This window comes from Spirosoma fluminis, assembly GCF_054778895.1.
On the sequence record NZ_BAAGZD010000002.1, the window covers coordinates 288358 to 346028 of the forward strand.

Genomic DNA, 57671 nt, shown 5'->3' on the forward strand with positions numbered 1-57671 from the left:
TGTGGATAAGTATCACTTTATTCACATTCCGGGCTAAGTACGTCTTTAGCGGCTAGTCGTTCGGTTAAGGGGTTTTATCTTTGCGGTATGACCGAATCGGAACGTACCATCAATCAATTGTTAGTTGAGCGGCTCGATGCCCATAAGCAGGCGGGACTGTTACGGCAACTCCGCACGGCTGATAATTTGGTAGATTTCTGCTCAAATGATTACCTTGGTTTTGCCCGTTTGCCCGAATTAAAAGCAGCCATTCAGGAGGCCGATACACAGCAAGATTTACGCACCGGTTCCACCGGCTCGCGACTTTTAGCAGGGCAGACTGAGTTTACTGACGTAGTTGAAAGTGAGCTGGCGCTTTTCTACCGAACCGAAGCGGCTCTGGTTTTCAACTCTGGTTTTGATGCGAATATAGGGTTGTTGTCCTGCCTGCCTAAAGCCGGTGACACGCTCCTGACCGATGAACTGATTCATGCCAGCATGATCGACGGAGCACGCTTAAGTTACGCAACCCGTCAGCGTTTTCGGCATAACAGCCTCAATGATTTGGAAACGAAGTTACAGCAGGCAAATGGTCAGGTGTTTGTAGCGGTCGAGTCGGTCTATTCGATGGATGGTGACGCAGCCCCGTTACGTGAGCTGGTGACCCTGTGTGAGCAGTATGGAGCAGCTTTGCTGGTTGATGAAGCACATGCTACCGGCGTTTATGGGCCGAATGGTGAAGGACTGGTCGTTGAACTAGGCTTACAGGATCGTGTGCTGGCGCGCGTGCATACGTTCGGTAAAGCCGTAGGTGTGCACGGGGCCGCGGTTGTCGGCCCTGACGTATTACGCCAGTACCTGATCAATTTCGCCCGATCTTTTATTTATACGACGGCTTTACCTCCGCACAGCTTACTTGCTATTCGGTGTGCGCATCAACAATTACAACGCAGTCCGGAGGCTCGTAGGCAGTTGCATGAACGGATTGCTTACTTCCGTACCTGTGCCAAAAAGGCATTGCCAAACGCCATTTGGACGGCTAGCCCCTCGCCTATTCAATGCCTGATCGTCCCTGGTAATGAACAGGCCCGATACGTAGCAATGGAAGCGCAGCGGGCGGGTTTTGATGTGCGTGCAATCCTTAGTCCCACCGTTCCGGCTGGTCAGGAGCGCTTACGGATCTGTATTCACGCCTTTAATACAGCGCAGGAAATAGAGCATTTGGCCACTGTATTACAAACTGCACTCATTGCTGAACCATCCTTATGAATTTCCCCAAACAACTTATTGTTGCCGGTATTAGCACTGAGATCGGAAAAACAGTAGCCTCGGCCGTGCTGGTTGAAGCCTTACAGGCCGACTATTGGAAGCCTGTTCAATCGGGTGCATTGGAAGATTCCGATACGGAGACCGTCCGCCAATTGACGACCAATACTGTCTCCCGATTTCATCCAGAAGCGTACCGGCTTACGGCTCCCCTATCGCCCCACGCTGCGGCTGAATTAGACGGGGTAACCATTGAACTGGATAAGATCAGCTTACCACAAACGGATAATACGTTAGTGATTGAACTAGCTGGCGGATTGCTGGTTCCTCTCAACAATCACGATCTCAATATTGATCTGGTGCAAAGGCTAAACCTTCCTATTGTGCTGGTTTCGAAAAATTATCTGGGCAGCATCAACCATACGCTGCTATCCGTTGAAGCGTGCCATACTCGAAATATTACGATTCTGGGCATACTCTTCAACGGCCCGACGGTACCAGCGACCGAAACGTTTATCTTAAACTATACCGGTTTGCCATGCCTGGGACGAATTAAGCAGGAGGAGTCAATCACGAAGGAAGTAATCAGCCATTACGCCCGTTCCCTTCACTTAGCAGAGTAATAAAGCAACGTATCGGCTTCAAGACTACCAGTTCTTCACAAACTCGTTAAATCGTTCTAGCAAGAACTTGGCTTTTGGCCCAACGTGGCCATCACCGATGGTTAGCTCCCCAATTTGAGTGATGGGCAACACTTTTTTAGTCGAACTGGTCGTAAAGGCTTCATCGGCATCGTACAGCTCGGAGAGCAGAACAGGTCGCTCTTCAACCTCGAAATCGCTTTGCGCTAATTGAATAACCGTTCGGCGGGTGATACCACGCAGGATATGACGGTCGGGCGTAATGAGCCGATCGCCTTTGATGATGAAGAAGTTGCTACGGCTTAGTTCGCTGATCTCACCGCCTTTTTGATAAAGCAGATCCGCTGCACCGGCTGATTTTATAGCCTGAGCCATCAGAATAACGCGCTTATAATCCGTGCTTTTCACTTCGGCCATTTCGCGAACGTAATCATCCAGAATGACCTTAATCCCCGTTTCGTACTGAACCGGCGGCACCGGATGAATCGCTTCCGTAAGAATAAGCAAATTTGGCCGTTCAACGCTGATGCTGTCGGCTGAGTAGCCACCCGTCAGTACAAACCGGAAGGCGGTATCAGCACCGCCATTCCGTTCAATCAGGTCCATCAGCAAGCCGTACGTTTCCTCTTTGCTAAGCGGCAGCGGCAGGTGCATGCGTTGGGCTGAGTTCTGAAAGCGCTCCCAGTACCAGTCCCATTGGAACGGGCGACCGTTATAAGTAAGGAAGTAATCGAACAGGCCGTAACCACGCAATAAGCCCAGGTCTGTTACGCCAACCCCAAGCTGATCGGCGGGAGCGATGTTGCCGTTGAAATACCCGTAATGCATAAGTTATACAGTAATCCTAGAGGTAAGTGCTACCTCTAGGATAGAACAAGATTATACCAGCTTTTTGTACTTAATCCGCGTTGGCGTAGCGTCGGTGCCTAAGCGTTTGCGACGGTTTTCTTCGTACTCCGAGAAGTTCCCTTCAAACCAATACACCTGCGAATCACCCTCGAAGGCCAGAATATGCGTAGCGATACGGTCCAGGAACCAGCGATCGTGGCTGATGACTACGGCGCAACCCGCGAAGTTTTCCAATCCTTCTTCTAATGCGCGAAGCGTGTTAACGTCAAGGTCGTTGGTTGGCTCATCGAGCAGAAGCAGGTTAGCACCTTCTTTCAGGATCATGGCCAGGTGAACCCGGTTTCGTTCACCACCCGATAGCGTCCCAATTTTCTTTTCCTGATCGGCTCCGGCAAAGTTAAACCGGCTTACATAGGCCCGGGCGTTACTTTGCTTACCCCCCAGCATGATCCACTCATTACCGGCGGATATGGTTTCATAAACGGTTTTGTTCGGATCGAGGCCGTCGTGCTCCTGGTCTACATAGGCCCATTTTACCGTTTCGCCCACGTCGAACGTACCGGCGTTGGGTTTATCACGACCTGTGATGAGCTTGAACAGCGTCGTTTTACCCGCGCCGTTCGGGCCAATCACCCCAACGATTCCACCCTGTGGCAGCCGGAAGCCGAGGTGTTCGAACAGCAACCGATCACCGTACGCTTTTGCGACGTCTTCAGCTTCAATCACTTTAGCACCCAGGCGAGGACCCGACGGAATGAAAATCTCCAGTCGTTCTTCTTTCTGACGATTATCTTCATCGAGCAATCGTTCGTAAGCACCCAACCGCGCCTTCGACTTTGCCTGCCGCGCTTTGGGCGCCATACGAACCCACTCTAGTTCACGTTGCAGGGTCTTCTGCCGTTTCGATTCAGACTTTTCTTCTTTCGCTAAGCGTTGCTGTTTCTGATCGAGCCAGGACGAGTAGTTGCCTTTCCAGGGGATACCTTCGCCCCGGTCCAGTTCAAGAATCCAGCCCGCTACGTTGTCCAGGAAGTACCGATCGTGCGTTACAGCAATGACAGTACCCGTATATTGGCGCAGGTGTTCTTCCAGCCACAGTACGGATTCCGCATCCAGGTGGTTGGTTGGCTCATCCAATAACAGTACGTCCGGCTGCTGAAGTAACAGCCGACAAAGCGCCACCCGGCGCTTCTCGCCACCGGACAGGCTATCGATGATAGCATCCTGGGGAGGGCAACGTAACGCATCCATAGCCCGTTCCAGTTTTTGATCAAGCTCCCAGGCATTGTAATGGTCGAGCTTCTCCTGGACTTCGCCCTGACGCTCTATCAATTTATCAAAATCGGCGTCCGGATCGCCAAAGGCTTCGTTGATTTCGTCGAACTCTTTCAGCAGGTTCACCACTTCCTGAACGCCTTCTTCTACGACCTCCCGAACCGTCTTGCCAGCCTCAAATTTAGGCTCCTGCTCAAGCATTCCAACCGAGTAGCCGGACGAAAAAACGACCTCGCCCGTGTAGCTTTTATCGATACCGGCAATGATACGTAACAGCGTAGACTTACCCGAACCGTTCAGGCCCAATACGCCGATTTTAGCGCCATAAAAAAAGGAAAGGTATATGTTCTTTAGGATTTGTCGGTTAGGCGGAATATTTTTACTCACGCCCGCCATAGAAAAGATTATGGTTTCCTGACTCATTAATTTCTAATAGATTTGTGGTTGGCAATTACCCCCAAATTTAACCCACAGCGCAGCCTTAACCAAGAATAGGAATGGAAAACGCTTCACTGGTAGATGAATACGGTTACGTCAAAGACGGAAAGGTATTTTTAAAAGGCTACCTGAATTATGAAGATCGCCAGATCGGCGAGGTCAAACGTACAGAGCAGGAAGCGCTCGATTACTTTAAGAATCGCTTCATCATTGCCGAAAACAAAGTCAGTCAGCTAGAAAAGGATATTGCCGAAGCGCAGAACAAAGGATCTTATCTAACTAAACTCGTTCAGCTTCGAAAGAAACTACTTGGCTTCGACGCCCTTGGCGACTTTCTGCCCCTGCTCGAGCGCCTGGATGAACAGGAGCAATTACTTGCGGAGTTGATCACTGTTAATCAACTTAAAAACCTCGAAATCAAACGCGCCCTGATCGCCGAAGCGGAAGCGATCGCTGGCAGTACCGACTGGCGCCCAACGGCCGACGCCCTCCAGGAAATTAAAACCAAATGGATTAAAACCGGGCCGGTCGACAAGTCCGTAGAAGCCGAAGTGGAAGGTCGATTTCAGGAACTGCTGGATGGTTTCTTTCAGCGTCGCCGTGAGTTCTTCAACGAACAGAATAAAGTCATTCAGGAGCGGCTGGATAAGTATGATGAACTGATCAGACTGGCCTTCCGCGCGAATCGACTGGGTGATCTGGATGCGGCTTTTCAGGAGGTCCGTAAGCTCAACAACGCCTGGAAAGCGGTTGGCGAGGTACCGATCAAGAAGAGTGGCAAGCTGTACAAACAGTTTAAGAAAGCCACAACGATGTTCTATACTAAGTATAACGACGCGAAAGGCATTGTTATCGAGAAGAAGATCGACCCTCGTATTGAAGCACAGATGAAAATGGCCGATGAAGCTGAGAAACTGGCGAAGCAGTCGGATATTTTTGCGGCTGCTGAGCGGGCCAAAGTGCTGCTCAATAGCTGGAAGGAAGTGAAAGTGCCGTTCAAGATGCAGGATAAAACTCTGAATGAGCGGTTCCGGGCGGCCTGTGACAAGATTTTTGAGTTAAGTTATTTACATCGCGTACTCGCCCGCAAGTATCCCGCTTTCGAATTGAAAAGCCAGTCGGAGCAGATTCGGACTAAGATTCGCGAGATGGAATACCTGGTTAAACGGGAGAAAAGCGATCTTCAGTTTGCGCTCCAGGACGCCGACGGCCTGGACCCCAACAACGACGCTGACAAACAGGTGCTGAACAAAATCAATACGCAGAAACGGAAGATCGCCATGAAGGAAACCATTTTGCGCGAGTTTCAGAAGCAATTAGAAACCGTTGGCTATTAACTGCGCTCAGCTAACTTGGCAAGTCATAACGTACCAAAACGAAACGTGCCCCAGTCATGGACTGGGGCACGTTTCGTTTAACGGCTTTGTTCCATAGCTATGGAAACGACAACGAATCAACCCGCAATTTTGACTGACGCCGAATTTAAGGCAGCCATTCCACTGAACAAGTACGTCCGGCTCGACTACTTCACTAAGCTGCGCGAATTCATCCGTACCGATGCGCTTACTAAAGCGATACTAATGAAAGAAGGTGTCGACTACCTCGAACTAGCGACTGGTGAAGAGATTCCCCTCGACCGCGTTATTCGTATTGACGGGCATCTGTCTCCGAATTATCCCGGCTTCGACGATTATTCGTGCAGTTGTTAACGTAACAGGCCGAGCCACGTTCGGCCTGTTACGTTAGTCGATTACGTCAAATCCACAATACGGCACGAGTACGCTCGGTATTCGTATGCCTTCGGGCGTTTGGTTATTCTCCAAAATGGACGCCAGAATACGGGGCAGCGCCAACGCTGAACCGTTCAGTGTATGCATTAGCTGCGTTTTTCCCTCAATCTTGGACCGCAGTTTAAGCCGATTAGCCTGATACGTCTCGAAGTTCGAAACCGAACTGACTTCAAGCCACCGTTGCTGCGCTGCCGACCACACCTCCATATCATAGGTCAAGGCCGACGTAAAGCCCATATCCCCCCCACAAAGTCGTAGTACGCGGTAGGGTAATTCCAATTTCTGGAGCAGCGACTGCACATGCCGGCTCATTTCTTCCAGAGCGGCATACGAGTTTTCGGGCTTCTCAATCCGAACGATCTCCACTTTGTCGAATTGGTGCAGCCGGTTCAGGCCACGTACGTGCGCCCCCCAGGAACCTGCTTCACGCCGGAAACAAGGCGTATAACCAACGTTTTTAATGGGTAACTGCGCTTCCGGCACGATAACATCGCGGTAAATATTCGTGATGGGGACTTCAGCCGTTGGAATCAGATACAGCTTGTCTTCGGTAACGTAGTACATCTGACCTTCCTTATCTGGCAGCTGGCCCGTACCGAAACCAGAATCTTCGTTGACTACAATTGGCGGCTGTACCTCTGTATAGCCTGCCTTCAGGGCTTCATCCAGAAAAAAGTTGATCAGCGCCCGCTGAATACGTGCACCCTTTCCTTTATATACCGGAAACCCGGCCCCCGAGATTTTGACGCCCAGCTTGAAGTCAATAATGTCATACTGCTCGATTAACTCCCAGTGTGGCTTAGCCCCTTCGTACAACGTAGGCTTTTCACCGTGTTCGAGCACAACCTCATTATCATCAGCTACGCGACCTTCGGGAACGCTGCTGTGGGGAACGTTAGGAATGGTAACAAGTACGTCCTGCAACTGCTGCTCAATTTGTCGTAGATTTTCGTCAAGATCTTTCGAGCGATTTTTTAGCGTGGCTGTTTCAGATTTAGCTGATTCAGCCGCTGCTTTGTCACCCGACTTCATCAACGCGCCAATTTCTTTAGCTTTTGTGTTCGATTGAGCCAGTATATCGTCCAGTTCTTTCTGGGTGTCACGCCGTTGCTGGTCAAGAGTCAGTATCTGATCAACGGCCGTTTCGGCATTCGCAAAATGGCGCTTGCGCAGACCAGCCAGCACAGTTTCTTTATTCTCGCGGATGAAGGAAAGTTGAAGCATTAGTTATAGCACAGGTACATAGCCCGCTTTAGTCAATTGTATTTCTAGAAACCTTTATAGAGCTAAGTTGTAAGCTAGCTTACAACGAAAATAACCCTTCATTCAGCGCATTCAAGGCATCAGCTTTGTAACGACTGTGAACAAGCATTGAAAGGTTACTCTCGGTGCCGCCGTACGAAACCATACGGATCGGAATGTTCTTCATCGCGTTGAACACCCGAACTGCCACGCCTTCGTTATCGGCGCTGAAGTTACCAACGATACAGATGATAGTCTGATCGTAGTCCGGTTCTTCGAGCGTACAGAAAGCACTCAGTTCCTCGCTAATCTCCTGAATTCGCTCCGTATTGTCGATTGTCACCGAAACCGACACTTCCGACGTAGCGAGCATATCGACCGGCGTCTTATACTTCTCAAAAATCTCGAAAATACGACGCAGAAAGCCATACGCATTCAGCATACGGCTCGAGTGAATATATAAAGCCGTGATGCCATCCTTTGCCGCAACCGCCTTAAATACCTGCTGCTCCGGGGCCGACCCTTCGGTGCGATCAGCAATGAGCGTGCCGGGCGCAGCGGGGTCCATCGTGTTTTTCAAACGTACCGGCACGCCAAACATGCGGGCGGGCGTAATCGTCGATGGGTGCAGAATCTTAGCGCCGAAATAAGCCAGCTCTGCGGCTTCATCAAAGGTTAACTCACGAACCGGGGACGTATTTTTGACGATACGTGGATCGTTGTTGTGCATCCCGTCGATGTCTGTCCAGATCTGAATTTCTTCGGCACGTATTGCCCCACCGATCAATGAGGCTGTATAATCTGATCCACCCCGCTTGAGGTTATCTACTTCGCCCCGCGGGTTCCGGCAGATAAACCCTTGGGTCACAATGATCTGCTTATCCTCGTGCTGAGGCAGCATACTGGCCAGCTGCTGTTCTGTATACGAGATCTCAGGTTCATTATCGGCATCAATCCGCATGAATTCCAGCGCGGGCAGCAACGTAGCGGGTACGCCTTCTTCGATCAGATAAGCCGCAAACATCTGAGTACTTAACAACTCACCCTCCGCAACCAGCTCCTTTTCCTGCTTGAGCGTAAACGGCTTGATGCGGACCAGCGAGCGGATAAACGAAAACTCTTTCTCGATGATTTGCTGCCCGGCAGCCTTACCTGCTTCAGTTTTATACAGCTCATTGACAAAGCCGTCGTAATGCGCTTTCAGAGCCTCGATTTTGGTTGTTGCCTCGGCATCGTCATTCGCTTTGAGCGATTCGCCGATGGCCAACAACGCATTTGTAGTGCCTGACAAGGCGGAGAGAACGACGATTTTACGGGTGTCGTCGCTGGTAATTAAAGTACGGATGGAGTGCATACGTTCGGGCTTCCCGACTGATGTACCACCGAATTTCCAGACGTGCATTTTTAAAGAGCGAAAGAGTGAGTGAGTGAAAGAGCGAGCTGGGCGAAAGCAATCACTCTTTCGCTCATTCGCTCTTTCACTCTTTATTTGAATTGATAGGAATAGACTTGCTTCTGGAGGCCCAGCATTTTTATGGCGGTGATGGCAGCCTCGTCGCCTTTGTTGCCGTGTTTTCCGCCTGCCCGGTCAAGTGCCTGCTGCTGATCGTTTGGAGTCAGTACGCCAAAAATAATGGGCTTTCCCGTCTTTAAACCAACATTAGTCAGGCCTTGCGCAACTGCATGATTGATGTAGTCGTTGTGTTTAGTTTCGCCTTGAATAACGCACCCCAAAGCAATAACTGCATCCACATCGTCGCGTTGTGCAAACCATTGAGCGCCAAGGCTCAATTCATAACTGCCCGGCACGTTACCCCGAACAATATTCTCGGCCTTTGCACCATTGGTTAACAGCGTCTGATAGGCACCTTCAAATAAGGCTTCCGTTACGTCGGTATTCCATTCAGAAACAAGAATTGCAAACCGACGAGCACTGATGTCAGGTAGCTCATCAGTCGAGAATACGCTAAGGTTCTTATTGGCGGAGGACATAAATAGTTATATGATTACAAATGAATAGCTTACGGTCACGACGGTATGTATTTCTCCACAATCATAAGTCGTAGCTAATAAAAAAGGACAAAACCCCGGTCGGTTTTGTCCTTTGCTGTATTGATCCGTTCAGATACGCTTACGACTCGCCGACCGTTGCTTCGAGCAAGGATTTATACTTCTTAGCACTAACGGCTTCAGCAGACTGGGCGTATTTTTCGATAATGTCGTTGTAAGTCGCAATGGCTTTTTCATTTTGCTTGGCTTGCTCGTAAGCAACAGCCAGCTTTATCAGATAGCCAGGCGTAAAGTATTTGTTAGATTTATAATCAGCTGCCTTCTGGTAGTAATCAGCAGCCTCGTCGAAGCTCTTCTTCTCCATGTACGCGTCTCCAATCAGGGCATAGGCGCGAGCCTGAACCAGCAGATCCGAAGAACTGAAGCTTTTCAGATGTTCGATAGCGTCGTCATACTTACCTTGTTTCAGCAGACCAAGTCCAGCGTAGAACTCAGCCAGATTACCACTCGGGGTTGAGCCATAGCTATCGGCAATCGACAACAGGCCCGGCGTTTTGCCATCGCCACTGAGCGCTTTATTCAGCGAGTCGGCTTCGAGTTTATACACCGATGGAAACATCTCGGCCTGGGCTGTATCATCCTGGCTGCTTACGTAGGCCCGGTATCCGAAGAACCCAACGATTAGCAAAGCTATGCCGCCGAGTACGCCTAATACGATGTTCCGGTTCTGTTGAAAGAAGTCGCCAACATCCTCTAATCTGTTTTCTAACGCGTCCGGATCTTCCAAAAACTCTAATCCGCTGTTCTTCTTGCTCATGCTTTTGCAATTTGGACTGCAAAATTATAAATATTTGCCATTGCGGAAAAGCGTAAACCTCAAAACTTTACGAATTCGTTTCTTATTGAACGGCCATGTCCCGAACAGTCATCACTTCGGAAGCGCGTACACTCCGAATTTGGTGTGGTAATAAGGTCTCAATAGCCACCGGTTCACCCGTTAACGTCACAAATTCCACCTCAAAGGCTTGGCCTTCATTGTAAACGGTCAGGATTGTACCGACATCTCCTTTTTTTAACCGACTACCGGTGAATTCTTCCTGTAGCACAACTAAATCAAATTCACTCATACGTTGATATACACTAGCCTTGTAGAGAAACGTCCAAACTAGAGTCTTGTTTTGTTAAAATCCGCTTAACTTTGCCCCGCTAATCTTAATAAGGGGTGCCCTAATACAACGGGCTGAGATTATACCCATCGAACCTGCGCGGGTAATGCTGCGAAGGGAGGCCGGACGCGGCACGCTGGATTTCTTAATTTTTATGTTCAACCAAAGGTAGGATTGGCCCCTTGCCTATCGTCATTCTTTTTCATCATGAAAAAAACGACGACCTACTGTACTATGCTGATAGCTTTATTGTGGCTATCAAGTCTGCCCTCCTGGGCTCAACTCTCTATTTCGGGTACGGTTAGCGACGCTGAGGGAGGCACGCTGCCAGGCGCAGCGGTTGTCCTTGAAGGAACCTATACCGGTACCTTTACGGATGCTACCGGCGCATTCAGGCTAACTAACCTAAAACCAGGCTCGGTATCCGTAAGGGTTTCGTTACTAGGCTACGAGCCACAAACGCAATCTGTTAATTTGACACAGAGCGCTACGTTGTCGTTCAGCCTGAAAAAATCAGCGGTTCTGGTCGATGAAGTAGTCGTTAGTGCTACCCGAGCTAATCAGAAGTCAGCGATTGCCTATACCGATGTGTCCCGTCAGTATCTGGATAAGCTCAACCTGGGTCAGGATATTCCGCAACTGCTCAATTTTACGCCATCTGTCGTCACTACGTCTGATGCGGGGGCTGGCGTTGGCTATACGGGTATTCGCATCCGGGGTTCCGACGCGACGCGGGTGAACGTAACGCTGAATGGTATTCCGTATAACGATGCGGAGTCGCAGGGCACTTTCTTTGTAGATATGCCCGATTTTGCTTCGTCCGTAAGCAGCATTCAGATTCAGCGGGGCGTTGGTACCTCCACAAATGGCGCGGGTGCGTTCGGGGCATCGCTGAATATCCAGACCAATAAACTGGAGATCAAGCCTTATGCCGAAAGCAACCTGTCGGCCGGTTCGTTTGGTACGCGCAAGGTGAACGTAATGGCCGGCACGGGATTATTAAATAATCACTTTGTGCTGGATGCCCGTTTGTCGAGCATTCATTCGGATGGCTACATTGACCGGGCATTCTCCAACCTGAAATCATTTTACATATCGGGCGGCTACTACACGGACAAGAGTTTCATTCGGCTGAATGTTTTTTCGGGTCAGGAGCAAACGTATCAGTCGTGGGGCGGAGTACCAGAAAACCTGTTAAAGACCAAGCGCACCTATAATCCATACACATACGACAACGAGACGGACAATTATCAGCAGGACAACTACCAACTGATTACGTCGCACGAGCTGAGCCGGAAGTGGCGGCTCAATGCGTCGTTCTTTTACACAAAAGGACGCGGTTATTACGAACAGTATCGGCCAGAAGATGAGTTCAGTAACTATGGCTTGCCGAACGTAGTTATTGGCGACTCAACCATCCGTCAGACTGACATCATCCGCCGTCGCTGGCTGGCTAACGACTTCTACGGAACCGTCTTTTCGCTGGATTATAACAGTTTTGGTAAACTGACGGCCAATATTGGGGGAGGTTGGAATAGATACGATGGGGATCACTATGGGGAGATCATCTGGGCGCGTGTCGCCGGTACGACAAACATACGGGATCGCTATTATGCCGATAATGCCAAGAAAACGGATTTCAATCTGTATGCAAAAGCGTTTTATCAGTTCTCCCCAAAGCTGACGGGCTTCGCTGATGCGCAGGTCCGAACGGTCGATTATTCGTTTCTGGGGTTCAACAGCCAGTTACAGAATGTTCAGCAGAACGCCGGGCTGACGTTCTTCAATCCGAAAGCGGGGCTGACATATACAATCAACGATCGGAGCACTGTGTACGCATCAGTCGGTGTGGGACACCGTGAGCCCAACCGCGATGATTACACGCAGTCGACACCCATGAGCCGTCCTAAAGCGGAACGTCTGATTGATTACGAAGCTGGCTACAAAATACAAAGCCAGCGACTGGCTTTCACGGCGAATGTATATTACATGAATTACCGGAATCAACTGGTCCTGTCGGGCCAATTGAATGATGTGGGCGCTTATAACCGGGTCAACATTCCGGTTAGTTATCGTGCCGGACTGGAGTTGGAAGTAGGCACCCAACTGACTAAACAGCTTCGCTGGAACGTAAACGCCACGTTTAGTCAGAATAAAATTCGAAACTTTACAGAGTTCCTCGACAACTTCGACAATGGCCAGCAGGAAAGTCGGCAGTACACAGAAACGGACATATCGTTTTCGCCCAACGTAATTGCCGGATCGCAACTGCTGTATACCCCAGTGAAAGGTCTGGAATTAGGACTTTTATCCAAATATGTAGGGAGGCAGTACCTGGACAATACGTCGAATGAGAGTCGAAAAATCGACGCGTATTTTACGAATGACATTCGGCTTATATATTCCCTCAAGCCCCGGTTTGCGCAGGAAATTGCCTTTACAATCCTGTTCAACAACGTACTGAACGAACTGTACGAATCGAACGGCTATACCTACGCTTATATCTCGGAGGGCCGGGTAACCGCCGACAACGGCTTTTACCCACAAGCGGGCCGTAACTTTCTGGCGGGCGTGCGAGTGCGATTTTAACTGTCTGAACCGGGATTTAACGGATTAAATGGACAGGATATTGCTACATAATATGCTTGGAACAAGTTGCATATTTACCATCTGACATTTAACGCATATTTGCTGACGCTAAGCTCCGCCATAGCGGGGCTTAGCGTCAGCTTCTAGAGCAAAATCCCGTTAATCTTTTTTAATCAGTTAAATTCCGGTTCAGACTACCCAATCGCCTGCGCTAAATCCTGTATTAAATCGTCGACGTCTTCAACGCCAACGCTGAGCCGGATGAGCGTATCTTTCAGACCATTTTTCTCACGTTCTTCTTTGGGAATACTGGCATGGGTCATGCTGGCGGGGTGCGTACAAAGCGATTCAACGCCCCCCAGCGACTCACCGAGCGAAAACACGTTGAAACTCTCCATCACCCGAACAGCCTCAGGCATCGAATCGCCGTGTAAGGTAAACGAAAGCATTCCTCCGAACCCGCGCATCTGCTGCTTGGCCAGTTCATGGCCACTGTGCGATGTTAAACCGGGGTAGTATACCTGACTTACTTTGGGATGCTGTTGCAGATATTGAGCGACCCGCATGGCGTTTTCGCAATGCCGCTGCATCCGTAAGTGTAAGGTCTTGATACCACGTAACACCAGAAAACAATCCTGTGGACCTGGTACGGCCCCGCAGGCATTCTGGATAAAAGCCAGCCGCTGCGCCGTTTCGTCGTCGTTGAGGATAATAGCCCCCATCACCGTATCGGAGTGACCGCCGAGGTACTTGGTCACCGAGTGAACGACAATATCAGCGCCCAAGTCGAGCGGATTCTGTAGATAAGGCGAGGCAAACGTATTGTCGACCACGAGTTGAATGTTACGTTGTTTGGTGATGGCCGCGATGGCTGCAATATCAACCAGACGTAACAACGGGTTAGTCGGCGTCTCGATCCAGATCATCTTTGTTGCCGGCGTAATAGCGGCCTGCAGATTATCAGGATTGTCCAGACCAACGAACTTGAATTTCAGCCCGAACTCCTGAAAGACACGTACCATGATCCGGTACGTACCGCCATAGAGGTCGTTACTGGCGATGATTTCGTCGCCGGGCTTGAAGAGTTTTAGTATCGCATCGGTTGCGCCTAAGCCTGAAGAATAACAGATACCGTGTTTGCCGTTTTCGAGAGCCGCCAGGTTATTTTGCAGAACCGTTCGGGTCGGGTTTTGCGTACGGGCGTACTCATATCCTTTGTGTTTCCCGGGCGACTCCTGAACGTAGGTCGACGTCTGATAGATCGGCGTCATAATCGCGCCGGTCGTGGGGTCCGGCTCGATACCGGCGTGTATAGCTTTGGTTGCGAATTTCATAATCGAAGGTAATACGTTTTTCATTTCTAAACCGCCGGGGCTATTAGGCGGTTTGATAACTAGTGAAGCAAGCCATTCTCAAAAAACTGACCGGACCCGCCATTGCCGGGATACTACTCTCCGTAACGCCCATCGTCTTTACGTCGGCGCTGACGTACTATGCCATCGTGTACGAAGCCGCCATCGCCCGGTTCACGACCTGGGAATGGGTTGCTATTACGTTCATGTGTACAATCACATCAGCCGCTTTAACGCCCCCAACCATGCTGGCGTTGATATTCGGTTATTTTTTAGGTTGGCAGGCGGTCCTCCCGCTGTGCATCATCAACCTGGGGGGCATCCTGTTTATCAATTCAATTGTACACTGGCTGGATCACGACCGATTTATCGCTTTCCTGCGCCGTAACCCCAAAGCGCAGTCGGTGCTCGACCGTATTCTGAACAAAGAGCTGGAAGTAATCTTTTTTGCCAAGCTTTCACCCATCCTTCCCTTCGGGTTAACGAACCTGATGTTTGCGCTTTCAGGGGCTAAACTCAGTAACATTTTGCTGGGTGGTTTCCTGGGTATGCTGCCCCGGACGTTACTGGCGATCTGGTCGGGGCACGAAGCCCGCGAAATTCGTACTCTGCTCGAAAGCCCCAATCAAAGCAACTGGACACAGCTGATCATTATCGGGTTAGTTATCGTGTCGATTGTCGGCCTGTGGCAGGTCATTCAACGCGCGTTGCGCTAAGCGCTGGGCAGCCATCTCGATCAAATGGTTATGACCAGTACGTAGTATCGTTATTTCACTCCGCCGAAGTCGGTTGCCAAGCGGCAGAATATGCCGGGGTGGAATAATGCGATCAAATGCACCCACAAAGAAGCGAACGGATACCGAACGCGTAGTCAACGAAGTACTAATAGCGCCTAGATTCGGCTTGATCCGTCGGAATTGAGTCCAGGAAGTATACACTAAATCGCGCTGCTGGGATGTACCCAGCGAAAGCTCAGCAAAACGCATAACAGTCCGATTCAGCAAACCCAGTCGGGTTAACCCAACTCCCAGGTAGCTCAATACCGATAAGTGACGTAATACGTAGCGGAACAGCATCCGGCCCGGGCCGAAACCTGTAGCCAGTCGATACCAGAAATTTGGAGTGATGCCATCGGGAGCGATCAGGATGAGCTGAGTTACGCGATTGGGAAAAACTTCCGCCGTTGCCAGCGCAAAGCGCCCACCTAAGCTGAACCCCACTGTTCCGAACTGATCAACGCCGAGGTGCCGCAAAAAAGCGTCGATTAACCTTTGCCAACTGCTTTTAGTTAGTAACTCTGGGTCGCTGTAGGTACTGGCTCCGTGAAAGAATAAGTCAATGGCATAAGTCGTAAACAGCGTACCAACTGATTTCTCAACGGGCGCAAATACCTGACTGTCTTGTCCGAAACCATGAAAGGCAAGCAACGTAGCAGGTCCCTTCCCGTAGGTTCGGTAAGCCAGTCGACCGCCTTCAAACTCAAAAAAGCGAACATCGGCACCTTTTGTCATGCCGGTAAAATTGCACAAAACCTAATCATCCATGCAAACCTTTGCTAATCTGGCCGAATTTTCGGCCCACGCCGGACAGTCACTCGGTGAAACCGACTACATGATCATTACTCAGGAAATGGTTGACCTGTTTGCGCAAGCGACGGGCGATCATCAATGGATTCACACTGATCCGGAGCGGGCGGCCCGGGAATCTCCGTATAAAACGCCGATTGCACACGGCTTCCTGACACTCTCGTTAGCGCCGAAGCTCCTGGCCGAAATTTATAGCGTGGAGTCGGTGAAGATGGGAATCAACTACGGGGCCAACAAGATTCGGTTTACAAACGCGGTGCCGGTTGGCAGCCGGCTGCGCATGAAGGCCTGGCTGCACCATGCTGAGCCCCAAAACGCCAATGAAGACGGCAATGGTGTTCGGGCCATCGTAGAATGCGCCTTTGAGGTCGAGGGTGAACAGAAACCAGCCTGTGTAGCTGAGCTGATTACATTGCTCTTCGAGTAACCGTATGCATGCATACTATTAGGCAGTTTCTTCGTATATTTACCCCATTCACAACAAACGTTAAAACTGACTAATCAACCAATTCAATGGCAACGGCAACGCTGGAGTTACAGGGATTGAATTTTAATTTATCGGAGGAACACCTCGCCGTACAGGAAGCGGCCCGCGATTTTGCACAGAATGAACTGCTGCCGGGTGTTATCGAGCGCGACAACGAAGCTCGTTTCCCAGCCGAGCAGGTAAAGCGCATGGGCGAACTGGGTTTCATGGGCATGATGGTGGCGCCCGAATACGGCGGTGGCGGCATGGATACCGTCTCCTACGTACTGGCCATGGAAGAAATTTCCAAAGTTGATGCGTCCGCTTCGGTGATCATGTCCGTCAATAATTCGCTCGTCTGTTACGGGCTTCAACAATACGGCACCGAAGAGCAAAAGCAGAAGTACCTGACCAGGCTCGCTGCGGGCGAAGTAATCGGCGCGTTTTGTTTGTCGGAACCCGAAGCAGGCTCCGATGCGACATCCCAGGCCACTACCGCCGACGACAAGGGCGATTACTACCTGCTGAACGGCACAAAAAACTGGATTACCAACGGAAATTCGTCGAGCATCTGCTTAGTGATTGCGCAAACAGACCGCGAAAAAAAGCACCACGGTATCAACTGTCTGATCGTTGAAAAAGGTTTGCCTGGATTCGTGGTTGGCAAGAAAGAAGATAAAATGGGCATTCGGGCTTCGGACACCCATTCGCTGCTGTTTACCGATGTTCAGGTACCTAAAGAGAATCGGATCGGCGAAGATGGGTTCGGGTTCAAGTTTGCGATGACCACACTCAACGGCGGACGTATCGGTATTGCCGCTCAGGCTCTGGGCATTGCCGCCGGGGCCTATGAACTGGCCTTAACATACAGCTTGGAACGCAAATCATTCGGCAAGCAAATCTTTGATCACCAGGCCATTCAGTTTAAGTTAGCCGAGATGGCAACCAAAATTGAAGCGGCCCGGCTGCTGGTGTATAAGGCGGCCCGGTTGAAGGACGAACACAAAGATTATGTGCAGGCTGCGGCTATGGCGAAGCTGTATGCTTCTGAAGTAGCCATGTGGGTAACCACCGAAGCCGTTCAGGTTCATGGCGGTTATGGGTACGTAAAAGAGTTCCACGTAGAGCGGCTAATGCGGGATGCTAAAATCACCCAGATCTATGAAGGTACGTCGGAAATACAAAAATTAGTGATCGCCCGCGAGCTTATTCGGTGAGCTTTTTCTAAAGAAAATAGAATTATTTTGCACTCTGAGCCCGTTTCTTTATTGAGAACGGGCTTTTTATTTATTATTCGGAAACTTTTCTACTTGTATTAGTTTTGTACAAATTATTAGATTTGTGCAAATTTGAGTGCAAATCCGGTTAGAACGCACCCTTCAGCTATGGAAGACTATAATAAAATTATCGAATCGCTGGGCGTTAAGTTCATTAAAGCCCGTAATATTCGTATTCTACAGCCCATCACTATCAAGAATTTCTACGATGTTGAGAATACATTACTCATCTTATATAATGGGGAAGTATCAATCGGTGATGAGAAAGTGAGCGTGGATGTTGGCGATATGTTGTTTATCCCCGGCGGAAAACATGTTACCGTTACGTATGGCGACCCATCGAACGCTAAGGTCGTGTCGAACGAAGAGTTTATGACGCACCGCGAATCATATTGGGAAGGTAACCACGATCCCCGGCTGATCGGCCATTTGCCCAACTCGTTCGGCTATGTGTCGTTCGAAGCTAAAGTCTTTGATTCGGTCAATTTCTTTAATTCGCTCGACGTACCTCCGTTTATCATTAAACGCGAAGACCATCTGGCGAATACGATCGATCAGATTTTGGCCGAGGACATGACGGATCTGGCGGGTAAGGGACGGATCATTAAGATCAAGACCGATGAAATTGTGATTGAGGTAGTTCGCTACATCCTCAAGAATCGTTTGTTCGTTGAGCAGTTAGTTACGAACAGTACGTATTTCAAAGACCCACGCCTGATCGATATTTTTGCTTACATCAAAGAGAATCTGGGTGGTGATCTGTCGAACAAGGTGCTGGCGAACGTAGCAAACGTATCGGAAGACTATGTTGGGCAGTATTTCAAAATGCTGACGGGTATTAATCCGCAGGATTACATCGAATACCAGCGTATGGAGGCTGCCGTAGGCTTATTACGTACCAGTAAGAAGAGCATCCGGGCCATCGGGGCTGAGGTTGGCTATAAAGACACGGCTTACTTCTGCCGACGGTTCAAAATGATGTTTGGCATTCCGGCCGGTAAGATGCGCCGTCGTGAATCCCTGATGAACGTATAAAAAAAGCCCGGAACGCTCCGGGCTTTTTTTATTGTAAATTTACTTCAATCGGTAATGTATAGAATACCGATACCGGACGGCCATCCACTTCGCCGGGCCGCCAGCGTGGCATCTTCTCGATAGCGGCAATAATCCCTGTCATGTATTCCTGCATGCCCTTGCGCGTCTCTTTTTCGAGGGGCTTTGTGGTAATTCGCACATCGCGCACGTTCCCGAACCGGTCGACAATAAACTTCGCGGCTACCTGGCCCGTGCTGTAATTCTTACGAATCAGCGAGTTCGGAAACTTTATGTTTTGGGCTAGATACCGACTCAGGGCCGCTTTCCCGCCTGGGAATTCCGGTTGCTGCTCAACTGTCGTGTATACCATCTCGGGCTTTGAATCTGACTGCGCAACGGTATTGGTTGTTGAGACTAAAAAGAGCGCGGTGGTAAGCCACAGCAGAATAACAGCAATGTGTTTCATGGTTAAGCTTGTACGGCCGATTGATTAAATTCACGCACTACGGTTGACAATTCCGGCAGTAAATCCGGGTTCTGTTCTATACCGTTTCCAACAACAATCAGATCAGCCCCGGCCCGCAAGGCCTGATACGCCTTCTCGCCCGAATTGATGCCTCCGCCTACGATGATAGGCGTATCTACTACCGCCCGGACGGCGGCAATCATCTCCGGCGCAACGGGCCACCGGGCTCCGCTACCCGCATCGAGGTACATGAGTTGTAAGCCAAGCATTTCACCCGCCATTGCGGTGCATGCGGCTACGCTGGGCTTGTCGTGAGGAAGCGGCATTGTACCACTAACGTACGAAACGGTCGTTTGCGTACCACTATCGACGACCATATAGCCCGTCGGCAGGATTTCCAACCCACTTTTTTTAAGCAACGGAGCAGCAATCACGTGTTGGCCAATCAAAAATTCGGGGTTACGTCCCGAAATCAGCGAGAGCAGAAAGATAGCATCGGCCGAGGACTCAATGTGTAGGGGATTGCCCGGAAACAAGATAATCGGTGTTGACGAATGCTGACGGATGGTAGCAATTACCTCTTTGTGGCTATAATCAGTCACTAAACTGCCACCCACCAGAAAAAAGTCGATCGGATAGGCTGCTGTCCGGTTTAGCATGTTTATAAGCACATCTTGCTCGACCTTATCGGGATCGAGCAAGATGCCAAGCGCTTTTTTGCCGGATGATCTATGATTCCGAAGTGTAACTAACAGGCTGGGTTGGAGCCTTCTCGTGGTACTTTGTTGGATCGGCGGCTGGGTTGATGGCATTATTCTGACGGATGCGGGCTAGAAAGCCAGCTAGCTGCTCGCGGGCGATGTTGGTTAGCACTGACGTGACCAAACCACCGATCAGACCGCTTGCGGCTGCTGATTTCTGCGTTTTCTTGGCTTGCTGTTTTACGGCCTTATGAGTTGGCGGCTGAGCCTGAGCGTACGATTCGTCATCGTCCTCTTCGTCGTCGTCATCCTCATACTCGTCTTCGTCGCGTTCGCCGTATTTCTCGGCGTAACGATACTCATCGGATTTGGGCAGAATCGCATTAACAACCAAATATACGGCTAAAGCGGCACCCGCAACAAACGCAGCGGTTTTACCTAACTCCGTTGCATCACCCTTCATGGAGTCAACACCATCTGTGATTGAACTTTTGAAGCGCTCAGTGGCGGCCATAAGTTGAGCCCGTCGAGCTGTTGTGTCAGCGAATGGTACTTTAGGGTCTTCCATAAACTATGTATTGGCTAGGTGAGAAATCTGATGTAAAATGTAGTGAAGCAATAATCAATACGTTTTAGGCGTAGTCGGCCCCTGCTCCACGTAGCGTCCGCTTTCGTTCAGCGATGTTCGGGTCTGTGCCATCAATTCTTGTACGGCCTCTGACTTTTCTTCTTTTTTCTTTTCCTGACTTTTCTTGATGGCGTTATAAGCCGCCACCCGAATTTTTGATTTAAAGAAATCTTTTCCCGCAACCCAGATCAACGTCATGACCAGAAAAAAGCTAGCCACGATTAAGAATCCCAGATACCGGCTGTCGGTTACCTCGTTCAGATAAGCAGCCAGTAGACTGAATACGAATATAGTGGTCATGGTTGCCAGCAGCGCGAGTACGATCCCGTGAATCCCAACAACGACACCTTCTTCTACTTTCCCGCGAGTTTCCAGCGTAAACAGCTCGATGCGGGCTTCCAGGTAGCGGAATATATTCTCCCGAATTTCTTCCAAGCGTTCCAGCATGATTGTATTTGTTTATATTTACTATGGTGTATTTACAAAAAAGCGCCCAATTTGTTTTAAAAACATAGCCTATCGCTCCTGACGGCTAAAAAGCTTTTATTTAACGTATTACTCCTATATATAAGCGGAACACAGAGCAACTGGTCTTAAACATGGGGTTGGTAACGATTACTATATGGGTTGAAAATCCGGAACAAGTTTGTAGAAAAAACGCTCGTTTGAGAGCACACAAAAAGCCCACAGATCCAATGATCTAGTCATTGGCCCTGTGGGCTTTGGTAAACTTGTAGTGCGGCTACTTGGACTGCCGAAGTTTGGCTTCGATCGTTTGCTGAGTATGCGGCACAGCGCGAAGGCGCTCTTTAGGAATCAGCTTACCCGTGTCCTTGCAAATGCCATACGTACCGTTTTTGATTCGGACCATAGCAGCGTCTAACTGCTGAATAAACTTTTGCAGTCGGGCAGCCAGCTGACTTAAATTTTCGCGTTCGCTGGTATCAGCGCCGTCTTCGAGAAGCTTCGAGTTACCCGATGTATTATCAGTGCCGCTGTCGTTACGTTTACTAAGAGTTTCCTTTATGTAGTTCAACTCGCTGCGGGTCGCTTCGAGCTTCTGACTGATCAGTTCTTGAAACTCTTTCAGGTCTTCTTCTGAATATCTCTTTTTCTCTTCCTGGACCATAGCAAGTGATCAATTTGATGGGTGTATGATATTAACCACAAAATTAATGGTTTGTAAGCGGCTTTTCAATGGCTCAAGACACTATAGCTGGTATTAATCCCTATTTTGTAGAAAATCTAGCGAACCGTACTCTTACACTTATGCAAATTATTATTCTGATATAGTGGCTAATCGGAGCCAAGAATTTGGTTTAATATCGTCTAGGTAACACTTTCTCTTGCCTAATTAATTTATACTAATCATAGAAAAAATATACTTTTGGTAATGTTATTCTTCATTTATTAAGTTTGCGGGACACTTCATTCGCAAATTTGTTTTATAGCTAAGCGTTAATTATAGCCATGGCATATATTGAACCAGCTCCCATAAAAGATAAAGAAAATCCGCTTGAATCGATGATGTCTCGTTTCGATGCGGCTGCTCGTTTGTTAGGTATTTCTGACGAAATGTATGACATCCTGAAAGTACCCGCCCGGCAGGTAATTGTTGGCTTGCCCGTTACAATGGACAATGGGACCATCAAGGTTTTTGAAGGATATCGCGTTATTCACTCTAATATTCTTGGACCAGCCAAAGGCGGGATTCGACTCGATCCGGCTGTTAACCTCGACGAGGTGCGGGCTTTAGCAGCCTGGATGACCTGGAAGTGTGCCGTTGTGGATATCCCCTACGGAGGAGCTAAAGGGGGTATCGCCTGTAACCCGCGGGAGATGTCGGCGGGAGAAATTGAGCGGCTGATCCGCCAGTATACCGTTGCCATGCTCGACGTAATCGGTCCCGATCGGGATATTCCGGCACCGGATATGGGAACAGGCCCCCGTGAAATGGCCTGGATCGTCGATGAATACTCAAAAGCAAAGGGCATGACTGTTAACAACGTCGTTACCGGTAAACCGCTCGTATTGGGTGGTTCGCTGGGCCGTACCGAAGCTACCGGTCGTGGGGTTACGGTTGCGGCTTTGGCCGCGATGGACAAGCTGCGGATGAATCCGTACCGGGCCACAGCCGCCGTGCAGGGATTTGGTAACGTAGGCTCATTTGCGGCCGAGTTGCTGCATGAGCGCGGGGTGACGGTTGTTGCCGTCAGCGATATTTCGGGAGGGTACTACAATGCGGCCGGCATTGACATCACAGCCGCGGTTAATTATCGGAACGCCAATAAAGGCACTTTAGAGGGCTTCAGTGGCGCGGAGAAAATATCCAACGAAGAATTATTGTCCCTGCCGGTTGACGTATTAGTGCCAGCGGCCAAAGAAGACGTAATTACGGATGATAACGCGGGTTCGATCCAGGCTAAAATGATTGTGGAAGGTGCAAACGGCCCCACTTCGGCCAGCGCCGACGAAATCATCAACAGCAAAGGCATTCTGGTTGTGCCTGATATTCTGGCGAATGCGGGCGGAGTTACCGTATCATACTTCGAGTGGGTGCAGAACCGGATCGGGTATAAATGGACACTCGACCGGATTAACCGCCGTGCCGACCGCGTCATGAAGGATGCCTTCGACCGCGTATTCGAGACCTCACAGAAGTATCAGGTACCGATGCGTCTGGCGGCTTATATTGTGGCAATCGACAAAGTTGCCAGTACCTATAAGTTCCGGGGTGGCTATTAATTGATTTAATTTGCGGAACGGCTCAGGACAGGCGACGCTTTATCAGTTTTGTCTCCAACTTGCGAAAGGCATCCCCTTTGAGGGCTCGTTTCGTAAATCATACCACATAAATCATTACTTATTACATGCGCTTACACCGCGAAGGATACACCATAATGCTTACTACAGGGCTGATCTTAGTAGCCCTGGATCTGCTGGCTTATTACTTTCTGTTTTCCGATAATCCAACGGCCCTGGTCATACTGCTGATCGCCAGCCTGATTTTTTTCGGGCTGATTGTGCAGTTTTTTCGGGTACCCAGCCGCCAGTTGACCATGGGGGAATCTCAGGTGATTGCCCCGGCTGATGGTACAATCGTCGTGATTGAAGAAGCAGAAGAAGGTGAGTACTTCAAGGCGCGTCGTCGGCAAATATCGATTTTCATGTCACCGCTGAACGTGCACGTCAATCGAAATCCGGTGTCGGGTATTGTACGCTACTTTAAATATTACCCGGGCAAATACCTGGTTGCCTGGCATCCAAAGTCAAGCACCGAAAACGAGCGGACAACGGTCGTTATTCAATCGGCGAACGGAATTGAAGTCTTGCTGCGTCAGATTGCCGGGGCTGTAGCGCGCCGGATCGTCTGGTACGTGAAAGAAGGGCAGCCCGTTGAACAGGGATCCGAGTTGGGATTTATCAAATTCGGTTCCCGGGTCGATCTGTTTCTGCCCCTGGATGCTGACATCAAAGTAAATATTGGTGATCGGACCAAAGGGGGCGTAACGGTGCTGGCCGAACTGAAATAACCCGCGCCGTTACGTCTGCCTCTTTTAACGGGCACTTATAAGCGAACGCTTAATAAGTGCCCGTTTTCCGTTTCGGTCACAACAAGTCCCAACTCGCCGGAAGGATCGAATACGCAGTTCGATGGATTACGGCCCGGTAAAGGTATGTCCCTGAGTAACGTACCTTCGTCGGAAAAAACGTTAATCACGCCAGCGCCAAAAACCGCTACGTAGAGATTCCCGTCGGGGCCAGCCGCCATACCATCCGGACCCGGAATAGGAGCGTCGGCGGGTGCGTCAATTACGCTGGTCCACACCCGAATATTTTCCCAGCTTAAACTGATGGGGTCCCAGTAACCACACCAGATTCGCTGCCGATGCGTTTCGCTGATTAAGAGATTCTCTTTATACAACAATAAGCCATTTGGGTAAAACAACCCATCGGCAATAACTTCAATCAAACCGAATGGTGAATAAACCGCTACGTACCCCTGCTGACTGCCTTCGGGCGAGCCCGGACAGCTAAAAATCAGATTGTCGTGTTCATCAAAAATAAGATCGTTGGGCATACTGAGCGGCTGGCCGTTGACCATACTCACCATCGTTTCGATTTTTTCCGTTGTTACGTCCAGGCGACGAATCGAGTTATGCCCGGAGTCGCAGAACCAGATGTGATTTTTGTGAAATACTGAACCGTTTGGCCGCCCTCCGGTATGCACGCGCTTTGTTTTGCCGTCGGTACGTCGGCAAAACAAAGTTTCTCCTTCCTGCTCTACGCACCACAGGTTTCCGTCGGCATCGAAAGCCGGGCCCTCCGGAAAGCGTAATCCTGTTGCCAGTATACGTATGTCATTCATAACGTTGTCGCTGTTGAGTTACTAAGCCTTGTCAAAAAATGTGCCGGGCAAATATGAATAAAAAGGATAGCTGGCGCTTTTGTTTGCAAACAGGCTTAGTAAACGAAAAACCAATGGGTATGCTCCTGAAGATTTGAAAGAAATGATGCGCTAAAGGGCTTATTTTTAGGTATATTGTCTCATCTGACCGACTATAGTCAATCTGCAAAATGACCTTCGATTATATCATTGTAGGCGCTGGCTCCGCCGGATGTGTGCTGGCAAATCGCCTTTCGGAAGATCCGTCGACGTCTGTTCTGCTGCTGGAAGCCGGTGGGCCAGATAAAAAACTCGAAATTCACATTCCAGCGGCTTATACCAAGCTGCATGGATCGGCCGTTGACTGGGCATTCTGGACGGAGCCCCAGCGAGCCCTGAACGGTCGGCGGATGTACCAGCCACGGGGTAAAACGCTGGGCGGCTGCTCGTCTACCAATGCGATGGCCTACGTGCGCGGAAACCGGGCTGATTATGACGACTGGGCAGCACTCGGCAACACGGGCTGGAGTTATGAGGACGTATTACCGTATTTCATCCGCTCGGAGCGTAACGAGCAGTACGACCAGCTCGACCCGCGGTTCCACGGCCGGAATGGGCTTCTGAATGTTACGTATGCCACCCGTTTCCAGACGCCCTTAGCCAGCGCATTCATTGAGTCGTGTACGCAGTCGGGTATAGCCGAGAATCATGATTACAACGGAGCGAGTCAGGACGGAGCCGGTTTGTTTCAGTTCACGATTAAGAATGGTCGGCGACACAGTGCGGCCACGGCCTTTTTGAAACCAGCGCTGAACCGGCCAAACCTCACCGTCATTACATACGCGCACACAACGCGAATTCTGATTCAAAACGATAAGGCTATTGGTGTCGAGTTTATAACGGGGAAAAATCAAACCCAGCAAGCCCGAGCAGCCAAAGAGGTTATTCTTTCGGCGGGCGCGTTTCACTCACCGCAGTTGCTGATGTTATCGGGCATTGGCCCCGCCGATACGTTACGTTCAGCGGGCATTGCCGTAAAAAAAGACTTGCCGGGCGTTGGTCAGAACCTACAGGATCACGTATTCACGGGCGTAAGCAGTTTAAGCTCCCAACGGGCCGTCTCGGCTAATTTTCACCTGAAACCTCTTAATCAGCTAAGGGGACTAGCCCAGTTTTTTATCAACAGGAAGGGACCCATGACGATTAGTCCGCTCGAAGCTGTCGCTTTTCTTAACACCAATGGACCAGACGCGTCACTACCGCCTGATCGGATAAATATGCAATTTCATTTTGCGCCGGTTCATTTCGGCAACGACGGCAAAGCTGATTTTTATGACCTTTCCACGTATCCTCACACCGACGGCTACACGGTTTTACCGACGTTACTCAAACCTAAAAGTGTCGGTTATATCGGGCTACGATCTAACAACCCGCTCGATGCGCCAGTGATTCAACCAAATTATATGTCTGACGAAGCCGATCGCGCTGTACTCATCAGCGGTATTCGAAAAGCGATTGACGTCATGCAGGCAGATGCGTTCGGTCCATACAGTCAGGGAATCAATATGCCGGTCAGGTATGACTCAGACGATGCCATTTGGGAGCATATTACGGCTGTTCTGGAAACAGTGTACCATCCGGTGGGAACGTGCAAAATGGGGTCTGATGAAGGGGCTGTTGTCGATGCTGAGCTTCGCGTACGCGGTATCGAATCGCTACGCGTCATTGATGCCTCGATTATGCCAAGCATTGTATCGGGAAATACAAACGCTCCCGTGATGATGATTGCTGAAAAAGGAGCTGACCTTATCCTTGGGCGAACAATCCCCAAGGCGCTTACTCCGGCAAAGGCGGATTAGGTCGGGCACGGCAAATATTCAGAAAGTCGCCAGATAGCTAATGTTGCGTTCAACGACTTCGATAACAACCAGATCCGGCTTTTCGGCCTGCACTAAGGTCGTTGCCAGCTTATTGTCCCGCACAAAAAACGATTCCCGGAAATAACCCGGCAGGAGCTGCATCATACTGTGGCTGAACGAATCACCAATAAACAACAGTTTCTTCGTGCCCGGACCAACGTAACGGGTGGACGGGAAACCGAACGCCGGATTCGGTACCGTTTCTGTCTGGTTGGCCGTGCGAGCCGCGACGGGTTTTATAAAATAATAAACCGGGTCTTTCATGTCGTCCTGAACGGTCAGCATACGGACCAGATCGCCCCCAATGCCGCGCTGTTTTTCAACCTGAAAATCGCTTAAACGCATAGCCGGAATAGACGGCTCATCCCGCCGGATGTAGTTGATCAGGCGGGCGCAACCAACCAAAGTACCGTAATCATTCCAGTGCGTATCTGTCTGGTTGTATACGACATGATTACGCTTGGCGGCCCATAGCGTATCGCGTACGTCGATCAGCGGAAGCCCTTGCTGCACTACCGCCTTCTTCAACACGTCCAGCCGCGTCGGTTCCGAACTGACCTGCAACTGATCGGGCAGATGCTCCGGGTAGATGGTGTGCGAATCAGGCGCGATAAACACGTAGAGACGAATACCCTGACGCGCCAGTTCCTGCTGCCGCCGTTGCAGATGGTTCGCAATCGCGCGGGCGGAATCAGCCGAAAGCGGTTGCAGACCCCGGTGCTGATCCACGACGTTATTGTAGCTATTACCCAGATAAAACCATCCCTTCTTACCAACAACAACTTTTTCGGGCAGGGGCGACTCGCGCAGTACATAGAGTTTCCAGCGGCTGTAAGCGTAAAACAGGGCGTTACGCCACCCAAAATTCTCTTTGTAGTACTGATCGAACTGCTTAACAAAACTGCGTACGTGCGGAAAATTCAACGGGGGAACACCATTCATCTGCCGATTTTCGGTACTGCTGAACCGGGTCGATAGCCCCAACACCTGATCGAGCATTGGCAGCAGCAGCAGGAGCGCAAAAACGTAAGCAATGAGCTTTGACCGGAACATAACAGATCGCCGAACGGAGCGGCTTTGATAGCAGATTAAAATCTAAAATAGATAAATGGATTGTAGGTGTCGGCCGCCAGATACGCCACCGCCATCACAAATAGACCAACCAACCCCAGCACATAAGCCGCGTCCAGCGTAAACCGGGTCGGCGACGTAACGACGCGCGCCAGCAGCCGGTGCCAGAACGTTTGAAACTGGTGATAAACCGGAGTTGCAATGATACACCCAACCACCAGCGAGACAATAACTTCGGCGGACATAAAATATGACAGCGGATACGCTACCTGATCAGCTGCGGGTACCAGCCCCGCCATTTTTTGCAGATACGCCAGGGCTGACGTCAGGTCTTCGGCCCGGAAGAACACCCAACCGATCAGGACGACAAGCAAGGTATAGATATGCGCAATAGGCGGCCAGACGCGTTCGAGCCGTTTCCCTAACCCGGCCCGCTCGATGAGCAAAAACAGACCGTGGTAGAGTCCCCAGATGATGAAATTCCAGCTGGCACCGTGCCACAGCCCGGTCACAAAAAAGACAATCAGCAAGTTGCGATACGTTCGGGCTTTGCTGCCACGGTTGCCGCCGAGCGGAATGTACAGATAGTCGCGAAACCAGCTCGACAGCGAGATGTGCCAACGTCGCCAAAAGTCCTGTATCGAACGGGAAATGTAGGGGTAATTAAAGTTTTCTTTGAAGTCGAAACCAACCATCTTACCTAAGCCGATAGCCATATCAGAATAGCCCGAGAAGTCGAAATAGATTTGAAGGCTGTAGGCGACAATACCCAGCCAGGCGGTTGCCGTGGAATACGTGTTCGGTGAAGCGTTGAAGATGGTATCGGCCAGGCTAGCGAACGTATTAGCCAGCAAGACTTTTTTGGCCAGACCAAGAATAAACCGCTCCGCCCCTACTCCAAATTTTTCAATCGTAACGGTGCGGTCGGCCAGCTCAGGCGCGATGTCGGCATAGCGAACGATCGGGCCGGCAATCTGGTGCGGAAACATCGCTACGTAGGTTCCGTAATCTAAAAAGCTGCGATTGGCTTTGATACGTCCCCAGTAAATATCCAGCGTATACGAAATGCCCTGAAACGTATAAAAGCTAATCCCGATGGGTAGGGCAATCTGAGCCAGGGCCAGATTATCGGCTACCGGCAAGGTTAGCGCTTCGGCAAAGCCATGTACTGAGTCGACCAGGAAGTTAGTGTATTTATAGTAAAACAGCAGCGACAGACTGCCAACCAGCGAGAGCATCAGACCAGTCCGGCGTTGACCATTTTCGACCAGTCGACCAGCGATAAAATTGATCAGGGCGGATAGCAGCAGAACCAACACGACTGGACCTTCCCCCCAGGCGTAGAAGACCAGGCTCGCGCCGAACAGAAACGCATTCCGCCAGCGATGCGGGAGCAGGTAGTAAGCAATCAGGAAAACCGGCAGGTACAAAAACAAAAAAATGGCCGAACTGAACAGCATACGGACGGGTAATAAGTCAGGCCAAAGTTAGGGAAAAGCCCCGAAAGGAAGAGCGGGTAAGGCAGCAGATGACCATCTGCTGCCTTACCCGCTCACGAATAGACGACTTAGTATTAGAAAAAGGACAACCGGATGATGAATGGACTGCCGTAAATAGAACGCGCAATGTTGTTGTCGTTCAGGTTGTACAAGGCGGTCAGGTTAACGCCGAACCGCCGGGAAATTGGCTGCGAGTACGTCAGGCCGAGCAAAGGCGCGGTTAGACCAACACTTGCTTTTTGCCCCGACTGATCCTCTTTAACCTGAATCGTCGTGTTTTCAATTTCACCGTGCAGGTACAGATTCGGAATAATGGCCGGTAACGCTTCGTACATCACAAACCCGCGTCCGCCGTATTGATTATACGTGGTTGGCACGTAGTAGGGCAATTTATAACGAGTGTACGTATAGCTTCCACCGACACCAATCAGCATCCGTTCGGTAGCCTGATAGGCAACAACCGGCGATACTCCCAGGCTGAAGGGATTCCCAAACCGGAATCCGTTGATGCCGCCCCCGAACCGGAGCCGCTGGCCAAACGGCAATGGGCGACCCTCGGGCGTTTGCGTCCGCAGCGGGTCTTTACCCTGCTCCTGGCGATCTTCGGGGTCGGCGGTGAGCTGCCCGAATGCAACACTACTACTTAATAATGCTGTGATTAACAGCAACTTCTGAATATAATTCATGTTTGTTTAGACAAAATAGAAAATCAACACTAATAACGAAATCAGAACGTAAATTCTTTTACTTCGGGATCGTTGAGTAAACGTTTAATGCACTTTTCGTGGTTCCTTTCCGAGCCCTCGACCCGCCATTGGCCAATGATCTGGTCGCCGATACGTTGCTGTTGGTTGCGCGAGGGAGACAGCCCGCACTCTTCAAAAAACTCCTCGTACTGATCAAGCGTCTTATTCCGAAAGGCCGTTACGATCCTATAATCGCGCGTTTGATTGAGTCTCTGAATGCGTCGGGTAAGATTAGCCAGGATTAATAACGGACCGATAATGAACGCGAACCCGATCAGCGCGATGTCATAAAGACCACTTCCCAGACACATGCCCAGCGCCGATACCGCCCAAACGGTAGCCGCTGTTGTTAACCCTCGTACCCGGTTGTCTTCGCGCAGAATAATTCCCGCGCCCAGAAATCCGATGCCATTGACAATATTGGCGGCAATGCGGTCATCGGAGCTGCCGACCCGGCCTGATACAAGGGTAAATAAAGCCGACCCAACACAAATTAAGATCATCGTCCGAAATCCGGCCGCTTTACCATGATACTCCCGCTCCGCACCAATAACTCCGCCCATCATCAGCGCAGCAGTCAAACGAATGATATCACCCTGTGCAAACTCCATCGTTCTGAATACAGTATACGGCAGTACGTATGTACTCGTTGCAGCCGCAGGTAACGTATTGATTTTGGTAACTTCAGACCCTCAACGAGAATCACAGCCTGGAGAAACCATATTTCAAAATAAACCGTTAAAAATAAGATAGAGTTTACCCTACTTCAACCGAATGACTCAACCTGCGGAAACCGAACGCCGGAATGCCGAACAACCGCGTTCCGTTGACCACCTCGACCCCAAACAGTTTATAATTATCAAGGGGGCGAAAGTACATAATCTTAAAGGAATAGACGTTGCCATCCCTCGCAATCAGTTGGTTGTGTTAACGGGTCTGTCGGGCTCGGGCAAGTCATCCTTAGCCTTTGATACATTGTTTGCCGAAGGCCAGCGCATGTATGTCGAGAGCCTGAGCAGTTACGCCCGGCAGTTCTTAGGCCGGATGGAAAAGCCCGAAGTCGAATACATTAAGGGCGTTTCTCCGGCCATTGCCATCGAACAAAAAGTATCGACCCGAAATCCACGTTCAACGGTTGGAACGTCCACCGAAATTTACGATTATCTGAAGTTGCTCTTTGCCCGGGCGGGCGTAACCTACTCGCCTATTTCGGGTCAGGAAGTACGGCGGGATACGGTTACGGATGTTATCAACTACATCTTCTCGCATGAGGATAGCCAGCGGGTCATGATCATGACGCCCCTGCTGATTCACGCGGGGCGCACGCTCGATTATGAACTGAAAATACTGCTCCAGAAAGGCTACACACGTATTGTCGTCAACGGGCAGGTTCAGCAGATCGAAGAGTTGCTGGAGCAGGATCTGGCGGCCGTTAATGCCTTACCAAATCAGGGTGATCTGGAGTTGTTAGTAGACCGGGGTACGGTGATTCTGGACGCCGAAGGCAGCCCGGATGAAGATACCCAGTACCGCTTTTCGGATTCGGTGCAAACGGCTTTCAGCGAAGGCGATGGCACCTGCCGCGTCGACGTAGTGGGCAAAGAGTCGAGAGTGTTTTCCGACAAGTTTGAACTGGACGGAATTTCGTTCGAAGAGCCGAGCGTCAATCTGTTTACGTTCAATAATCCTTACGGAGCCTGCCGCCGTTGCGACGGTTTTGGAAAAGTGCTGGGTATCGACCCGGACCTGGTTATCCCCGACAAAAACTTATCGGTCTTTGAAGGAGCTATTATGCCCTGGCGGAGCGAAAAGATGAGCGAAGAGTTCTTGAAACCTTTGCTCAGAAACGGCATTCGCTTCGACTTCCCGATTCACCGGCCCTATAAAGAGTTAACACCCGCCGAACAGGAACTGCTCTGGACGGGCAATAAATACTTCGATGGGCTGAACGCCTTCTTCGCGTACGTAGAGAGTCAGACGTTCAAGGTGCAGTATCGGGTGATGCTGTCGCGCTATCGGGGTAAAACGACCTGTCCGGAATGCCGGGGCTCGCGCTTACGAAAAGACGCTGGTTACGTAAAAGTAGTGGGCAAGTCAATCACCGATCTGGTCCTGATGCCCCTAACGCAGGTGACGGCTTTTTTCCGCGATTTGCAACTGCCCGAACATCAGCATCAGGTTGCAAACCGCATTCTGATCGAAATCCGAAATCGACTCGATTATATGGAGCGCGTTGGCCTAGGCTACTTGACACTCAACCGCCTGACGAATACGTTGTCGGGTGGGGAGTACCAACGCATAAAACTTGCTACGTCGCTGGGTTCGGCGCTGGTCGGATCGATGTATATCCTCGATGAACCCAGTATTGGCCTGCATCCCCGCGACACGAAACGGCTGGTGAGCGTACTGGAATCGCTGCGCGACATGGGCAATACGGTTATTGTCGTCGAGCACGAGGAAGAAGTTATGCGGGCCGCTGATCAGCTGATTGATATTGGTCCGGATGCCGGTTCGTTAGGTGGTCACCTGGTGTTTCAGGGAACGTGGAAAGAAATTACGGAAGAAACCCGCCCTGATACCCTGTTGCCAGGGTTTATGCCTTCGCACACCCTCGATTTCCTGACGGGTCGTGAAACGGTACCCGTACCGACATTCCGGCGTAAGGCGACGAATTTTATTGAACTGAAAGGAGCCCGCGAAAACAACCTGAAAGACGTCGATGTGCGCATTCCGCTGAATACGTTGACGGTGGTAACGGGAGTTTCCGGTTCCGGTAAGAGTACGCTCATTCGGAAAGTGCTGTACCCGGCTCTGGTACGTCAGAAAGGCGATGCCGCCGAAGAAGCCGGTAAATACACCGAACTAACCGGTTCGCTCGACCGCATCCAGGCCGTCGAAATGATCGACCAGAACCCGATTGGCAAGTCGTCGCGCTCCAATCCGGTAACGTACATCAAAGCCTACGATTATCTCCGGCAAGTCATGGCCGATCAGCCCGTTGCCAAAGCGCGGGCGTATAAGCCCAGCCATTTCTCGTTCAACGTAGATGGCGGTCGCTGCGAAGTGTGCCAGGGCGAAGGCGAAGTGAAGATCGAGATGCAGTTCATGGCTGACATCTACCTGAAATGCGAAGGCTGTGGCGGCAAACGCTTCAAGCAGGAAGTGCTGGAGGTTACCTTGCAGGATAAAAACGTTTCGGATATCCTCGACATGACCGTCGACGAAGCCGTTGACTTTTTCCGCAAAGCCGACCCTAAAATGGCCGATAAACTTATCCCCCTACAGGATGTCGGTTTGGGCTATATCGGTTTAGGGCAGTCGGCCAATACGTTATCAGGTGGAGAAGCGCAACGGGTTAAACTCGCTTCGTTCCTGAGCAAGGGTAATCCAAACAAAGGCAGTACGTTGTTTATCTTCGACGAACCGACTACGGGATTGCACTTCCACGACATTCGTAAGCTGTTATCAGCTATTAACGCCTTAGTCGACCAGGGCGACTCCGTCCTGATTATTGAGCATAATATGGAAGTAATCAAGAGCGCTGACCACATCATTGACCTTGGTCCCGAAGGTGGCGACACCGGCGGCTACGTAACGTTTACGGGTACTCCGGAAGAGATGGTGAAGCTGCCTCAGGGCGAAAATTTCACGGCGGATTATCTGCGGGGAAAAGTGTAAATTACTCAGTATAGTTTGAATGAGAAGGTGGGTGGCAACATCCGCCTTTTTTGTTGATCGTCTTGCCCGGCTCAAGCTGGGCGAAGATGGCAAAAGTCAGCGACTCCGGGCCGATCCGCACCAGTAGATTACTTTATTCAGAATTAGGTCTACGTCGGAGACAAACTTTATCTCTATTTTTGCGGTAGAATTTTCCCACCCTTAGATGGTTCCTCGTTTTCTGGGGCTGCTACTGCTTGTCAGCCTGCCGTTTTTTGCGTTCGCTCAACTAGAAGTATCTTATCCCATGCCGCGCCTGGTTGTACAGCGCGGAGCCGATGGAAACGGGCGAATCTATATCTCGGGTCGACTAACCGGTGCCGTTGATCGGGTCGAAGCTCAGTTGACGCCGGTAGCTGCCGGTCAGGGAACCAATACGGGCTGGCAAACCATACAGACAAACCCCGCCAACAACCTGTTTCTTGGTTTTATAACCGCATCCGGCGGCTGGTACACCCTGACGGTACGCTCGGTAGTTGGCAACACGACAGTAGCTCAGACCGTAGTAGATCCCGTCGGTATTGGGGAAGTATTCGTAACAGCCGGTCAATCAAATTCGCGGGGATTGGGGATCGGCGACAATGATTTAGGAACGGCTACCGGCCGCGTTACGTCTATTGATTCTATTAACCATTCGTATCCACCGGGTGCGCAGGCGCTGGTGTCGGTGGGTGATCCATTTCCTGTACCCGTGTTTAAACCCCTGACAGCCGGTCACCGCATCTTTCCGATGGCTGAAAGTTCATGGGGATGGGGTGAGTTGGGCGACTACATTGTTAACCGGTATAACGTTCCGGTCGCCTACTACGTAACAGGCTGGGACGGCTCTACTATTGACAACTGGTTAAAATCGGCCAACGGCACGCCAACCTGTAACGCCTATTACTGCGTTGAGAACTGGCCATACTTACAACCTTATACAAACCTTAAAAACGTTCTTCAGTACTACGCGTCGATGGCGGGTGTACGGGCCATCCTATGGCACCAGGGCGAAGCCGAAGGAGACGTAGCACGTAACGAAATACCCCAATACGCTGATCGGCTGCGGGCGCTGATTCAAAAAACACGCCAGGACTTTGGCAACCGCAGCATGCCGTGGGTGATCGCCAGAGCCTCGTTCAACGGACAGGTGACCACGCCGGCTGTGGTTGCCCAGCAGGAAGCCGTAATCGCTACGCCTAATTTCAACGTATTTCAGGGGCCTTTTAACGACACCATTCAAAACCGAAATGCCAACACTGTTGATGTTCACTTCCGGAATAGTGTTCGTCCTTCGCCCCACCCGCGCTATTACCTTAACCCGGCTTCCATTCCGGCCGATATGGGTTTGTCGCGCTTCGCCCGCAACTGGAACAACAGCCTGAACGACGCTTTTTTCCAGAATGCCCAACCCATTACCCCTTCGCAGTTCGCCGTGACGGGCAATGTAGCCGGATCGATAGCACCCGGTTCAACCATAGACGTTCCGTTCTCGACGTTGGGCACCTTTGCGGGAGATAATCAGTGGCAGGTACAACTACTGGACATATCAGGGCAGTTTAAAGCCGTTTTGGGCAGTGGCTCAACGAGCCCGGTCCGGGTAACCCTACCCGCTGCCTATCAGAGTGGTCAATTCCGGATACGGGTGGTCGCTACGTCGCCTGCCTTACCGGCCGTGCCATCGAACCCGTTTCGCATAACCAACCAGCCGCCAGCCTCTGCGGATCTTAGTCTGGCCATGACGGTAAGTGAGCGCTCACTTTCTGTAAACAAACAGGTAACAATAACCCTTCTTGTACGTAATGAGGGCAGCACAACTGTCAATAACGTTGTCGTCCGTAATCGGCTACCCAATAATCTGGCGGTAATATCTACTTCCGGACTGTCCCTGAACAATGGTGTTTTAACCGGTACAGTTGACAACGTAACGCCTGGTGCCATAGTACCACTGAGTTTTGTGGCCCAACCAACGGTGGCCGGGGTATACCGGAATGCGGCCGAGATTGTTCAGGCTTCAGCAGCGGATGTAGATAGCCAGCCCGGTTCGGGTACCGGCGATGGACAGGACGATGCCGCCGAAGTCGACTTCCGCACACTCGAATTGAGCGGGGCCGTATTTGCATCCCCAAATCCCGATCAGGTGCCTTTACCTCCTGTGAGCAGCAACCAGCCCGCACCTGACCCAAACAAAGCTGATGTAAGCGTTCGGCTGTCGGTTGATAACCGAACTCCGGCCGTAAACGAGGTAATCACGTATTCCATAACGATCACCAACCTGGGTGGTTTACCGGCTCCCGGCCTCAGTGTAACGGCTTACTTGCCGGCTGGACAAACCTTTGTTCCGGGCGATGATTTAGCCTTATCGGGAGGCAACCTGGTCGGCGGAGTTAGCAGCCTGGACGTGGGCGGTTCTGTTACGTTACGGTTCAAAGCCGTTGCTGTAGCGAGCGGACGGGGTATTGGGGCCGTTCAGATTTCAGGAGCCGGTCGGCCTGACCCGGATTCTACCCCGAACAATGGCCTCGACAACGGGGAAGACGATACGGCGCAGGTTGATGTTCGCGTAAAGTAAGTGTCTGCGCCTGAGCAAGTGCGTTAGCCGCAGCCCGAATTCCGTCAAACTAGTAAGCTTCTCAGATTCATACAGTACAAAATCAACCTGACTGACTTTTACGCTCAGTGTAGGATGTCTTTGTACTGGCTTATGAAAACGCAATGGCTTGTTTGGGGTGCTGCCGGAGTCGCGATCGCGTTAACGCTTTCGTCGTTCCTGGGCATTTTTGAGCAGCGAGTTTCCTATAATACGCAGGTCAAACCCCTGCTGAACAAACAGTGCATTGCCTGCCACGGTGGGGTAAAAAAGGCATCGGGATTTTCGCTGCTGTTCAGACACGAAGCGCTGGCTCCGGCAAAGTCCGGCAAACCAGCCATTATTCCGGGCGATGCCGAGGGCAGCGAGATGATTCGGCGGCTGACACTGGACGATCCCGACGAGCGCATGCCGCTTGACCATCCTGCGTTAAATCCCGAAGAAATTGATCTGCTCCGCAAATGGATTAACCAGGGCGCTAAATGGGGTGATCACTGGGCGTATCTATCCGTCGAAAAGCCAGAACTGCCCAAGATCGGTACGTTCTGGAGCCGGTTAGGCATCACCTTTCCGGGTTTGGCTGGCAACGACGAAGTCAATTGGGTCAAAAACGAAATTGATTACTTTATAGTCGATAAACTGAGTCAGGAATCGTTAACGCCTTCGCCGGAAGCAGACCGGGCTACGCTCATCCGACGGGTTTCGCTTGATCTGACCGGGCTACCACCCACCGAAAAAGAAGTAGCTGATTTTCTGAACGATGAAGAGGCAAATGCCTATGAGAAAGTGGTCGATCGGCTGCTAAATGCTCCGGCCTACGGTGAGCGCTGGACAGGTATGTGGCTTGACTTGGCCCGTTACGCCGATACAAAAGGCTACGAACGCGACCCCGGCCGGAAAATCTGGCGTTACCGGGACTGGTTAATCAAGGCCTTTAACGACGATAAGCCGTTCGATCAGTTCACGGTTGAGCAGTTGGCCGGAGATTTACTGACCGGACCCGGTGGTGGCTTGCCAACCGACGATCAGTTGGTAGCTACGGGCTTCCACCGCAATACGATGAACAACGATGAAGGCGGCACGCAGGATGAGGAATTCCGCGTTGCGGCCCTACTCGACCGGGTCAACACCACCTGGGATGTCTGGCAGGGCACTACCTTCTCCTGCGTCCAGTGCCACAGTCACCCCTACGATCCTTTCGTTCACGAAGAGTATTACAAATTCGCTGCTTTTTTTAACAATGCGCGCGATGAGGACGTAACCAGCGACACCCCTACCCTACGGTTTTATAAACCCGCCGACTCGCTGAAACTCGTTGAACTCAGGCAGTACATCACCTCAACGACCCAGCCTAGGCAGGCTCAAAGTGAAGTAAGCCGCTGGGTGCAACTGGCCCGAACAATTGAACCGAAAATCAATTCGCACGATTTCGATCAGCTCGTAAACGCATCCCTGCTGGACGCTAAATACTTCGGTTTTCAGGATAAAGGCTCGGTACGTATCAAACAGGTAACGTTAACCAACAAGCGACGGCTGCTGATTGCCTGGGGCACAAAAGCACAGAACGCAACCGTTACGCTCCGGCAGGATAAACCAGACGGCCCTGTCTTAGCTGTTATGCCGGTACCCAAAACCGGTAGCCAATGGAACGACACCATTCAATTGATTCCGTTGCCCCAGGTGCAGGGCCGTCATGATCTTTATCTGTCGTTGAACAGCCCAAAATCTCCGCAAGATTGGGTGATGATCAAATGGGTATCGTTTCAGCCGAGTATGCCGGGTCAGCCCGCTGACGTAGCTGGCCCTAAAGAACAACTGCTGGTCGACCTGTTAAACGCCGATGTCGAACAGACACCCATCATGCTCGACGGCACGGGTGATCTGGCGCGCCCAACGTATGTGTTTGAGCGGGGGAACTGGATAGTGAAAGGAAAACGCGTTACCCCCGACGTGCCAAAGTCATTCCCGGCAATGAACCCGGACCTTCCAAAAAACCGGCTTGGGCTGGCCCGTTGGATGATTAGCCGGGAAAACCCACTGACGGCTCGGGTGGCCGTCAATCGATTCTGGGAACAGTTATTCGGCACCGGCATCGTTGAGACCGTCGAAGATATGGGCACGCAGGGGATTCCACCGACGCACCGAGAACTGCTGGACTATCTGGCCGTTGAGTTTATGGAAACCGATCACTGGCAGGTGAAAAAGCTTCTGAAACGGATGGTAATGTCGGCAACGTACCGGCAGCGTTCACAGGCATCTCCCGAGTTACTGGCCAAAGATCCATTCAACAAGCTGCTGGCGCGTGGCCCGCGCGTTCGCCTGTCGGCCGAAGCGGTGCACGATCAGGCCCTGGCCGTTAGCGGACTGCTCAGCCCGAAACAATTTGGGCCAAGTGTAATGCCTGTACAGCCAGAAGGTATCTGGCAGTCGCCCTACGACGGCGAAACCTGGAAGCAAAGCACGGGCGAAGACATGCACCGGCGCGCGTTGTACACGTACTGGAAACGCACCGCCCCCTACCCGTCGATGGTTACGTTCGATAGCCCAAGCCGTGAGTTCTGTCAGTTACGTCGTCTGCGAACAAATACCCCGCTGCAGGCGCTGGTTACGCTGAACGACCCGGTTTACGTAGAGGCTGCCCAGAAGCTGGCGGATTACATGCTCCAGCACGGACGTTCTCCCGAAGCGCAGATTCAGGCGGGTTTTCAACGGGTGATGGTGCGGCCGCTGGCTCCTCAAAAGTTAGCTATATTGGCCAAACTCTACCGAACAACCGAAGCGCAGTATCGTCAGCATCCCGACGAAGCCCGGAAGTTGTTAGATTGTATGAGCGTATCGCCCGGGCGAGCCGCGTTGACTGTTACGGCAAATACCCTGTTAAATTTAGACGAAGTCATCACGAAAGAATAACGTGATGCGGGTGAAAACCCGTAATTTCTAAACTTTTCGCGGGCTTCGCCCGCATTACGTCATGAACAAGCTCCTGCAAGAACTTCAACAGGCCGCGGCCGAACGAGCCACCCGACGCCACTTTTTACATACATGTTCTACGGGATTGGGGGCTATGGCGTTAGGATCGACGCTGACTGGCTGCGGTCTTTTTAATAAAGAAAACGCCCAGACAAATCCGGTTGGCGGAACTTTACAGTCTGACGAGCCTACTGTTCCGCAGCCCGCGCAGTACGTTCCCAAGGCGAAGCGGGTCATCTATATTCACATGGCAGGCTCGCCCAGTCAACTGGAGCTGTTCGATTACAAACCCGAACTGGCGAAGTATAACGGAAAAGACTGCCCACAGGCCTTACTCGAAGGAAAGAAATTTGCCTTCATCCGGGGTGTTCCTAAAATGCTGGGGCCGCAGGGAAAGTTTGCGCAGCATGGGCAATCGGGAGCCTGGATATCCGATTATTTACCTCACCTCCAAGGCGTTGCCGACGACATTACGTTCCTGAAGGCGATGCACACCGACCAGTTCAACCATGCGCCTGCGCAATTGCTCATGCATACAGGAAGCGCCCGCTTAGGACGACCGAGTCTAGGCTCCTGGGTGACGTACGGGCTCGGCACCGAAAACGACAACTTACCGGCTTATATCGTCCTGGCTTCGGGCGGTAAGCAGCCCGACGCGGGAAAGTCGGTCTGGGGAAGTGGCTTTTTGCCGACCGTTTACCAGGGAGTACAGTGCCGTACCGACGGCGATCCGGTGCTCTACGCGTCTGACCCGGGGGGCATCAGCCGCGATGTTCGGAAACAGACCATCGACGCCATTAGTCAGATCAATCAGCAGCAGTACGAAGACGTTAAAGACCCGGAGATTTTAACCCGTATCGCCCAGTACGAACTGGCGTTCAAAATGCAGATGTCGGTGCCCGACGCTATGGATATTAAGGCCGAACCCCAATTCATACTTGACAGCTACGGCGTTGACCCCAACAAAGGGTCGTTTGCCCGAAATTGTTTACTGGCTCGCCGATTAGCCGAGCGGGGGGTGCGGTTTATTCAACTTTTCGACTGGGGCTGGGATACCCACGGTACAAGCGCTGATGGCTCCATTGATACGGGTTTGAAAACAAAGTGTAAAGAATCAGACCAGGCAGTAGCCGCTTTACTGGCCGACCTGAAGCAGCGTGGTCTGCTCGACGATACGCTGGTGGTTTGGGGCGGTGAGTTTGGCCGAACGCCCATGCAGGAAAACCGGGATGGACAGGTGCTGCCGTTTATGGGGCGCGACCATCACCTCGATGCATTCACCCTCTGGATGGCCGGTGGGGGCGTGAAACGAGGCTTTACGTACGGCGAAACCGATGACATCGGATATTATGGCGTTAAAGACAAAGTACACGTTCACGACCTACAGGCGACCATTCTACACCTCCTAGGCTTTGACCATACCAAGTTTACTTATCAGTTTCAGGGTCGGCCGTTCCGGCTCACCGACGTAGCCGGTAAAATTGTTAAACCCGTTCTGGCGTAACAAAATCGCTTATTTGCTCTTTATTGGGCGCGGGTAAGCGAACAAACAGCCCACAATGACAACCACCCGATTGCGAATTTTTCTGATCCACGGCTATCTCGAAGATCCGACTATTTTCGATACGCTGGAGCCACTGCTTCCGGCGGCCGATTATGTTCGCCTGAATCTGGCAGATGAGTTTACCCGCTGGCAGCCAACGGTTCCCGTTACGGTGCAATTGCTGGCGCAGTACCTCATCGGTCAGTACGCGATTACGGCCGATAATGTAGTGATTGGGCACTCGATGGGCGGCTGGACGGCTATGCACATTAAACAGCTAACCGGAGCCGCGGCCGTACAGGTGAGTTCCTGGACCGACCAGAAGAAGATTTTATTCCCGGTTCATAATTTGAACGTACTGAAACTTCTATCGCGAACGGGCCTTACGCAAAGTACGTGGATGACGAAGCAGCTGGTAAAGCAGTACCCCCTTCCGGAATCCGCTGCGTTATACGCAAAGCTGGCCAACAACGCGACGCACATGAGCAAACTATACGTCTGGCAACAGATTCAGACTTTATTCGCCAAAGTAGCCGCCTTAACGGTTCAGCCCGATCTGCGAATTCACGCCCGGCCTGATAACATTATCGCCCCGCCCGACGAGCGATTTATAGAAGTGCCCGGCGATCATTTCAGTCTGGTTTTCCACGCGGAGCTGGTTGCCGAACCGATTCGAACGCTGCTGGCTAATCGGCCGACCACGGCTGTCTGGTGATACGTCTGTTCTTATTCCAGAACCTTCGGGACTTCAAAGAACCGATCGTCGTGCTGGGGTGCATTGGCCAGCGCCTGTTCGCGGGGCAGGTGATTTGCCACTACGTCGTCACGTAATACGTTTGTCTCCCCCGAGATGTGGGTTAAGGGCTCAACTCCGGTGGTATCAACCTCATTCAGTTGCTCCATCCAGGTCAGTACGCCGTTCAGGCTGTTGAGCAGGTCGGCCTCTTCTTCCGGCTTAATTTCTAAACGGGCCAGGTGCGCAATTTTATGCAGGGTGTCGTGATCTACTTTCATTCGGAGTGGTTACTCGGTTTTGCAAAGATACTACGCGGATACGGTAGCATGCGTGCGCAGTTCATGGTCAATTATCCGAAACGTTTCTTCTTTCAGTCGCCCGATGTCATCCGGCGTCATACCCGTGGTCTCGATCGGTGCATGGATAACCGCCCGCAGGGGATGCCAGCGGACCCGTACCGGATGGGTATCGGGTAAAATTTTATGGTTATCCAGCAGGGTTATGGGCACAATCGGCACCTGTTGGTCAATAGCCATGATAAATGCACCATCCTTAAACGGAACCATCTGCGGAGGCTCCGTCGTCTTGATGCCTCCTTCGGGAAAAATCATGATACTCCGTCCCGCAGCCAGGGTCCGGATTGATTTGGCCAGCGAGTAAGCCCGGCTGTTGGGGTGCGAACGATCGACCTGCACGTGCAGCTTAGCGAACATATACCCCAGTAAGGGAATGTGCTTCACGTCGCTCTTGCCAACAAACGCAAAGTAATTGTTGACGATGACGCCCATAACCGCAATATCGATGTATGAGAAGTGATTCGCGCAGAAGACATACACCTGCCTGGGGTCCGGACGGAATCGATACTCTACACGAACGGGTATGCCGACGACGATAAAAAACAGCTTACCCCAGATGCCGTTGATCCGGTGCGCCAAAGGCTTCCACGCGTCGCGTTGCAAACACACGAACTGAATCGGAAACAGCAACAGGTACAATACCACCAGCCAAACGGCGCACCAGATCGTGTAGAGCAGTTTCATCAGTGCTTAAAGTGCCGTACGCCAGTCGTTACCATTGCCAGACCGTGCTGATTGCAGTAGTCAATCGAATCTTTATCCCGGATTGAGCCGCCCGGCTGCACAACCGCCGTAATACCCGCCAGGCTGGCAATTTCGACGCAGTCGGGGAAGGGGAAAAAAGCATCGGAAGCCATTACCGACCCGTTCAGGTCGAAGCCGAATGAATGTGCTTTCTCAATGGCCTGACGTAACGCATCCACCCGCGAGGTCTGGCCGACGCCACTGGCCAGCAACTGACCTTCTTTTGCCAGCACGATGGTGTTTGATTTCGTGTGTTTACACACCTTGAGGGCAAACTCCAGCGCCCGTACTTCACTGTCCGTCGGTGCTTTTTCGGTCACCGTCGTGAACTGATCGGCCGTTTCGGTCTGGTTGTCTTTATCCTGTTCCAGTACGCCGTTCAGGATCGTCTTGAACATGACCGATGGCAACGTAGTGGGCTTCCGCTTCAGCAGGATCCGGTTCTTTTTCGATTTAAGTAGATTGAGAGCCTCTGGCGCGTAATCCGGCGCAATCAGAATTTCCATGAACAACTTGTTCAGTTCTTCTGCCGTCTCAAGATCGACTGGTGAACTGGTAATGACCACGCCCCCAAACGCCGAGACCGGGTCACAGGCTAACGCGTCCATATACGCGGCTTTAGGAGTAGGAGCCGTTGCGATACCACAGGCGTTGGTATGTTTGATGATAGCGAACGTACTATCCGTTGTTCCCGTAAACTCGTCGATCAGGCCTACGCAGGCATCCACGTCAACCAGGTTATTATACGACAGTTCTTTGCCGTGCAGCTTGTCGAACATCGCGTCCAGATCGCCGTAGAACGTAGCCTGCTGGTGTGGGTTTTCGCCGTAACGCAGGTGGCTGGCGGGCAACGACCGGAAATCCGTCAGATCCGCAGCCGGGGCAGCTGAAGCAGTTGCAGAAGTATTATTCTGACTAAAATAAGCCTGGATGGCGGTATCGTACTGCGAGGTTACGCCAAACGCTTCTTTAGCGTACTGCCGCCGATCGTCGATATCGGTAGCGCCATTTTTCTCCGTCAGCAGGTTAACTACATTGCCGTATTGACTTCGTGACGAGACGATAAGAACGTCTTTATGGTTTTTGGCCGCAGCCCGGATGAGCGATATACCGCCAATGTCAATCTTTTCAATTACGTCCTCGTCGCCCGCGCCCGACGCAACCGTTTCTTCAAACGGGTACAGATCAACCACAACCAGATCAATCGGTGGAATGCGGTGCCGCTCGGCCTGGGCCAGATCTTCGGGCATCTCGCGCCGGTACAGAATCCCTCCCATTACGGCTGGATGCAGCGTTTTAACCCGGCCACCAAAGATGGATGGATAACCGGTCAGGTCTTCAACGGCAGTAACGGGAATACCCAATTGTTCGATAAACGTCTGGGTGCCACCGGTAGAGTAAAGCTTTACCTGCTGATCGTGCAGCAGCCGGACTAAAGGTTCGAGGCCGTCTTTGTAGAAAACGGAAATCAGCGCAGATGAGATTTTCAGGGACATGCTGTTGGCTAAAGCAGAGAGAAACACTGCTATAGGGTTGGTGATCAGGTTAACCGAAATCGCAAAGGGCGCTTTCGACTTGAGCCGCAAAGATAACCAAAGGTCGTAACTTTGTTGGCCCGATCACGCAGCCGGGTGTTTCCTTTTCAGATGAGTACCTTTAAGAAATTAGCGGGTGATACCGCGCTTTACGGCATCAGCACCATTCTGGGACGGTTGCTCAATTACGTGCTGGTGCCGCTTCAGACCTACGTATTCAAACAACCGGCGCAGTTGTCGTCGAATGTCGAACTATACAGTTACGTAGCGGTGCTGATGACCTTTTATACGTTAGGCTTAGAAACGGCGTTCTTCCGGTTTGCGGCCCGGAATAAAGACAGGAAAGCCGACGTGTTCAACGAAACCTTAAGCATCGTCCTAGCCGTCAGCCTGCTGTTTTCGGCCTTACTGATTGGGTTTTCACATCAGATCGCGCTCTTGCTGGAATACCCCGGACAGGAACGGTTTATTCGCTGGGTAGCCCTTCTGGTGGCTATCGACGCCATTATGGCCATTCCATTTGCGCGGCTGCGCGTCGAAAACAAAGCCAGGCAGTTCGTAGCGGCTAAGATGATCAACATCACGCTCGTCGTCGCCCTGAATGTCTTCTTCTTGATTTTCTGCCGGGACGTGTATAATGGTGAGTACCTACCCGCCTTACGACCCATTATCAACGTCATTTACGATCCCAGCATCGGCCCCGGCTATATTTTTCTGGCCAATCTGATCGGCAATGCGTGCTATTTTATTCTATTGCGGAAAGCGTTTATTGGCTTCCGGCCAACGCTCCAGTGGGCCCAGGTCCGAACCTTGCTGATTTACTCGTTCCCCATCATGCTAACGAGTCTGGCGGGTTTGGTAACCAACGTAACCGACCGACTTTTTCTGCGGCAGTTGCTGCCCGATGGGTTTTACGCCGGACTTACATCCGAAGATGCCCTTGGCATTTACGGAAATTGCTACAAGCTATCGGTATTCATGGCCTTAGCGATTCAGTCGTTTAAATTTGCGGCCGACCCGTTTTTCTTTTCGCAGGCTGAAGATAAGAACGCGCCCGGTCTGCTGGCCGACGTAACGAAATGGTTTGTCATTGTCTGCGTGCTGATCTGGGTAGGCGTCAGCCTTAACCTCGACGTGTTTGGTTTCTTTTTATCCGCCCGGTACCGCAGTGGTTTAGATGTAGTACCCGTTCTCCTCTTAGCCAACTTATTTTTGGGTGTCTACTACAACATTTCGTTCTGGTTTAAACTCAGCGACAAAACCGTGTACGGTACCGTAATTACGATAGTGGGTGCGGTAGTAGTAATTGGATTGAATCTATGGCTTATTCCGCAGATTGGCTACATGGGCTGCGCCCTCGCCTTTCTGGTATCGAGCTTCACCATGATGACGCTTTGCTACGTGCTGGGCGAACGGCATTACCCGGTTCCCTACCATATCGGCTCGGCTGTAGGCTACGTAGCGGGTGCCGGTTTACTAATTTATGGGGCCCGGCTGGTGCCCATTCAAAATCTCTGGCTCGCCGGAGCGTTTCATTTGGTACTGGTCGGCCTCTTTGTGCTGGTGATTCTGATTGTGGAGCGTGCTACGTTTCAACCCTTGTTTGGGCGGCTGCGCAGCCGGGTCAGTTCATAAAATTGAAATGCCTTGTGAATAAGGTATTTTTTATAGGTAAATTTGAAGATTATCTGTCAACCATTACCACCGTACAGGGTCGGTTTTAACTCATGAAAGTTAACCAACAGAATGGTTCGTGGCTGCTGGTCACGTGCCTGGTTTTAACGCTTACGTCCTGCCGGGAAAAGCCCTTGTTCGAGCGGCTCGACTCGTCGGATACGGGCATTACGTTTGCCAATACCATTACCGACAGCGATACGCTGAATATTCTGAATTACCAGTATATCTACAACGGCGGGGGCGTCGGCGTCGGCGATTTCAACGGCGACCAGAAACCCGATGTGTTTTTCGCTGGCAATCAGGTGTCGAGCCGGCTATACCTCAACGAAGGCGATATGCAGTTCAAAGACGTAACGCAATCAGCGGGCGTCGATGGCGGAGGGCGCTGGTGCTCGGGGGTATCGGTTGTAGATATCAATGCCGACGGTAAACTAGACCTCTACGTATCCAACACCCTCCACAAGAAAGCGGCCCAGCGGGCTAACCTGTTGTACGTCAATCAGGGTAATGACGAGACCGGAGCGCCCCGTTTTCGGGAAATGGCCGCCGACTATGGCATTGCCGACACAACCTATAGTACCCACTCGGCCTTCTTCGACTACGACAACGATGGCGATTTAGACCTGTTCGTGCTGGTCGATCAGATCTTCGACAGCAAAACGCCCGGTAACCTGAACGTTCGCATTGACGACGGCACCTCGCCCAATACCGACCGACTCTACCGCAATGACTTTGATGCGAAACGGGGGCACGCCTTTTTTACCGATGTAACCAAAGAGGCCGGTGTCATAGCCGAAGGCTTTGGGCTGGGGATGAACATTTGCGACATTAACCGCGATGGCTGGAAAGACATCTACGTAACGAACGACTTCGCGACGAACGATGTGCTGTACATCAACAACCGGAACGGAACGTTCACCAACCACGCTAAAGAAGCCTTTAAACATACCAGTTACTCGGCAATGGGTAACGACGTGGCCGATATCAACGGGGATGGCCTGGCCGACATTGTAGCCATGGATATGCTGCCGGAAGACAACCTTCGCAAAAAGAGTTTAATGGGTGGAAGCAACTATTTCTCGTATCAGGAATGGGACCGGCTGGGCTACGAGCATCAGTACGCCCGCAATACATTGCAGATCAACCAGGGTCCGCGTCCGTACGGAGACAGCTCGAAGGCGAAGGTGCCGCTTTTCAGCGAAACCAGTATGCTGGCCGGCGTTGCCGAAACCGAATGGAGCTGGTCGCCCCTGCTGGCTGACTTCGACCACGACGGGCACCGGGACCTGCTGGTCACCAACGGCTTTCCGCGCGATGTGACAGACCGCGATTTTACCAACTATTACAGTTCCGTAAACAACTTACTGGGCGACGACCTTCGGAAAGAGCTAACGGAGAAAATGCCGCAGGTGAAAGTAAGCAACTATGCGTTCAAGAACCGGGGCGACGCGACGTTCCAGAATGTAACCGATGCCTGGGGTATGACCGAGCCGAGCTTCTCTAACGGGGCCGCTTATGCCGACTTCGACGGGGATGGCGATCTGGATTACGTGATCAACAACATCGACGACGAAGCGTTTGTCTACCGCAACACGCTAGCCGATAAGAAGCCGAAGAAATCGCACTACCTGCGCATTCGTTTTCAGGGAAGTGGAGCCAATTCAATGGGATTAGGTGCCACAGTCGAATACGATCTGCCGGGCGGCCGTAAAGAATTTTATGAGCACACGCCTTACCGGGGCTTCCTGTCCAGTGTTGAGCCCATCGCTCACTTAGGTCTGGGCCCGGTTGATGTTATTCAGAATCTGAAAGTGACGTGGCCGGATGGACGGGTGCAACTGATTTCAGGAGTAAAGGCTGACCAGATTATTACTCTGAAAGCCGCGGATGCTCGGCAGGTTTCCCCTACCGTTATCCCAGAGCCTCAGCGGTTAATACGCGACGTAACGGATTCGATCGGGCTTACGTATCGGCACGAAGAAAACGACTTTATCGACTTCAACCAGCAAAAAACGCTGTTGCACAAACTGTCTGAATATGGACCAGCCCTGGCCGTAGGCGATGTTAACGGCGATGGCCTGAGTGATATGGTCGTTGGTGGCAGTTCTAAATATGCCACCGAAGTGCTGCTCCAGCAGCCTAACGGACGGTTCACGCTGAAGTCCTTACCGGCAAAACTGTCGGAAGATGCCGGGCTCCTGCTTTTCGACGCCGATTCGGATGGAGACCTGGATTTGTATGCCGCCAGTGGCAGCACCGAGTTTGCACCCGACCAACTGGCCGAAGCCCTGACGCATCGGCTGTACACCAATGATGGCAAGGGCAATTTCACCCTGGCCTCGAACGCCCTTCCTAATTTTAAGGTCAGTGGGTCCTGCGTAAAGGCGGCTGATTTCGATCGGGACGGCGATCTGGACGTGTTTGTCGGTGGGCGTGTCGAGCCCAACAAATACCCGATGGGCGTACCCAGTTACCTGCTACGTAACGACAGCAAAAATGGCCAGCCCAAGTTTACGGACGTAACGGCCCAGGTAGCGCCAGCACTGGCCAAAGGCGGGTTAACCTGCGATGCTCTATGGACCGATTATGACAAAGATGGCTACGTCGATCTGATGCTCGTCAGTGAGTGGGCACCCGTAACGATATTACGTAACGAAAAAGGTCGCTTACAACCACTCGAAAACACGGGTCTCGCCGGTAAAACCGGTTTTTGGAACTCGCTCACGTCCGGCGACTTCGACAATGACGGCGATGTCGATTACCTGGTCGGCAACCTGGGTCAGAACAACCTGTTACGGGCTACGCCAGAACGGCCGGTGCGGATGTATGCCGGTGACTTCGATAACAACGGGTTCTATGATGCCTTCACGTCGGTTTATTTCAAAAACGCCAAAGGTCAGTACGAAGAGTATCCGTATTTTGGCTGGGATGATATGGTTCGCCAAATGATCGGCATCAAAAAACGCTACGTGAAGTATGCCGTACTCGGTCAGGCGACTATGAGCCAGATTCTAACCGAAGAGGAACGGAGCCAGGCTTTAAAGCATTCGGCGACGTATCTGATGAGCAGCTATATCGAAAACAAGGGGAACGGTACGTTTGAAATTCGTCCACTGCCCACGCTGGCGCAGGTGGCTCCGGTGTTCGGCATGCTGGCTCAGGATGTAGACGGCGACGGAAATCTGGACGCGGTGCTGGTCGGGAATGATCACGGTAGCGATCTGGTTGCTGGACGAATGGATGCGTTCAATGGCCTGGTGCTGAAAGGTGATGGGAAAGGAGGCTTTACGCCCGTGTCGACCTATCAGAGCGGCTTCATTGTTCCCGGAAACGCTAAAGCCCTGGTCAGCTGGCCCGACGCCCAAGGGCACTTCCGCATGGCGGTAACGCAGAACCGGGGTGCTATGCGCGTGTTTGCGCTTCAGCAGCCGCAGGCGTTTACACCTGTGGATAACAAGACAATGGCGGTTGACATCCGGTTGAAAACCGGGCGCGTTCGGCGGGAAGAAGTTCCGTTCGGAACCTCCTTTTATTCACAGTCAGCGCGGGGAGTATGGCTGCTGCCCGGCCAGACAATCGTTAAACGATACGCGTTTTAATCACTTTTGATCAGCCTTTTGAAGTAATTGTAAATCGCTCCTAAACTGGTTAAGCTAATGACCAATTCAGGAGCGATTTATTGACGCGTAGTCCTGCGACGGGGTTCTGTTTTAAAGAGCACTGCGTATATGGCTCTGCACGCTAACAACTTAAAGCAGAATTGGCCTAATTGTTGTTTTAGTTTTTACATTCCGTTATGTGACACTGATTATGAAACTACTTCGACTGGCACTGGGCTTATTAGCAGCCGTCTTAAAAATTACGTTCACTGTCCTGCTCGCTACCGGCTTCGTACTACTCGTAGTACCGGGTATCCTGGTCAATCAGTTGATAGGAGGCCTTTTCTCAAAGCCAACACAGTCTGTTTACCCCTAGAGGTAGCTGGCGGATCGATTTACTGTCGAATGTTTTCGTTCTGAACGATTGCCGTACGCCGACGAACAGCTGAGGCCACAAAAAATCCGGCGGCTTTACGTCCGTTGGGATTCGCGTTGACAATGTTCGTTGGCACATTAGCGGGTGGGGTAGCAAACAAGCCGCCATTGGTGATCTGCTGCCTGAACTGCTGCCAGAACTCAAACGCTTCGGCCGTTAACGACTCAATTTCAATATTCACGACGTCATTCAGCCTGAATAAACTATCCGGATTCGCCGACTGACGGATGGGTCGGATAAAGATCAGGCCGTCGGTATCAGCACTACCCGGAAACGAAGCATCTTCAACCGTCGTAATATCACGGGGCTTGTTCTGAAGTTCACCATTCCGAAAATAACGGATGCGGTAATAGTCTCGTGCGCCCGCGAAGTCCCGCGCAAAAAATTCAGCCCGGTAGCCTTCTGTTGACGAAAACGGATTCAGTTTTTCTTTCCGGAACACAATCGAATCGACGGTGGGCACCCGGTTCATCCGGGACGATGCCCGGTAGGTTTCACCCTGAAACGTAATGCTCAGGTTATACGTCCGCCCGATACGTCCCAACGTGTCTTTACCGATTGGCTGCCAGACGTAATACCCGTCGTTATCGGGATCAGTAAAATCAAACACCTTGCCCAGATTATCGGTAACCGTCACGGTTGCACCAGTGGCAACCGGCGGAGTTCCGTTGTTGAAATACGCAGCCGTTTGCGTTAACCGAATCGTTTGCGGGCCGGGCTGGTCGGTCAGCGTACCATCTACCGACAACTGCGCGGGTCCTTCGTCAAGTTTTGCATCGATAACCGTTTCGCAGCTCGTAAGTGTAAATAAAGCAACGGCGGTTAGTAGCCATAAAAGTCGAGAAGTTAATCTATACATAAGTGACATGATGCCAGAACGTCTTAGAATTTGAAATTGTAGGTTATCGACGGAATTACCGTCGCGAAAATCGAGTACCGGATGGCTTCCGTGACGCGTGGGCTGTCTGTGTTGGGTTGGAAAAACACCGAGAACGGGTTCTTGCGAGCGTACACGTTATAGACCGAAAATACCCAGTTATCGTCTTTTCGCTTGCCGGGCCGACGCCGTCCCTGTAGCGTAGCCGCCAGGTCAAGCCGGTGATAGGCCGGAATTCGGTAGTTGTTACGTCCATTGATCACCTGGCCCACAAACCCGCCGTATTCAAATCGATTCGTCGGGAACGTAGCGGGCGTGCCGCTGGCCAGCGTGAACGTAGCTGAGAAATTCCAGCGCTTGGCCTGCGGTGGATCGAACAGCAGGACCGACGTTAACGTATGGCGTTTGTCGAAGCGGGTTGGAAACCAGTCTCCGTTGTTGATAGCCGTTACCTGCCGTTCCGTTTTGGCCAGCGTGTAACTGATCCAGCCGTTCACAACGCCCGTGTTACGTTTTACGTAAAATTCAGCGCCGTAGGCACGTCCTTTTCCACTTAGCAGATCGCCTTCCAGAAACTGGTTCAGGATCAGCCGGGCTCCGTCGATGTAGTCGATCTGATTTTGCAGCCATTTATAATAGACCTCTACGGAAGCCTCAAACTCGCTGCCGGACCCGTTAACCGAGCCGCCAAAATTTTTAAAGAAGCCTGCCGCCACCTGGTCGCCGATCTGTGGTTTAATGTTGTTCGTCGACGGTGTCCAGATGTCGAGGGGCGTAGATGCGCTTGTGTTTGAAACCAAATGAATGTACTGCGCCAGCCGGTTGTAGCTCAGTTTTAACGAGCTGTTGCCACTCAGTTCATATTTAGCTGAAAAGCGGGGTTCCCAATTGCCGTAGGTCTCAATAACGTCGCCTTGCTCATAGGACCGGATAGAGGTGAGCGGACGTCTCAGTCCGGCGGGGCTAGCCGTTGAAAACGTATAGGCCTGGCCGGGACCGATGTAGCTGAAAAGCGAATACCGCAATCCGTACTGAAGTTGCAGTTTCGGCGATACCTGCTGTTCATTGCCAATGTACAGGGCGTTTTCTAAGCCGTATTTATTCGATAAACCAAACGTTCGCACATCGCCGGAACTGGCGGCCGTGGCTGTACCCGGCTGAAAATCGTGCAGAATACTTTGTCCTCCGAACGTAATGGTGCTTTTACCCAGAAACAGCGAAAAGTCAGGTTTGATGCTGTAGTCGACTATGCGGGAATTCGTCCGGAAATAATCGTTGGCGTTCTCGGGTTTCCGCTTCAAATCGCTGTCAAGCGAATAGTCGTAGTTGCTGTAATACGCGGTTGTATTCAAAAAGAGCTTATCGCTGAATACGTGATTCCAACGAGCCGAGAGTGTGGTGTTGCCCCAGTTAAACCCAAAATCAGCCCCAAACACATCGCGACCGAGATAACCCGACAGAAACACCGTGTTTTTATCGTTGATGCGGTAATTACCCTTGGCCGTGAGGTCGTAAAAATAGAACTTGGAACCTCTCAGATCTTTGTTCAGAAAGGGCTGAGCCAGAACATCGGCATACGACCGACGGGCGGCCACGATAAACGAGCCCCTTCCTTTGAATAACGGCCGTTCGTAGGACAAGCGACTAAAAATCAAGCCAATCCCCCCGTTGAGTTCCGGTTTCTTGGCATTACCTTCCTTCAGTCTCACATCTAAAATCGACGCAATCCGGCCGCCGTAATTGGCGGGGATACCACCTTTGATGAGCTTGACATCCTTTACGGCATCCGGATTAAACACCGAAAAGAAACCGAACAGGTGAGACGAGTTATAAACCGGCGCTTCATCGAGCAGCACCAGATTCTGGTCGATGCTACCGCCCCGAACGTTGAAGCCGGTCGCTCCCTCCCCTACTGTCGATACGCCGGGCAGCAGCTGAATACTACGTACCACGTCCACTTCGCCTAGTAGAGCCGGAATGCGCTGCAAGGTTTTTACATCGATTTTGTTAACGCTCATCTCGATGTTTTTGACGTTGTCGTCTTCGCGCTTGGTCGATACGACAACCTCCTGAAGCTGCTTGCCTTCTTCCTTTAATTCCAGATCGAGCCGAAGGTTACGGTCGGTCAGAGTTACGGTTTTTGTTTGCTTTTCGTAGCCGACATACGTAATAACCAGGTTATAAGCGCCCGGCGGGACCGTAACGGCATAAAACCCATAGCTATTGGTGACAGCTCCCGTTGCCGTTTCTTTCACGTACACTGATACGCCGATCAGCCCCTCGCCATTCGCGGCATCTTTGATGTAGCCGCTGACGGTAAGTTTCTCCTGCGCCGTGGCGCGATTAGCTAGATTCTGATCGTTTTGCGCCCGCACGACGGATATGGAGGACAGCGTATAAAATAGAGTGATCGCCCAAAGTAGTATGTTGTGTTTCATGAAGTTAATGGATGCGCTACTAACTTATTAGTGAGTAGTTTGCCTGTTCCTGTAGTAACAACGCAAAGTTACAGGCAAAAGATGGCGACTTGTCCAAAATTTAGATGAAACCGCCAAAGCAAAGGCTGAACGGTCCTGCACGTTGTACAGAATCAATAAATGGCCATTTGTCCGGATCAATTGGAAGCGATTAATAGTAACGGCGTTCCGGCGTATGCAAAGGAGAAGGCATTAAGGTGCCGTTATGTCGGTAGGTCCGGCTGTTACCCATAATCCGCACAGGCTTCAGCAACATACGCCCCTGCTGATAAAGGGCGGGTAGACTCTGCGCAGAAGCCAGCAACGGCTCCGCACTTTCGTTATAATTGATGTAGGCGAAATCAATTGGCAACACGTACTGTCGGGCGTACCGGGGCTGAAGCGGAGGCAGGGCCGTAAGTCCTTTCCGTACTGTTTCGGTAAAGCCATACTTCGAATCGCCACTACCCAGCACCTGCACCTGTTCTACATGCCCCCGCTCATTGATGGTAAAGCAGGCGTAAACGCGCCCATATACGCCTGTCTGCTCCGCCAAAACCGGATACCGCATCTGGCGCCCTAAAACAGCCTTGAATACAGAATCTTCGGTTAACGAAACCGATTGAGCAACGACACTACGTATCCCAATGAATATAACCAGAAGTGTCAGCTTTAAAGTATCCATTGTCAGCGCTGTTCAGGCTAAAGTTTGCTGCTCTAAAGTAAGCAAAAGCAATTACTTATCATCCTGTTTTTCAATCTGTTTAATCAGGGAATCAACTTTCGCTTTCTCGGTCTTCGGAAACCCGGTTGGCAAAGCTTCCAGAATATCTGTAAGGATGTGGGCGATGATCAGTTGTTGGTTCGGCCGGTCGTCGCTGGGGATTACGTACCAGGGGTTTTGTCTTGTTGCGGTAGCATTTAGGGTGTCTTCATACGCCTGCATGTACTCAGGCCAGAATTGCCGCTCCTCCAGATCGTTCTCGCTGAACTTCCACTGCTTTTCGGGATCTTTCAGACGCGCAATGAGCCGCTTACCCTGCTCTTCTCTGGACACGTGCAGATAAAACTTGACAATGGGAAAGCCATTGCGGAACAGATAGTCTTCGAAATGCACAATGTCGCCGAAGCGTTGCTGCCAGAGCGTTTTGTCGTTGGCAGGCAGCAGGTTTTCCGGAATCGACTGGTCACGCAGCCGATCAGGATGAACACGTAACGCGAGTACCTCTTCGTAATACGAGCGGTTGAATACGCCGATATTACCCCGCTCGGGCAACTCCTGCCAGAACCGCCACAAAAAGTCATGCTTCAAGTCTTCGTCACCGGGTTTTTTGAACGGCACCATCTTAAACCGCGACGGGTTGACGCCCCGAAATACGTGCCGGATGCTGCTGTCTTTGCCCGCGGCATCCATCGCCTGAAAAACCACCAGCAACCCATATTTTTCGTGAGCGTGCATTCGGTTCTGGGCCTGATCCATGCGGGCGGCCAGGCTGTCGAGCTGTCGACGGTGGTCGGCTTCGTCGGCGTACAGCGGCTCGATCAGGGTTGGCGTTTCAGCAGTCAGAAATTTTCGTTTTCCTACGTAACGAAATGACGAGATTGGCGGCTTTTTCATAATGAGTTGGTGTTTCTCGTCAGTTTTCGGGGTTTTGTTAGCTTACTTGCTATTGAGCCTGAATGACAGGAATGAGTTTTTGTAGTTCGTTAAAGCGCTCCTGATCGGGTTCTGGTTCCTTGATGGGCAGCTTTTCCAGCTCCTCGATCAGGATTCGGCCAACCAGCAGGCGCATATTCTTTTTATCGTCGGCAGGAATCACGTACCAGGGCGCTTTACCGGTGGCGGTTTCATTGATAGCGTCCTCATAGGCTTTCTGATAATCGTCCCAGAACGCCCGTTCTTTCACGTCGCCTTCGTCAAATTTCCAGTTTTTACCTGGGTCCTGGATACGAGCGATAAGCCGATCGGCCTGTTCTTCTTTGGATACGTGCAGGAAAAATTTAATAGTCGGAAAACCGTTCTGGTGCAGAAACTTTTCCATGTGCCGAATCGCCTTATACCGACGCTTAAAGAGCTTATCCAGGTCTTCCGTCGCTTTGTCGGGCAACCGCTGGCTCTCGGTTAAAATCTCCGGATGGACTTTCGTTACCAGGACTTCCTCGTAATACGAGCGGTTAAAAATTCCAATCGTGCCGCGTTCGGGCAGTTCCCGCCAGCTTCGCCATAGAAAGTCGTGGTCAAGCTCCTGTTCGGTCGGCCGCTTAAACGAATAGACGCGCACCCCCGTCGGGTTCGTGCCGGTAAATACATTCTGAATGGTTCCGTCTTTACCGGCGGCATCCAACGCCTGAAAAATGGCTAGTACGCCGAACCGGTTGTGGGCATACAGGCGGTTCTGCCACTTGTCGATCTGGGCCGCCTGCTGACGTAACAGCTCTTCGTAATGATCGTCGTCCTTGTAGAGGTCATCTACTTTAGTGGGCGCTTTTTTAATTTTAATGGGTTCGGAGCCGTCGTAGCGGAAGCGGTTGGTGTCGAAGTCTTTCACGGAGGCAGGGCGCAAACTTTACGCTGAAGAGTTACGTTGTTTATGTATTGTACAACTACAAACCAACTTAATGGTTGCAACTGTGCTTCGTAAACAAGTAACGGTGTTGGCCACCGCTTTTTTGTCGGCCCTGGGGCTGGCGGTTCAGGCGCAACCGGTCAATTAACAGAAATCAACAACTATGACAACGAATCAACCGGCTACACTGGAGAAAGCTACCTTCGGAACAGGCTGTTTCTGGTGTACAGAAGCTTTGTATGAATCGCTGGATGGCGTACTGGATGCGGTGTCTGGCTACGAGGGCGGTCAGAAGCTTAATCCGACCTATAAAGAAGTGTGCACGGGCACAACCGGCCATGCCGAATGCGTTGAAGTGACGTATGACCCCAGCAAGATAACGTATCAGGAACTGCTGGAAGCGTTCTTCCGCAGCCATGACCCAACGACCCTAAACCGCCAGGGAGCCGATGTCGGTACACAGTATCGTTCGGTGATTTTCTACCACACCGATGAGCAGAAGCAACTGGCCGAAACGGCGAAAGCAGAACTGAACAAAGCTGGTGCCTACGCGAATCCGATTGTCACGGAAATCAGCCCGGCCACTACCTTTTACGAAGCGGAAGCGTATCATCAGAGTTACTTTGCCAACAACCCCGAGCAGGGCTATTGCGCCTTCGTGATTGCGCCCAAGCTCGATAAGTTTAAAAAGGTATTCAAGGAGAAATTGAAACCCGCAGAACAGGCAACCGCCAAATTTTAGAGACACTTACTAAGCCCCAATTTCGGGGCTTTTTTATTGTTCGATGAATCTGTAAAAATTATGGCCAGTACTAACGTTAACACACAACAAAGGCTGTTCCTTACTGAGGTTAGTTACCTGAATCCGATCCACTATTCAGCCTCGGTTTCATTAGTTTGTTATGCGCATTTCAATACCTCGTTCGCGGAGATAGCCTTTTAGGGCAGGAATTTCGATTTCTTTGAAGTGAAAAATGCTGGCAGCTAATCCCGCATCGGCTTTACCTGTTGTAAACACATCGACAAAGTGGTCCATGGTACCAGCCCCGCCCGACGCAATGACCGGGATGTTGGCGCTCCCCGAAATCTCAGCTGTCAGGTCGATTGCGAAACCGGCTTTCGTGCCATCGGTGTCCATCGACGTCAGCAGAATTTCCCCCGCTCCCCGATTTTCAACTTCCTTCGCCCAGGCAATCGTGCGTAACTCCGTCGGTTTTCGTCCGCCGTGGGTGTGAACAATGTGTTCGTTGTCTACGTACCGCGTGTCAATGGCCACGACTACACACTGACTGCCAAATTCAAGCGCCAGCTCGTTGACCAGATCAGGGTTACGTACGGCCGATGAGTTGATCGAAATTTTATCAGCCCCGGCATTCAGCAGCGCTGATACATCAGCCACGGACGAGATGCCGCCCCCGACGGTGAACGGGATATTAATGGTATGTGCTACGTTGCGCACCAAGTCAATCAGTGTTTTTCGCTCATCGACAGTGGCCGTGATGTCGAGAAAA

At 51.3% G+C, this 57671-nt stretch carries 48 protein-coding genes (1 of these 48 running past the window's edge); 20 read left to right on the top strand and 28 right to left on the bottom strand.

Annotation, left to right across the window (positions count from 1 at the left end; translation table 11 throughout):
• Positions 1-87 precede the first annotated feature (87 nt).
• Positions 88-1248 carry an aminotransferase class I/II-fold pyridoxal phosphate-dependent enzyme gene (locus ACYVBJ_RS01675; RefSeq protein ID WP_460980563.1) on the top strand — a complete coding sequence of 387 codons (1161 nt, stop codon included), beginning with the start codon at positions 88-90 and terminating at the stop codon, positions 1246-1248.
• Complete coding sequence (gene bioD, locus ACYVBJ_RS01680; protein ID WP_460980564.1) at positions 1245-1868, top strand: dethiobiotin synthase; 624 nt, start codon at positions 1245-1247, stop codon at positions 1866-1868. The genes ACYVBJ_RS01675 and bioD overlap by 4 nt, the downstream gene beginning before the upstream one ends.
• Before the next feature lie 24 nt (positions 1869-1892).
• Here bioD and ACYVBJ_RS01685 read toward each other — a convergent pair whose 3' ends face one another.
• Both ACYVBJ_RS01685 and ettA read right to left on the bottom strand, forming a co-directional pair.
• Positions 1893-2714: an aminotransferase class IV gene (locus tag ACYVBJ_RS01685; protein WP_460980565.1), complete on the bottom strand. Its 822-nt coding sequence runs from the start codon at positions 2712-2714 to the stop codon at positions 1893-1895.
• A gap of 51 nt (positions 2715-2765) precedes the next feature.
• Positions 2766-4433, bottom strand: coding sequence for an energy-dependent translational throttle protein EttA (gene ettA, locus ACYVBJ_RS01690; RefSeq protein ID WP_460980566.1), 1668 nt, complete (start codon positions 4431-4433; stop codon positions 2766-2768).
• A gap of 74 nt (positions 4434-4507) precedes the next feature.
• On the opposite strand from ettA, the gene ACYVBJ_RS01695 reads away from it, so the two are divergent.
• Together ACYVBJ_RS01695 and ACYVBJ_RS01700 are read left to right on the top strand one after the other, a co-directional pair.
• Positions 4508-5785, top strand: coding sequence for a DUF349 domain-containing protein (locus tag ACYVBJ_RS01695; RefSeq protein ID WP_460980567.1), 1278 nt, complete (start codon positions 4508-4510; stop codon positions 5783-5785).
• 99 nt (positions 5786-5884) lie between these two features.
• Positions 5885-6157 (top strand): hypothetical protein, encoded by a 273-nt coding sequence (locus ACYVBJ_RS01700; protein WP_460980568.1) that lies wholly within the window; start codon positions 5885-5887, stop codon positions 6155-6157.
• A gap of 33 nt (positions 6158-6190) precedes the next feature.
• Here the strand turns inward: ACYVBJ_RS01700 and serS are convergent, their stop codons facing one another.
• The 5 genes from serS to ACYVBJ_RS01725 all read right to left on the bottom strand — a co-directional run bounded on the left by serS (position 6191) and on the right by ACYVBJ_RS01725 (position 10617).
• A complete protein-coding gene (serS, locus tag ACYVBJ_RS01705) occupies positions 6191-7462 on the bottom strand; it encodes a serine--tRNA ligase (protein WP_460980569.1) in 1272 nt (423 codons plus the stop codon).
• A gap of 79 nt (positions 7463-7541) precedes the next feature.
• Entirely contained in the window at positions 7542-8882 is a 1341-nt protein-coding gene (locus ACYVBJ_RS01710; protein WP_460980570.1) for an aspartate kinase, read from the bottom strand.
• 83 nt (positions 8883-8965) lie between these two features.
• On the bottom strand, positions 8966-9472 hold the full coding sequence (ribH, locus tag ACYVBJ_RS01715; protein WP_460980571.1) for a 6,7-dimethyl-8-ribityllumazine synthase: 507 nt from the start codon (positions 9470-9472) through the stop codon (positions 8966-8968).
• A gap of 139 nt (positions 9473-9611) precedes the next feature.
• Positions 9612-10307 carry a tetratricopeptide repeat protein gene (locus ACYVBJ_RS01720; RefSeq protein WP_460980572.1) on the bottom strand — a complete coding sequence of 232 codons (696 nt, stop codon included), beginning with the start codon at positions 10305-10307 and terminating at the stop codon, positions 9612-9614.
• Between the two features lie 82 nt (positions 10308-10389).
• Entirely contained in the window at positions 10390-10617 is a 228-nt protein-coding gene (locus tag ACYVBJ_RS01725; RefSeq protein WP_460980573.1) for a DUF4926 domain-containing protein, read from the bottom strand.
• A 246-nt stretch (positions 10618-10863) separates the two neighbouring features.
• On the opposite strand from ACYVBJ_RS01725, the gene ACYVBJ_RS01730 reads away from it, so the two are divergent.
• Positions 10864-13245, top strand: a complete 2382-nt coding sequence (locus ACYVBJ_RS01730) for a TonB-dependent receptor (RefSeq protein WP_460980574.1) — start codon at positions 10864-10866, stop codon at positions 13243-13245.
• Between the two features lie 194 nt (positions 13246-13439).
• Here the strand turns inward: ACYVBJ_RS01730 and ACYVBJ_RS01735 are convergent, their stop codons facing one another.
• Complete coding sequence (locus ACYVBJ_RS01735) at positions 13440-14579, bottom strand: cystathionine gamma-synthase (protein ID WP_460980575.1); 1140 nt, start codon at positions 14577-14579, stop codon at positions 13440-13442.
• Positions 14580-14641: 62 nt separating this feature from the next.
• Between ACYVBJ_RS01735 and ACYVBJ_RS01740 the strand changes: the two genes are divergently transcribed.
• Positions 14642-15313 carry a TVP38/TMEM64 family protein gene (locus ACYVBJ_RS01740; RefSeq protein ID WP_460980576.1) on the top strand — a complete coding sequence of 224 codons (672 nt, stop codon included), beginning with the start codon at positions 14642-14644 and terminating at the stop codon, positions 15311-15313.
• On the opposite strand, the gene ACYVBJ_RS01745 is transcribed toward ACYVBJ_RS01740, so the two are convergent.
• Positions 15257-16108, bottom strand: a complete 852-nt coding sequence (locus ACYVBJ_RS01745) for an alpha/beta fold hydrolase (protein WP_460980577.1) — start codon at positions 16106-16108, stop codon at positions 15257-15259. The two genes, ACYVBJ_RS01740 and ACYVBJ_RS01745, sit on opposite strands and share 57 nt — an antisense overlap.
• 31 nt (positions 16109-16139) lie before the next feature.
• On the opposite strand from ACYVBJ_RS01745, the gene ACYVBJ_RS01750 reads away from it, so the two are divergent.
• The 3 genes from ACYVBJ_RS01750 to ACYVBJ_RS01760 all read left to right on the top strand — a co-directional run bounded on the left by ACYVBJ_RS01750 (position 16140) and on the right by ACYVBJ_RS01760 (position 18961).
• Positions 16140-16610 (top strand): MaoC family dehydratase, encoded by a 471-nt coding sequence (locus tag ACYVBJ_RS01750; protein ID WP_460980578.1) that lies wholly within the window; start codon positions 16140-16142, stop codon positions 16608-16610.
• An 86-nt stretch (positions 16611-16696) separates the two neighbouring features.
• Positions 16697-17866, top strand: a complete 1170-nt coding sequence (locus ACYVBJ_RS01755) for an acyl-CoA dehydrogenase (RefSeq protein ID WP_460980579.1) — start codon at positions 16697-16699, stop codon at positions 17864-17866.
• Positions 17867-18034: 168 nt separating this feature from the next.
• On the top strand, positions 18035-18961 hold the full coding sequence (locus tag ACYVBJ_RS01760; RefSeq protein WP_460980580.1) for a helix-turn-helix domain-containing protein: 927 nt from the start codon (positions 18035-18037) through the stop codon (positions 18959-18961).
• A gap of 28 nt (positions 18962-18989) precedes the next feature.
• Here the strand turns inward: ACYVBJ_RS01760 and ACYVBJ_RS01765 are convergent, their stop codons facing one another.
• The 5 genes from ACYVBJ_RS01765 to ACYVBJ_RS01785 all read right to left on the bottom strand — a co-directional run bounded on the left by ACYVBJ_RS01765 (position 18990) and on the right by ACYVBJ_RS01785 (position 21885).
• Positions 18990-19427 (bottom strand): energy transducer TonB, encoded by a 438-nt coding sequence (locus ACYVBJ_RS01765; RefSeq protein ID WP_460980581.1) that lies wholly within the window; start codon positions 19425-19427, stop codon positions 18990-18992.
• A 2-nt stretch (positions 19428-19429) separates the two neighbouring features.
• Complete coding sequence (locus ACYVBJ_RS01770) at positions 19430-20128, bottom strand: phosphoglycerol geranylgeranyltransferase (protein WP_460980582.1); 699 nt, start codon at positions 20126-20128, stop codon at positions 19430-19432.
• A gap of 28 nt (positions 20129-20156) precedes the next feature.
• On the bottom strand, positions 20157-20696 hold the full coding sequence (locus ACYVBJ_RS01775) for a hypothetical protein (RefSeq protein ID WP_460980583.1): 540 nt from the start codon (positions 20694-20696) through the stop codon (positions 20157-20159).
• Between the two features lie 54 nt (positions 20697-20750).
• Positions 20751-21203: a phage holin family protein gene (locus ACYVBJ_RS01780; RefSeq protein WP_460980584.1), complete on the bottom strand. Its 453-nt coding sequence runs from the start codon at positions 21201-21203 to the stop codon at positions 20751-20753.
• A 295-nt stretch (positions 21204-21498) separates the two neighbouring features.
• Entirely contained in the window at positions 21499-21885 is a 387-nt protein-coding gene (locus tag ACYVBJ_RS01785) for a TraR/DksA family transcriptional regulator (protein WP_460976704.1), read from the bottom strand.
• 341 nt (positions 21886-22226) lie between these two features.
• Between ACYVBJ_RS01785 and ACYVBJ_RS01790 the strand changes: the two genes are divergently transcribed.
• A complete protein-coding gene (locus ACYVBJ_RS01790) occupies positions 22227-23501 on the top strand; it encodes a Glu/Leu/Phe/Val family dehydrogenase (protein ID WP_460980585.1) in 1275 nt (424 codons plus the stop codon).
• 125 nt (positions 23502-23626) lie between these two features.
• Positions 23627-24289, top strand: a complete 663-nt coding sequence (locus ACYVBJ_RS01795) for a phosphatidylserine decarboxylase family protein (RefSeq protein WP_460976702.1) — start codon at positions 23627-23629, stop codon at positions 24287-24289.
• Between the two features lie 35 nt (positions 24290-24324).
• On the opposite strand, the gene ACYVBJ_RS01800 is transcribed toward ACYVBJ_RS01795, so the two are convergent.
• Positions 24325-25125: an SMP-30/gluconolactonase/LRE family protein gene (locus tag ACYVBJ_RS01800; protein WP_460980586.1), complete on the bottom strand. Its 801-nt coding sequence runs from the start codon at positions 25123-25125 to the stop codon at positions 24325-24327.
• 209 nt (positions 25126-25334) lie between these two features.
• Between ACYVBJ_RS01800 and ACYVBJ_RS01805 the strand changes: the two genes are divergently transcribed.
• Entirely contained in the window at positions 25335-27002 is a 1668-nt protein-coding gene (locus tag ACYVBJ_RS01805) for a GMC family oxidoreductase (RefSeq protein WP_460980587.1), read from the top strand.
• An 18-nt stretch (positions 27003-27020) separates the two neighbouring features.
• Here the strand turns inward: ACYVBJ_RS01805 and ACYVBJ_RS01810 are convergent, their stop codons facing one another.
• The 4 genes from ACYVBJ_RS01810 to ACYVBJ_RS01825 form a co-directional block, all read right to left on the bottom strand.
• Positions 27021-28115 carry an alginate O-acetyltransferase AlgX-related protein gene (locus tag ACYVBJ_RS01810; protein ID WP_460980588.1) on the bottom strand — a complete coding sequence of 365 codons (1095 nt, stop codon included), beginning with the start codon at positions 28113-28115 and terminating at the stop codon, positions 27021-27023.
• A 35-nt stretch (positions 28116-28150) separates the two neighbouring features.
• On the bottom strand, positions 28151-29593 hold the full coding sequence (locus tag ACYVBJ_RS01815) for an MBOAT family O-acyltransferase (protein ID WP_460980589.1): 1443 nt from the start codon (positions 29591-29593) through the stop codon (positions 28151-28153).
• Between the two features lie 113 nt (positions 29594-29706).
• Positions 29707-30318 (bottom strand): hypothetical protein, encoded by a 612-nt coding sequence (locus ACYVBJ_RS01820; protein WP_460980590.1) that lies wholly within the window; start codon positions 30316-30318, stop codon positions 29707-29709.
• A gap of 41 nt (positions 30319-30359) precedes the next feature.
• On the bottom strand, positions 30360-30989 hold the full coding sequence (locus tag ACYVBJ_RS01825) for an MgtC/SapB family protein (RefSeq protein ID WP_460980591.1): 630 nt from the start codon (positions 30987-30989) through the stop codon (positions 30360-30362).
• A gap of 163 nt (positions 30990-31152) precedes the next feature.
• Between ACYVBJ_RS01825 and uvrA the strand changes: the two genes are divergently transcribed.
• From uvrA to ACYVBJ_RS01850, 5 genes are all read left to right on the top strand, one after another.
• Positions 31153-34056 carry an excinuclease ABC subunit UvrA gene (gene uvrA, locus ACYVBJ_RS01830; protein ID WP_460980592.1) on the top strand — a complete coding sequence of 968 codons (2904 nt, stop codon included), beginning with the start codon at positions 31153-31155 and terminating at the stop codon, positions 34054-34056.
• 205 nt (positions 34057-34261) lie between these two features.
• Positions 34262-36646, top strand: coding sequence for a sialate O-acetylesterase (locus tag ACYVBJ_RS01835; RefSeq protein WP_460980593.1), 2385 nt, complete (start codon positions 34262-34264; stop codon positions 36644-36646).
• Positions 36647-36778: 132 nt separating this feature from the next.
• Complete coding sequence (locus ACYVBJ_RS01840) at positions 36779-39574, top strand: DUF1553 domain-containing protein (RefSeq protein ID WP_460980594.1); 2796 nt, start codon at positions 36779-36781, stop codon at positions 39572-39574.
• Between the two features lie 61 nt (positions 39575-39635).
• Positions 39636-41138: a DUF1501 domain-containing protein gene (locus tag ACYVBJ_RS01845; protein WP_460980595.1), complete on the top strand. Its 1503-nt coding sequence runs from the start codon at positions 39636-39638 to the stop codon at positions 41136-41138.
• Positions 41139-41193: 55 nt separating this feature from the next.
• Positions 41194-41892, top strand: a complete 699-nt coding sequence (locus tag ACYVBJ_RS01850; protein ID WP_460980596.1) for an alpha/beta fold hydrolase — start codon at positions 41194-41196, stop codon at positions 41890-41892.
• 11 nt (positions 41893-41903) lie between these two features.
• On the opposite strand, the gene gatC is transcribed toward ACYVBJ_RS01850, so the two are convergent.
• From gatC to purH, 3 genes are read right to left on the bottom strand one after another with little or no spacing between them, the layout of a single operon-like run.
• The gene (gatC, locus tag ACYVBJ_RS01855) at positions 41904-42191 is read right to left on the bottom strand and encodes an Asp-tRNA(Asn)/Glu-tRNA(Gln) amidotransferase subunit GatC (RefSeq protein ID WP_460980597.1); all 288 of its coding nucleotides are present in this window, start codon (positions 42189-42191) and stop codon (positions 41904-41906) included.
• Positions 42192-42221: 30 nt separating this feature from the next.
• On the bottom strand, positions 42222-42953 hold the full coding sequence (locus ACYVBJ_RS01860) for a lysophospholipid acyltransferase family protein (RefSeq protein WP_460980598.1): 732 nt from the start codon (positions 42951-42953) through the stop codon (positions 42222-42224).
• Positions 42953-44509 carry a bifunctional phosphoribosylaminoimidazolecarboxamide formyltransferase/IMP cyclohydrolase gene (purH, locus tag ACYVBJ_RS01865; RefSeq protein ID WP_460980599.1) on the bottom strand — a complete coding sequence of 519 codons (1557 nt, stop codon included), beginning with the start codon at positions 44507-44509 and terminating at the stop codon, positions 42953-42955. The genes ACYVBJ_RS01860 and purH overlap by 1 nt, the downstream gene beginning before the upstream one ends.
• 150 nt (positions 44510-44659) lie before the next feature.
• Between purH and ACYVBJ_RS01870 the strand changes: the two genes are divergently transcribed.
• Positions 44660-46183: a lipopolysaccharide biosynthesis protein gene (locus ACYVBJ_RS01870; RefSeq protein WP_460980600.1), complete on the top strand. Its 1524-nt coding sequence runs from the start codon at positions 44660-44662 to the stop codon at positions 46181-46183.
• Between the two features lie 92 nt (positions 46184-46275).
• Positions 46276-49824 (top strand): VCBS repeat-containing protein, encoded by a 3549-nt coding sequence (locus tag ACYVBJ_RS01875; RefSeq protein ID WP_460980601.1) that lies wholly within the window; start codon positions 46276-46278, stop codon positions 49822-49824.
• A gap of 395 nt (positions 49825-50219) precedes the next feature.
• Here ACYVBJ_RS01875 and ACYVBJ_RS01880 read toward each other — a convergent pair whose 3' ends face one another.
• The 5 genes from ACYVBJ_RS01880 to ACYVBJ_RS01900 all read right to left on the bottom strand — a co-directional run bounded on the left by ACYVBJ_RS01880 (position 50220) and on the right by ACYVBJ_RS01900 (position 56142).
• Complete coding sequence (locus ACYVBJ_RS01880) at positions 50220-51119, bottom strand: DUF4249 domain-containing protein (RefSeq protein WP_460980602.1); 900 nt, start codon at positions 51117-51119, stop codon at positions 50220-50222.
• 23 nt (positions 51120-51142) lie between these two features.
• On the bottom strand, positions 51143-53575 hold the full coding sequence (locus ACYVBJ_RS01885; RefSeq protein ID WP_460980603.1) for a TonB-dependent receptor: 2433 nt from the start codon (positions 53573-53575) through the stop codon (positions 51143-51145).
• A 190-nt stretch (positions 53576-53765) separates the two neighbouring features.
• Positions 53766-54278 carry an energy transducer TonB gene (locus ACYVBJ_RS01890; RefSeq protein ID WP_460980604.1) on the bottom strand — a complete coding sequence of 171 codons (513 nt, stop codon included), beginning with the start codon at positions 54276-54278 and terminating at the stop codon, positions 53766-53768.
• 51 nt (positions 54279-54329) lie between these two features.
• On the bottom strand, positions 54330-55211 hold the full coding sequence (locus ACYVBJ_RS01895) for a PPK2 family polyphosphate kinase (RefSeq protein WP_460980605.1): 882 nt from the start codon (positions 55209-55211) through the stop codon (positions 54330-54332).
• A 49-nt stretch (positions 55212-55260) separates the two neighbouring features.
• Positions 55261-56142 carry a PPK2 family polyphosphate kinase gene (locus ACYVBJ_RS01900; RefSeq protein WP_460980632.1) on the bottom strand — a complete coding sequence of 294 codons (882 nt, stop codon included), beginning with the start codon at positions 56140-56142 and terminating at the stop codon, positions 55261-55263.
• A 181-nt stretch (positions 56143-56323) separates the two neighbouring features.
• On the opposite strand from ACYVBJ_RS01900, the gene msrA reads away from it, so the two are divergent.
• Positions 56324-56902 carry a peptide-methionine (S)-S-oxide reductase MsrA gene (msrA, locus tag ACYVBJ_RS01905; RefSeq protein WP_460980606.1) on the top strand — a complete coding sequence of 193 codons (579 nt, stop codon included), beginning with the start codon at positions 56324-56326 and terminating at the stop codon, positions 56900-56902.
• A 150-nt stretch (positions 56903-57052) separates the two neighbouring features.
• Here the strand turns inward: msrA and hisF are convergent, their stop codons facing one another.
• Positions 57053-57671 carry the 3' portion of an imidazole glycerol phosphate synthase subunit HisF gene (gene hisF, locus ACYVBJ_RS01910; protein WP_460980607.1) on the bottom strand. Its footprint extends 143 nt past the window's final position, so only the last 619 of its 762 coding nucleotides appear in the window; its start codon lies off the right edge, out of view — the gene reads right to left on this strand; its stop codon occupies positions 57053-57055.

Excerpts from the sequence above, each read along its gene's own strand:
- ACYVBJ_RS01735 (WP_460980575.1), bottom strand. The coding sequence starts at position 14,579 with ATGAAATTCGCAACCAAAGCTATACACGCCGGTATCGAGCCGGACCCC.
- ACYVBJ_RS01825 (WP_460980591.1), bottom strand. The coding sequence starts at position 30,989 with ATGGAGTTTGCACAGGGTGATATCATTCGTTTGACTGCTGCGCTGATG.
- uvrA (WP_460980592.1), top strand. The coding sequence starts at position 31,153 with ATGACTCAACCTGCGGAAACCGAACGCCGGAATGCCGAACAACCGCGT.
- ACYVBJ_RS01820 (WP_460980590.1), bottom strand. The coding sequence starts at position 30,318 with ATGAATTATATTCAGAAGTTGCTGTTAATCACAGCATTATTAAGTAGT.
- ACYVBJ_RS01815 (WP_460980589.1), bottom strand. The coding sequence starts at position 29,593 with ATGCTGTTCAGTTCGGCCATTTTTTTGTTTTTGTACCTGCCGGTTTTC.
- ACYVBJ_RS01795 (WP_460976702.1), top strand. The coding sequence starts at position 23,627 with ATGCGCTTACACCGCGAAGGATACACCATAATGCTTACTACAGGGCTG.
- ettA (WP_460980566.1), bottom strand. The coding sequence starts at position 4,433 with ATGAGTCAGGAAACCATAATCTTTTCTATGGCGGGCGTGAGTAAAAAT.
- ACYVBJ_RS01875 (WP_460980601.1), top strand. The coding sequence starts at position 46,276 with ATGAAAGTTAACCAACAGAATGGTTCGTGGCTGCTGGTCACGTGCCTG.
- ACYVBJ_RS01745 (WP_460980577.1), bottom strand. The coding sequence starts at position 16,108 with ATGACAAAAGGTGCCGATGTTCGCTTTTTTGAGTTTGAAGGCGGTCGA.
- ACYVBJ_RS01725 (WP_460980573.1), bottom strand. The coding sequence starts at position 10,617 with ATGAGTGAATTTGATTTAGTTGTGCTACAGGAAGAATTCACCGGTAGT.
- ACYVBJ_RS01765 (WP_460980581.1), bottom strand. The coding sequence starts at position 19,427 with ATGAAACACATTGCTGTTATTCTGCTGTGGCTTACCACCGCGCTCTTT.
- ACYVBJ_RS01700 (WP_460980568.1), top strand. The coding sequence starts at position 5,885 with ATGGAAACGACAACGAATCAACCCGCAATTTTGACTGACGCCGAATTT.
- ACYVBJ_RS01890 (WP_460980604.1), bottom strand. The coding sequence starts at position 54,278 with ATGGATACTTTAAAGCTGACACTTCTGGTTATATTCATTGGGATACGT.
- bioD (WP_460980564.1), top strand. The coding sequence starts at position 1,245 with ATGAATTTCCCCAAACAACTTATTGTTGCCGGTATTAGCACTGAGATC.
- ACYVBJ_RS01840 (WP_460980594.1), top strand. The coding sequence starts at position 36,779 with ATGAAAACGCAATGGCTTGTTTGGGGTGCTGCCGGAGTCGCGATCGCG.
- ACYVBJ_RS01895 (WP_460980605.1), bottom strand. The coding sequence starts at position 55,211 with ATGAAAAAGCCGCCAATCTCGTCATTTCGTTACGTAGGAAAACGAAAA.
- ACYVBJ_RS01785 (WP_460976704.1), bottom strand. The coding sequence starts at position 21,885 with ATGGTCCAGGAAGAGAAAAAGAGATATTCAGAAGAAGACCTGAAAGAG.
- ACYVBJ_RS01805 (WP_460980587.1), top strand. The coding sequence starts at position 25,335 with ATGACCTTCGATTATATCATTGTAGGCGCTGGCTCCGCCGGATGTGTG.
- ACYVBJ_RS01800 (WP_460980586.1), bottom strand. The coding sequence starts at position 25,125 with ATGAATGACATACGTATACTGGCAACAGGATTACGCTTTCCGGAGGGC.
- ACYVBJ_RS01870 (WP_460980600.1), top strand. The coding sequence starts at position 44,660 with ATGAGTACCTTTAAGAAATTAGCGGGTGATACCGCGCTTTACGGCATC.
- serS (WP_460980569.1), bottom strand. The coding sequence starts at position 7,462 with ATGCTTCAACTTTCCTTCATCCGCGAGAATAAAGAAACTGTGCTGGCT.
- ACYVBJ_RS01790 (WP_460980585.1), top strand. The coding sequence starts at position 22,227 with ATGGCATATATTGAACCAGCTCCCATAAAAGATAAAGAAAATCCGCTT.
- ribH (WP_460980571.1), bottom strand. The coding sequence starts at position 9,472 with ATGTCCTCCGCCAATAAGAACCTTAGCGTATTCTCGACTGATGAGCTA.
- ACYVBJ_RS01755 (WP_460980579.1), top strand. The coding sequence starts at position 16,697 with ATGGCAACGGCAACGCTGGAGTTACAGGGATTGAATTTTAATTTATCG.
- ACYVBJ_RS01810 (WP_460980588.1), bottom strand. The coding sequence starts at position 28,115 with ATGTTCCGGTCAAAGCTCATTGCTTACGTTTTTGCGCTCCTGCTGCTG.
- ACYVBJ_RS01730 (WP_460980574.1), top strand. The coding sequence starts at position 10,864 with ATGAAAAAAACGACGACCTACTGTACTATGCTGATAGCTTTATTGTGG.
- ACYVBJ_RS01685 (WP_460980565.1), bottom strand. The coding sequence starts at position 2,714 with ATGCATTACGGGTATTTCAACGGCAACATCGCTCCCGCCGATCAGCTT.
- ACYVBJ_RS01860 (WP_460980598.1), bottom strand. The coding sequence starts at position 42,953 with ATGAAACTGCTCTACACGATCTGGTGCGCCGTTTGGCTGGTGGTATTG.
- ACYVBJ_RS01780 (WP_460980584.1), bottom strand. The coding sequence starts at position 21,203 with ATGCTGGAACGCTTGGAAGAAATTCGGGAGAATATATTCCGCTACCTG.
- ACYVBJ_RS01835 (WP_460980593.1), top strand. The coding sequence starts at position 34,262 with ATGGTTCCTCGTTTTCTGGGGCTGCTACTGCTTGTCAGCCTGCCGTTT.
- ACYVBJ_RS01750 (WP_460980578.1), top strand. The coding sequence starts at position 16,140 with ATGCAAACCTTTGCTAATCTGGCCGAATTTTCGGCCCACGCCGGACAG.
- ACYVBJ_RS01845 (WP_460980595.1), top strand. The coding sequence starts at position 39,636 with ATGAACAAGCTCCTGCAAGAACTTCAACAGGCCGCGGCCGAACGAGCC.
- ACYVBJ_RS01775 (WP_460980583.1), bottom strand. The coding sequence starts at position 20,696 with ATGGAAGACCCTAAAGTACCATTCGCTGACACAACAGCTCGACGGGCT.
- ACYVBJ_RS01695 (WP_460980567.1), top strand. The coding sequence starts at position 4,508 with ATGGAAAACGCTTCACTGGTAGATGAATACGGTTACGTCAAAGACGGA.
- purH (WP_460980599.1), bottom strand. The coding sequence starts at position 44,509 with ATGTCCCTGAAAATCTCATCTGCGCTGATTTCCGTTTTCTACAAAGAC.
- msrA (WP_460980606.1), top strand. The coding sequence starts at position 56,324 with ATGACAACGAATCAACCGGCTACACTGGAGAAAGCTACCTTCGGAACA.
- ACYVBJ_RS01885 (WP_460980603.1), bottom strand. The coding sequence starts at position 53,575 with ATGAAACACAACATACTACTTTGGGCGATCACTCTATTTTATACGCTG.
- ACYVBJ_RS01710 (WP_460980570.1), bottom strand. The coding sequence starts at position 8,882 with ATGCACGTCTGGAAATTCGGTGGTACATCAGTCGGGAAGCCCGAACGT.
- ACYVBJ_RS01720 (WP_460980572.1), bottom strand. The coding sequence starts at position 10,307 with ATGAGCAAGAAGAACAGCGGATTAGAGTTTTTGGAAGATCCGGACGCG.
- ACYVBJ_RS01880 (WP_460980602.1), bottom strand. The coding sequence starts at position 51,119 with ATGTATAGATTAACTTCTCGACTTTTATGGCTACTAACCGCCGTTGCT.
- ACYVBJ_RS01675 (WP_460980563.1), top strand. The coding sequence starts at position 88 with ATGACCGAATCGGAACGTACCATCAATCAATTGTTAGTTGAGCGGCTC.
- ACYVBJ_RS01760 (WP_460980580.1), top strand. The coding sequence starts at position 18,035 with ATGGAAGACTATAATAAAATTATCGAATCGCTGGGCGTTAAGTTCATT.
- gatC (WP_460980597.1), bottom strand. The coding sequence starts at position 42,191 with ATGAAAGTAGATCACGACACCCTGCATAAAATTGCGCACCTGGCCCGT.
- ACYVBJ_RS01850 (WP_460980596.1), top strand. The coding sequence starts at position 41,194 with ATGACAACCACCCGATTGCGAATTTTTCTGATCCACGGCTATCTCGAA.